The sequence below is a fragment of the Vibrio sp. genome, assembly GCF_048266485.1.
Classification (GTDB): Bacteria; Pseudomonadota; Gammaproteobacteria; order Enterobacterales; family Vibrionaceae; genus Vibrio.
Window position 1 is genome coordinate 1 of record NZ_JBLWZK010000014.1, and the last position, 57,671, is coordinate 57,671.

The window sequence follows — 57,671 nt, forward strand, 5'->3', positions numbered from 1 at the left end:
ATTTCTGCGCCAAAGGAAAGCTTGAAAGCTATTCCTCAACCGGCTTTATAGGAGGCTATGAATATGAGTTCGAATAAGAATCGCCATTCAATAGTCGAGAAGAACGTCGGTCTATTGGCAATTTTGATGGTTTTTGCTATTAGCTTAGGGGCATTAGTGGAGATCACTCCTCTAATTTTCCAAAAGCAAACGACTGAACCTGTCGAAGATTTAAAACCTTATACTGCTCTCGAAATGGAAGGCAGAGACATTTATGTTAAAGAAGGTTGTCATGTATGCCACAGCCAAATGATTCGTCCATTTCGTTCGGAAACAGAGCGTTATGGTCACTACTCTGTTTCTGGTGAATCAGTATGGGAACATCCTTTCTTATGGGGTTCTAAGCGTACAGGTCCTGACCTTGCTCGTGTAGGTGGACGTTATTCTGATGAATGGCATCGTGTTCATTTACTCGATCCTCGTGAAGTCGTGCCAGAATCTATTATGCCTGGCTATCCGTGGTTGGCGGAAAACACACTAACAGGCGAATACACTCAACAAAAACTTGAGTTATTCCGTGATGATTTCGGCGTGCCGTACACTGATGAGCAAATTGCTAATGCGAAAAAAGATGTTGAAGGCAAAACTGAGCTAGATGCTTTAGTTGCTTATCTTCAATCGCTTGGCCACTCAATGAAATAAGGAGAGAGATATGGATATTGTAACCGTTCATAGTATCTGGACCCTTGTTTTATTCATCGGTTTTTGTGGTGTTGTATGGTGGGCTTATGGAAGCAAAAGTCGCCAGTCTCGTTTTGATGAAGCTGCGAATCTTATCTTTGATGATGAACCAGCTAAATCAGATAAAAAACAGGGAGGAATGCAGTAATGACTACATTCTGGAGTGTTTGGATTACCGTAATTACATTAGGTACAATTTTTGGTATTGCGGCCATTTTAATCTGGTGTCTTAAAGACAAAATGGGCGTAGAAGAAGGTTCAGATATGGGGCATGAATATGATGGTATTCGTGAACTTAATAACCCACTTCCTAAATGGTGGACCTACTTATTCTTCTCCACATTTTTATTTTCAGCTATTTATCTTGCACTATATCCTGGTTTAGGTAACTTTCCAGGTCTATTAAATTGGACAAGTTCTCCTCAACAAGTTAAGTCTGTAGAGGAAATGAATGCTGCAATTAAAAATGCTCAAAAAAATAAACAATTGGACGAATATTCAAAAGAGTTAGATGATGCCGATAAGTTTTATGGTGAGTCGTTTAAGCAGTTAGCTTATAACTCGGAAGGTACTGCATATCGTACATTACCTGAAATTGCTGCAGATCCAGATGCCTTACACGTAGGACAAAATTTATTTTTGCAAAACTGTTCTCAATGTCATGGCTCTGATGCTCGTGGTTTTAAAGGTTTTCCGAACTTAACTGACGATGCTTGGTTATACGGTGGTGAACCTGAAGCTATCTTGACGACTATTCGTCATGGTCGTGTAGGTGCGATGCCTGCATGGGGGGAAACATTTGGCGATGATGGTGTTCGTGAAGTGGTAAGTTATGTCTTGAGTTTATCTGGACGTAAAGTTAACTCACGTGAAGCCGCTGCTGGTAAAGTGCGCTTTGCAGCATGTGCGGCCTGTCATGGTACTGATGGTAAAGGTAACCCTGCATTTGGAGCACCAGATCTTACCGATAATGATTGGTTATTTGGCGATTCTCGCGCTGATGTGACTGAATCTGTTCAGTATGGTCGTCAAGGCGTTATGCCTAATTGGATCAATATCTTAGGTGATGATAAAGTTCATCTTGTTGGTGCTTATGTCTGGAGTTTGAGTAACCAGCCTCAACCAGAACCTGCCCAATAATATATTAAGTGGTTTAACAGCCCCATTATGGGGCTGTTTTTTCTTGTATCTATTTTGTTTTATTTGTGAGAATACTATGCAACAGCCCTGGTACAAACAATTCTGGCCTTGGTTTTTAATTTTTCTCCCTATGTGCGCAGTCACCGGTAGTTTCGTTACGCTTGGTCTATTTACGAAAAATAGTGTCGATTTGGTTTCTGAAAATTACTATAAAGAAGGTAAAGGCATTAATGTTGATCTAACTAGAATACATGTTGCAAAAGGCTTCAAACTTAATGCTAGTGTTATTTCAACTCCTAGAGGCGTGAGTTTTAAGTTAGACAAAGGTAAACTCGATCTTTACCCTGCTTTAAAAGTCTCATTTACTCACCGAACTCTCCCTGATCGTGATTTCGAACGTACTCTTAGTTCTGATGCTCATGGTAATTATCGACTTAACTTATCTACACCATTACAAGGTCCTTGGTTCATTAAACTAGAACCACATAACAAAGAATGGATTATCCAAGGGAAAATTGAGTTTCCTACCAAAACATCAACCGTTTTACTGGATTAAGGCGTAAAAATGTCTGCTCGTTCGACGCATAAAGTGTGTTATCACTGTCATGATGATGTACCTGCTAATACTAATTTTAACGTTGAAATACTTGGGCAGATTCGCCCTATGTGTTGCCCGGGATGTCAATCAGTTGCACAAACTATCGTAGAGAGTGGTTTAGTTTCTTATTATCAATATCGCACCACTTCTGCTGAGAAAGTAGAGATGGTCCCTGAGCAACTGAAAAAGCTCATCCATTATGATAATGAAGATGTTCAGAAAGAGTTTGTTCGAAACACTGAAAACACATCTGAGGTTACCCTGTCACTAGACGGTGTGTCTTGTGCTGCTTGTGCCTGGCTTATCGAAAAGCAGTTAATGTCTGACTCTAGCGTTGTTTTAATTCGAGTTAATATCACCACCAACCGAGCCATATTACGTTGGGATAACTCTAAAATTCATTTAAGTGAGTTATTAAAAAATATTCATCAATTAGGATATAAAGCTGCACCGTTTGAGCCTAATCATCATGAAGAAAGCTACCACCAAATGATGAAACAGTATCTTTATCGCTTGGGTGTTGCAGGTTTAGCAACAATGCAAGTTATGATGCTCGCTATTGCACTTTATTTTGAAGTATTCTCTGATCTTGATGGTGAGTTTAAACAGTTTTTAAGAGTTGTCAGTTTGATCTTCGCAACACCTGTACTGCTCTATTCAGCTCAGCCTTTCTATATTAATGCTTGGCGTAGTTTAAAGGCCAAGACGCTAGGCATGGATGTTCCCGTATCTATTGCACTTCTCTTTGCTTATGTTTCAAGTTTATGGGCTACCGTGGTGGGCAAAGGTGAGGTATTTTTTGAATCGATCTCCATGTTTACCTTCTTTTTATTGGTCGGTCGTTTTTTAGAAATGCGCGCACGTCGTAAAGCAGCCACCGCCAGCGCAAATTTATTGAAACTAGTGCCAGCGATGGCAAGGAAGTTAGACGGAAGTCAGATCCCGGTTCGAAGTTTAACCATTGGTGATGTTATTCGAGTATTACCAGGGGAACATATTCCTGCCGATGGGCAGATTGTCGTCGGTACCACACAAATTGATGAATCCATGCTTACGGGAGAATCTATTCCCGTGTTAAAGCAACACCATGATTTTGTTTATGCTGGTACCATGAATGTTGGCGAATCTTTTGAGTTGGAAGTGACTTGTCACAAAGCTGATTCTGTCATTTCCAATATTGTAAGACTGCAAGATGAGGCTCAGTTATCAAAGCCTAAAATTGCAGAAATTGCCGATCATATTGCTAAGTATTTTGTTGCGGTCATTTTGGTGCTCGCTGGCGCAACTTGGCTTTATTGGCATCAACATCAACCAGATGAAGCATTTTGGATTATGTTGTCGGTACTCGTGGCAACTTGTCCATGTGCTTTATCTCTTGCTACCCCTACAGCAGTGACTTGCTCAACCTCAAAGCTGGGAAGCCTAGGTATTTTATTGCGTAAAGGTCATGTGTTTGAAACCCTATGCCAAGTAAATCATATCGTATTGGATAAAACCGGCACCCTGACGGAAGGTAATATTGAGATTAGTGATACCGAACTTTTAGACTCTCAGTATACTAATTCTCAAGTGCTAGCGATTGCTGCTGCGTTAGAGCAGCATGCTAACCACCCAATCTCAAAGGCGTTCCAGAAATATTCATCCGAAAAAGTCACGATAGAAAATGTTTCTAACGTTATTGGTTCTGGTGTCTCTGGACTGTATTTAAATGATGTTTGGCATATTGGAACCTTATCTTTTGCCTTAAATATAGATGGACGAGAGTTAGAACAGTCACAAGCATCTTCGGTTTATTTATCTTGTAATCACCGTTTGGTTGCACGTTTTGAGTATACTGACCCTATACGTAAAGAAAGCCTAAGTTTTATTAAGCAATTACAAAATGCCAATATTGATATTACTCTATTGACGGGAGACTCAAAGCTAAATACTCAAAAAGTCGCTTCAGCATTGGGTATCACTCAATATCAATGCTCAGCTAAACCTGAAGACAAATTAGCTTATCTACAGTCTCTTCATAAGCATAGTGTTACCTTAATGATTGGTGATGGTATTAATGATGCGCCCACCCTAGCAGGTGCTCACCTTTCTGTCGCCATGGGTAGTGGTTCAGATGTGGCAAAATCATCAGCAGATATGGTTCTACTCGGCGATAGGTTGGATAAAGTACTTGAAGCTAGAGAGCTAGCCATTCAAACTCGTGGTATTATCCGACAAAATTTAGCTTGGGCACTAGGTTATAATGCCTTAATTCTTCCATTGGCTATTATGGGGTTCATTGCTCCTTATTTTGCCGTTATTGGTATGTCTGCAAGTTCCATTATTGTAGTGACCAACTCACTTAGATTGTTGAAGTAATAAGGTTCTTGAAATGGCCAGTTTGTACTTGTTAATTCCAATTGCCATCATATTTGTTTGTATCGCAGTGGCTTTGTTTGTATGGGCAGTAAAAACGGATCAATTTGATGATCTCGATCGTCAAGGGCATAGTATCTTATTTGATGATAACGATGACCTTGATGATAAAATCGTAAAGCCTACTGAAAAGAAAGAGAAAGTAAAATGAGTTCGGATTGGTTAGCGGCTTTTCTAATCGGTTTATTAGGCGCTGGTCATTGCATGGGGATGTGTGGTGGTATCGCTTCTTTAATGAACTTAGGGCAAGTTTCAACAAAGAGGCAGTGGCTGACCCCCCTTTTTTATAATATTGGACGTTTATCTAGTTATGCTTTAATAGGAGCGATAATTGGAGGCTCTATTTCAACCATTTCGTCTTACTCTGGAATCAACGCTCCTCTCAATTGGTTACGTCTTTTATCTGCCGTGTTCATGTTACTACTGGCTTTATATATTGGGCAATGGTGGAATGGTCTGATATGGGTAGAAAAAGTAGGTCAAAGACTTTGGAAGTATATTGCGCCATTCGGTCAAAAGCTACTTCCTATTAAACACCCTATTTATGCGCTTCCCTTTGGTTTCATTTGGGGATGGCTTCCATGTGGCTTAGTCTATTCTATGTTGACTTGGTCTGCTGCAGCTGGGAATTCAATAAATGGTGCTCTGATCATGCTGGCATTCGGTTTGGGAACACTACCATTGATGCTTGCGGTTGGTGTGAGTGCGACTCAGTTCAATCAGCTAATAAAATCCTTACTATTTAGACGCCTTGGGGCCACGGTTTTATTGGCTTACGCCTTATTTCAGTTGTATCAAGGAGTTATCCGTCTACTGTAATATCTGATGATTTTATGCTGTCCTTTAGTAGTATGAGATGCTAAAATATTGATGTATATCAATTAAAACTGCTCGGTATTTTATGATTTCAGATAACGCAAAAACGAAACGGGTCCAATCTGGTGGTTGTGCTATTCATTGCCAGGACTGCAGTATCAGCCAATTATGTATTCCATATTCATTAAATGATGATGAACTGGATCAACTTGATGAAATTATCGAGCGAAAAAAGCCGGTCCAAAAAGGACAAGAAATTTTTAAAGCAGGTGATGAACTAAAATCACTTTATGCAATTCGTTCTGGCACGATAAAAAGTTACACCATCACAGAACAAGGTGATGAACAAATCACGGCTTTCCACCTTGCTGGTGATTTAGTTGGCTTTGATGCGATTAATAATAATGCTCATCCAAGTTTTGCTCAAGCATTAGAGACCTCAATGGTTTGTGAAATCCCCTATGAAACGTTAGATGAACTTTCAGGTCAAATGCCAAAGTTGCGCCAACAAATTATGCGTTTAATGAGTAATGAAATTAAAGGCGATCAAGATATGATCTTGCTATTGTCTAAGAAGAATGCTGAAGAACGTTTAGCGGCATTCTTATATAATTTATCAACTCGATTCTCGCAACGTGGTTTCTCTCCTCGTGAATTCCGATTAACCATGACTCGTGGTGATATTGGTAACTACCTAGGATTAACCGTTGAAACGATTAGTCGCCTACTCGGCCGTTTCCAAAAGAGCGATATTTTAAGTGTTAAAGGTAAGTATATTACGATTATCAATCATGACGTACTGCAAAAACTTGCTGGTTTTGCTGAAGAATAAAAATTAGATATTTAATTTATGATTAAGCCGCTAAGTTTCATATTTAGCGGCTTTTTTCTTTCTAAAATCAAGCTTATGTCACTAATAATTATCTGCAAATTCAGCTAAAGTTAAACTAATACCAATGGATTTCTTTTGCTGAAAGAATCAAAATCTAGGCATGTTGTACCCTTGGTATACTTTGATCTATCGTTAGATCAAATGAGTTAAGGAAGGGAGAGCTTATTATGAATTCATACAAAAACATTTTGGTGGTCGCTGATGTTAATAATGTTGAACAATCAGCATTAGCGCGTGCATTTCAAATTGTTCGAGATTTACCGAACCCCGCTCCAATCACATTTTTTCTATCTATTTATGATTTTTCATATGACATGACATCTATGCTCTCTTCTGAAGAGCGTGATGCAATGAGACGCGGTGTTATTCAACAACGTGAAGGTTGGATGAAAGAAGTTGCGCAACCTTATTTGAAAGCTGGTGTTGAACTTAATATTAAAGTGGTTTGGCATCACCGCCCATATGAAGCCATTATTGGTGAAGTGTTCTCTGGTGGTTATGATATTGTTTTGAAAACCACACGTCAGCACGATGTTCTTGAATCGGTATTCTTTACACCAACAGATTGGCATTTATTACGTAAGTGTCCATGCCCTGTACTACTCGTTAAAAATCATGATTGGCCAGTCAATGGCAACATTATTGCATCAGTTCATGTCGGTTCGGAAAACACTACCCATACCGTACTTAATGAAAGCATGGTAGAGCAAGGTTTCAAATTTTCGAAGCAACTGAATGCCGAACTATTCCTTGTTAACTCATACCCTGTGACACCAGCAAATATTACAGTGGAGTTACCTGAGTTTGATCCGACTTCTTATACTGACGCAGTGCGTGGTTTTCATTTAACGGCAATGAAAGCGTTGCGCCAAAAGTATGGTATTGATGAAGAGCATACTAGGGTGAATGAAGGTTTGCCAGAAGATGTTATTCCAAAAGTAGCTAAAGAACTTGATGTAGGTTTAGTTATTTTAGGAACCACAGGTAGAACTGGTCTATCCGCCGTGTTTATTGGAAATACAGCAGAGAACGTTATTGATAAGATAAACTGTGATGTATTAGCATTGAAACCAGAAGGCTTTATTAGTCCACTCGATCCTAATTAAGAGTTAATATTGTATCATTACATTGACTATTAAACGACAAGAGCAACCCTTCCGAGTGTTGCTCTTTTGTCATTTGTGAGTATGATACGGCCTTTATTTATGCAGCACCTATCAGCTTTAAAAACTCTATGCTTTTTAAAAGCGCCATGATTTTTTAAAATAATAGGTACTTGGCAACATCATCAAGCAACGCTTGAGACCAGTAAAGGCAAAGCACCATGAATTCAGATCAAAATACTGTTGAAGAACTTGAGAAAACAGCGAAAAAGAAAGCTGAGCAGTATAATTTTAATAAGTTACAGAAGCGTATTCGTCGTAATACAGGTCAAGCTATTGCTGACTTTAATATGATTGAAGATGGCGATCGTATCATGGTGTGCCTCTCTGGCGGTAAAGATAGTTTCACTATGTTAGATATTTTGATGAGCCTACAAAAAAGTGCGCCCGTTAATTTTGAGCTTGTAGCGGTGAACCTAGATCAAAAGCAACCTGGATTTCCTGATCATATTTTACCAGCATATCTTAAATCTCTAGGTATCGAATACAAGATAGTTGAAGAAGATACTTATTCAATCGTTCAAGATAAGATCCCTGAAGGTAAAACGACCTGCTCACTTTGTTCTCGTCTACGTCGTGGTATTTTATATCGTACCGCTAATGAAATTGGTGCGACTAAAATTGCACTAGGTCATCACCGTGACGATATCTTGGAAACGTTATTTTTAAACATGTTCCATGGCGGAAAAATGAAAGCAATGCCACCTAAATTGGTATCGGATAATGGTGAACATGTGGTGATCCGCCCTCTTGCTTACTGCCGTGAAAAAGACATCATTAAGTTTTCAGCGATGCGTGACTACCCAATTATTCCTTGTAATTTATGTGGCTCACAACCTAACTTGCAGCGCCAAAATATTAAGCAAATGCTTAACGAATGGGATAAGCGTTTCCCTGGCCGTATCGAGACAATGTTCAAAGCGGTGCAAAATGTGGTACCTAGCCACTTAGCCGATCACAATTTGTTTGATTTTAAATCGATTGACCGTGATTCAGGTGTAATCAATGGTGGTGATATTGGGTTTGATAAAGAAGCATTACCTGAAAACTCAGTATCGTCAGAAGATGCTATTGAGTTTGATCCTAGCTTACAGCTTGATGTCACGAATATTTAATCTCGACCATACTTAGCCTAAGCTACCGGTAACTAAAAAAAGAGCCAAACAATTCGATATTGTTTAGCTCTTTTTTTATCTTATAAACTACTCTACTGGTTACTTTTCGAGTAAAGGTAATGCCCTAAAAGTAGCTTGTGGCAGTAATAACGATTCATCTTCAGATAGTTCAGCTAATCTTACTTTCGCTTTTCTATCATCGATTGGGAATGTATTGCCTTTAGAGGTTTGAATGACACCCTGTTTTAGCCCATCAAACTCTAATGTTAGACCAATCACTTTTGGTGCAAACCAACTTGAAAACATTCCACCTAGATCATCGAGCATCTTGCTCATTTGTGGCAATAGTTGCTCAATATCTTGATAAGAAACTTCACCGGAAAGTGGCTGTTTAGTCATCACTACCATAGAGAAGTCACAGGTCTTGCCTTGCTCTGCATTGACATAGACTAAAGGACCAACCTGTCGCAAGTTGTTATCAAGTGGCACGATAAGCTCTTGAGATGGTGGAATAACAAACTCTTCATAATGTTTGTCTTTTTCCATCCAAGCTTTATCAATGTTACATAAACGAGAAGTTTGATGTTCTTGAAAAAAGAACGCGACTTTTACATCGGGATGCCCTTCTTCAAGGTTATTCTTCATTTGTGTATAGAGCTTAGAATAATTAAAACGATACTGCTCAGCATGCACAGGTAACGCTAAAATGGAAGCGTATAAAGCGACAACTATTCCAATATGACGAATGTTAATCATTATTTATCCGTCCAAAACTCAGAATTATGTTTAATCATAGATTGCAGGTCATCAACATAATCTGGTCCACGCTCAGAGTAATTCAACAAGCCATTCGTTAACTCTAATGCTGTTGCTTGAGATTTTAAATCTTGTTCATCACTGGCTAATTTCGCTCTGATATCACGAAGTTCTTTATATGCGTTATTACGGTTCACATTCATAAAGTACGCGTGGATAGATTGTTGTGGAGAATCGAATTTAGCTACCTCATGAGTCGCTCCTTCAACACGATGTAAAGGCACTAATCCACAACCTTTAACATAGCACCATTGCCCAAAAAAGTTGTTGCCTTCTTTAGCAAATCTTGAGGTTCCCCATGCAGATTCATTCGCTGCTTGAGTTAATACTAGTGACTGCGGTAAAACATTAACGCGATTAAGCATTGTGTCCAACCAAGTTTCATCAATACCCGCTTCAGGGATAGCTAATTCATAATCTCCAGCCAATTGTTTTGCTTTTGATGGTACTGACGTGAAATCGCCATCTTCAAATTGTTTTTTAATATCCAATAGAGCATGACGTTCTTCCATAATACGAGCATTTTCTTTTGCAATCCCAGGACGAAGCTCGTCAAAGAATTTTTTCTTTTTAAGGTGAGTATCGTCGACCGGCATTGGCGCTTTGGGTTTAGTCGCGCTCTCAGTTGCCTGCTCCCTGTTGGTATCAGGTTGTTGATTATAATGATTTTGAAAAAAGTAAACCGCCCAAAACGACAGGATCGTTAAGGTCATAATGATTTTTTTCTTCATGCGTCAAATACCTGTGATTGTTTATTATTGCTAGGAGGCGTGCCGTTGCCCCCTGAGTTGATTATTTTCATTTTAATTCCAAACATATCGCGATAGATGATGCCTTTAACATGAAAGAAAAATGGTAGAACAAGGATAAAGCCGATCCCATAGAATAGTGCTGCGGCAAAAAACATAATGAGAATCAAAGCATACACTGCCGAAACAGTCAGAATTTTCTTATTAACGGCTCGGAAAGACAACAATAACGACCGAATAGGTGTCATTCTTTTTTCACACACCAGAAAAACAGAGTTACTAAAAGTCATTGAAATGTATAAAGATAAGAAAGGTAAAACCGCCCCTGCTAAACCTTGAAGAATTAACCCCATCAGCGTGACAAGCATCACCGGGATAGTAAAGTGTAATCCTTTAAAGATATGGTTTGTTTTGGTTTTAAAGCCCGTAGCATGACTCATCGCCATTAAACACACGCCGGCATACAATGGCGCACTGATAATTTCATAGCTAAAATTGGCGATGATGACAGATTGAATGATGTTTTCGATTTGGGTCGAGTCTGCACTACCATCAAGTAAAGTAAAGAGGATGCTGGTATCCCCTAACTGTAATTTTAAAGCAATCATAAAAATCGCTATTTGCAAAATAATTAAAACCACAATTGTTGGTGAAAATGACAAGAAGTTCTTTATTGTCAGTTGCCAGGCTTCTTTAATAATATTGGTTGCTTTTAGTTCATATTGTCCTGATAGCGCGGTCTCTATATTGCCACCGATATTAAACACTTTGTCTACTTTATCATTCATAAAATGGGGATCCAGGATCTCTTACTAGCATAATTGTGGCTCATTATACTCAAGACATCTTAATATGCGAGTTTGTGTCTATTTCATTTTGTAAAAGCATAAATTAATCAACTACTATTACCTTGTCGTGATTCTTTTTTGTATATCAGATATGAATAGATGATAATTAATAACGCTATGGCAAAAAATGCTATGAATTACACTTAATGGCGACTATGATTCGCCCTCAAATTTTTGTGTCTAACATCGCTGTTCTTTCTTGGGAGAAATACAGAAATTGAAAGTTGAATCTACTCAAACTCCTACCGTTATCCAACTGACTGGTATCAGCAAAAGTTTTGATGGTAAATCCATCATTGAAAATTTAGATCTTAATGTTAATCATGGTGAGTTCTTAACTATTTTAGGTCCTTCTGGTTGTGGTAAAACAACGGTATTAAGAATGATTGCAGGTTTTGAAATGGTTGATTCCGGCAAGATTCTACTGGCAAATGAAAATGTGACCGAACAGCCACCAGAACAAAGACACGTTAATACTGTATTCCAAAGTTACGCACTTTTTCCTCACATGACCGTTTTTGAAAATGTTGCTTTTGGTTTGCGTATGCAAAAAGTAGCACAAACGGAAATTGATTCTCGAGTTGAAGAAGCCCTCAAAATGGTTCGATTAGAATCCATGGCGCAACGCAAACCTCACCAACTTTCTGGTGGTCAACAGCAGCGCATTGCGATTGCGCGTGCAGTGGTGAATAAGCCTAAAGTACTGCTGCTCGATGAATCATTATCTGCTTTAGATTACAAACTTCGTAAGCAAATGCAGTTAGAACTAAAACAACTGCAGCGTCAGCTTGGTATTACCTTTATTTTTGTTACTCACGATCAAGAAGAAGCGCTCTCAATGTCTGATCGTATTATTGTTATGCGTGATGGTGTGATTGAACAAGATGGCTCACCACGTGAAATTTATGAAGAGCCAAAAAACCTATTTGTCGCAAGCTTTATTGGTGAGATTAATACCTTTGAAGCCAAAGTAGTGAAGCGCAATGATGAGAAGACAATAACTGCTTTAATCGAAGGTATTGAATGCTCGGTACACTACAACCACCCTGTCCAACCTGGTCAAAATCTGAATGTTCTTCTTCGTCCCGAAGATATACGCATTGAAGAGATAAAAGAAACTGAAGATATTGGTATTGTTGGGCATGTAAAAGAACGTACTTATAAAGGGATGACTTTAGATTCCGTGGTTGAACTTGAATCAGGAATGCGTGTGATGGTCAGTGAATTCTTTAACGAAGATGATCCTGATGTGGATCACTCGATTGGCCAGAAAGTGTCGATTACTTGGGTAGAAAGTTGGGAAGTTGTTTTACCACAAGATGGCGATTCTCATACTAACCATGAAGAAACAGAGTAATGCAAATGAAGAAATTAAATCTTCAAAACAGTATAGTACTTGTTATTGTTTCATGGCTGATGCTGTTTGTTTTCATTCCAAATTTGATGATTATCATTACCAGTTTTTTAACGCGTGATGAAGCTAATTTAATCGAGTTAACCTTTACGTTAAGTAACTATACCCGTTTGCTTGATCCGCTTTATGCCAAAGTCATGTTGCATTCATTGTACATGGCAGTTGTCGCAACGGGTTTGTGTTTACTGATTGGTTACCCTTTTGCTTATATTGTCGCAAAAATGCCGGTCAAAATTCGTCCATTTATGTTGTTTATGGTCATAGTACCATTTTGGACCAATTCACTCATTCGTACTTACGGCTTAAAAATTGTGCTAGGTACTCAAGGTATTGTGAATAAAAGCTTAATAGCGATAGGTTTGATTGAGCATCCAATACGTATTATGTATACCGAAACAGCTGTAATGATAGGTCTAGTCTACATCCTACTTCCTTTCATGATTTTGCCTTTGTATTCAGCGATTGAAAAACTAGATCACACTTACATTGAAGCGGCAAGAGATCTCGGAGCTAATAAGGTACAAACTCTATTAAAGGTCGTCTTACCCCTTACTATGCCTGGTATTATTGGAGGTTGTTTATTAGTACTACTTCCTGCTTTAGGTATGTTCTACGTTTCGGACCTACTAGGTGGTGCGAAAAACTTATTGATTGGTAATGTAATTAAGAGTCAAGTGCTCAATGCTCGTGATTGGCCATTTGGTGCTGCCACGAGTATCGCATTAACCCTAGTGATGGCATTGATGCTTTATGCCTACTATCGTGCGGGTAAACTATTGAATAAAAAAGTGGAGTTAGACTGATGAAAAAGTCTGTTGGTGGAACGGTTGCCAAGTCTAGCTTTATGAGTTTGGTCTACCTGTTTTTATATCTACCTATTATTGTTTTGATTGTAAATTCATTTAATGCCAGTAAATTTGGTATTAAATGGGGCGGCTTTACGACTAAGTGGTATAGCGATTTAATGAATAATGACAGCTTAATTCAAGCGGCTGGTCATTCAATCACGGTGGCAGTATTTTCTGCGACAGCGGCAACCATTATTGGTAGCTTAACGGCTGTCGCGCTGTTTCGATATCAATTTAAAGGGAAAGGTGCGGTTAACGGCCTACTGTTTGTGGTCATGATGTCGCCAGATATTGTAATGGCGATTTCACTGCTTGCTTTGTTCTTGGTAGTAGGTTTCCAACTGGGGTTAATTACCCTGCTTATTTCACACATTACCTTTTGTTTACCATTTGTTGTGGTGACAGTTTATAGTCGATTAAAAGGTTTTGATGTGAAGATGCTCGAAGCAGCAAAAGACTTAGGTGCCAGTGAATGGATTATTCTAAAACGTATCATTTTGCCTTTGGCTAAACCTGCGGTTGCTGCTGGTTGGTTGTTGAGTTTTACTTTATCGCTTGATGACGTGATTATCAGCTCTTTTGTGACGGGACCAAGCTATGAAATTCTACCATTGAAAATTTACTCTATGGTTAAAGTCGGTATTTCTCCAGAAGTTAATGCTCTTGCAACCGTGATGCTAGTCGTCTCTTTAATGTTAGTTATGTGCTCACAGGCTTTAGCTCGAGATAAAGTAAAGTAAAATTAACAGATGCGATCAAATAAATAGCCTGCTTAGTTGCAGGCTTTTTTTAATGAGTAAGTTAGTGAATAATACTTTAAAAAACAATTTATATGACTATACTCACACTATTTTGAAGCTAATGACGATTCTGTAAAAGATGAGCATCAGCTAACGTGTTAAATCAATAAAAATTCCATACTGGGGGAATCAATGAAGACATGGTCTAAGTTTTTTGTCGGTGCAGCACTAGCAGCTACATTTACCACAGGTTATGCGCATGCTGAAGATAAAGAGCTTTATTTTTATAACTGGTCTGAGTATATCCCAAATGAAGTTTTACAAGACTTCACCAAAGAAACTGGAATTAAAGTCATTTACTCTACTTATGAATCCAATGAGTCAATGTACGCCAAGTTAAAAACACAAGGTAAAGGTTATGATTTGGTCGTGCCTTCCACTTACTTTGTATCTAAAATGCGTAAAGAAGGCATGTTGATGACAATTGACCACGCCAAGCTTTCTCACTTTTCTGACTTAGATCCTAACTATCTAAACAAACCTTTTGATCCAGGTAACGACTACTCTATCCCTTACGTTTGGGGGGCAACAGGTATCGGTATCAACACTGATATGTTAGATAAATCATCAATCAAAAAATGGGGTGATTTATGGGATCCGAAATGGGTTGGTCAATTAATGATGATGGATGACCCTCGTGAGCTATTCCAAATTGCCTTAACTAAATTAGGCTACTCTGGCAATACCACCGATCCAGAACAGATTAAGCAAGCTTACCTTGAGTTGAAAAAGCTAATGCCAAATGTATTGGTATTTAACTCAGACTTCCCCGCTAACCCTTATTTAGCAGGTGAAACATCACTAGGTATGTTGTGGAATGGTTCGGCTTACATGGCTCGTCAAGAAGGCGCGCCAATTCATATTATTTGGCCAGAAAAAGGAACTATCTTTTGGATGGATAGTTTAGCTATTCCTTCTGGTGCGAAAAATATTGAAGCGGCTTACAAAATGATTAACTTCTTACTGCGTCCAGAAAATGCTGCAAAAATCTCGATGGAAATTGGCTACCCTACACCGGTTAAAACAGCTTACCCATTATTGCCGAAAGAATTTGCTAATGATGAGAATGTCTTCCCACCACAGAAAGTCTTAGATTCTGGCGAATGGCAAGATGATGTTGGTGATGCTAACGTGCTATATGAAGAGTATTTCCAAAAGCTTAAAGTAGAAATGAATTAAGTTTCTTTCACTAAAGACTATAAGTGATAAATGCAAACCGCTGAGATTGAATAGTCTCAGCGGTTTTTTACATTAACTGAAACAGAAATAACATGCGCTGGATTAGAGTTTTAGTAGCTCATCAACAAGCTTTGGTACTTCAATACTTGCTTTACCGTAGCGTTTCTCTGCAAATTCGCTTTCTACCGCACTCGGTTCTAGGTTAATTTCGATAGTATGTGCACCATGCATTTTAGCATCGTGAACAAAACCTGCTGCAGGATAGACAACACCAGACGTACCAATAGAGATAAATAAATCGGCCTCTTCAATGGCGGCATAGATTTCCGCCATTTGTAGCGGCATTTCTCCAAACCATACGATGTGTGGTCTGAGTGGATTTGGAATTTGGCAGCAGTGACATAAATCATGTGTACCGAGATCATTAAAACATTCAATTACTTGGTTGGACTCCGGACAGCGAACTTTAAATAGCTCACCATGCATATGTATAATATTGTTACTTCCCCCTCTTTCGTGCAGGTTGTCGATATTTTGAGTCACAATTGTTACTTTACCATCGAGTTTGCTCTCAAGATCAGCTAAGGCTATATGAGCGAGATTCGGCTCGATATGGTTATCTTGCAACCCTTTACGGCGTTGATTATAAAAATTTTGTACTAATTCAGGGTTATAGTTATAACCTTCTGGAGTCGCGACATCTTCAATTCTATGATTTTCCCATAATCCATCTTGAGATCGGAAAGTTTGAATGCCAGATTCTGCTGATATTCCAGCCCCTGTCAGGATAACAATGTTTTTATATGGGAAGTTCATATGAATCCTTTTGAGGTAATGGTTTGTTGATTTGTATTTAACCTTTATACCCAAGTAACTGCAAGGTGCGAGTTTCAGCAAGAATAAACAAGCTTTAGGCAAGACAAATTGAATATGAGCATAGTCATGCTATCTCTGTTCAATTTAATGCAGCATAAAGCTTGTTTTAACTTGCCCTTCGGGAGCTTTTCATTCAAACCTCTTCTTTTTATAAGAGATAGGCCGCGTCAGATTGGTTTGAAAGGTGTCTACATTCCTTCGCCAATCTTCCTTGCCTAAAGGTTTGGATGATAGCTCTGAATTCTGCATCTTGAAGTCACTTGGGTATATAGGGATAATTTATCTTGTCTATTCATGTAATAGCAACGCCAAGATAAAAGTTTTGTGCTAGATCCCTATTTAATAATAATTATATCCAAGTGAATGATATAAAATATCGCTATTTCTTTGCCGAAGAACAAGCACTTAATGACAATAACTCATAGAATAAGTTATGATTTGTGCCGCTATTGTTCTATCTTTAGTAAGATATACCTAAGTCACTTTAAGATGCGAATTTCAGTGCTTTGAAGTCGCTTGGGTGTATGACCTATCAACTATTTATAAGTGATATCTATGGGTAAAATTTACCAATTCTGTTTGGCCCTCTTGTTTTTTTTCTCATTAAATGCACATGCAGAATGGGAACCAATACAACAATCACAAGTCGCAAAAATTACGCCACAAGCACAAAGTATATCGGATAAAGTTTCTAAACTACCTGATCCTTTATTTATGACGGATGCCGATCATGCAATAGTCGATGAACTACTTTCTACTACCCTTTATCAAATCGACAACACAACCAAAGACTTTAATGCGTCATTAAAAGAATACCGAAGCCAAGGTGGTCAAAAAGCATGGCTTTCAGCACAAGAAGATTATTTATCACTTCATAGTTTTAATCGTTCAAAGCAAGATTTACTCAAATTGGTCAATAACCGAGTTTATAATAACTTAACTGGTTTTGGCCCTTTTGGGGTAACTCAATTTAAAAATGAAATACATATTACCCAGCTTAATGCACAATATTTGATTTTCTTTCAAATTCAGAGCTTTAAGCAATTTATCAAAGACCTAGCAATCTCCCCAGTCCCGGTTATTGTCACTGTTATTAAAATACTCCTTGTTTATCTAATTTTGAATTGGTGGCTTCGCAATAGCCCTGACATGATCAAGCAATTCCGAAAAGCGAAATTAGATTCGTCGACAAGTTCTCCATCAATATGGGTTCGTTTATTGTGGTATATCAGCAAAGCCAATAAGCCAATTGCATGGTTAATTGCCATTACGATTTCCTTAGATGTCCTTTCAGGCTTACAAAGCCTAAAACACGTCAAATTTTTAGATATTTTCACTTGGTGGATTTTGGGTGGCTCTATCGCGGTCAAATTCATCTTAGAATTTGTCTATCGCAATAGTCGTAGTACTTCAAAAGATATCATTGCAATTCGATTATCCACCATTCGTTATTATGTTTGGAGTGTGATTGGTGCAGGAGTTTTATTACAAATCACGAAGACGACTGTCGGCGAAGGCACCATTTATCATTGGATGTCTAGTTTGATGTTTCTATGGTTTATTTTAACCACCATTGTGGTACTAAGAAAATGGAAGCCATATGTATTTAGTGACAATCACGTTGATTTAGACCACCCCATTTGGGCGCAATGGGCGATTAATCATAAGGATAGTTTTACGCTAGCAACCATTGCTACCGCGATATTGACATTTTGGATTTTTACTCGTCATTTAAAGCAATTCGTTATTTCAAACTTATCGCAATATGCCTTTTTCAGCCAAGCACTTGCTTACTTGTTCCGTATTGAAGTAGCTAAACAAAGTGATAATGATGGTCAAAATAACAACCTACATCCTCTTTCTGGTGATGAAGTTTTCCAATATGTTTTACCAGGACGAGAAGATAGTGAATTAATTAGCTATGCTTCTGATGAAATTAAGCAACTCTCACGTTATGTATTAACCAATAGCCCTGCAATGTGTGTTGTTACAGGTGAACGCGGTATAGGCACCACCACATTCCTAAAACAGATTTTGTACCGTGTTAATAATGCTGAACCTATTTATTTGAATTGTCCTAATGCAGGTTATTCAGAATTAGTGGCTAATTTAGCGGAACAAATCGGGTTAAGCCGAGAATCGACTGATATTCAACTGTTAGCTCATTTACGTAAAAGTGACACTTGCTATTTATTGGCTGTCGATAATGCTCAAAGACTCGTTAAACCTATGGTTGGTGGTCTATCTGGGCTTATGAAATTTGCGAATTTAATGCGCCGTTCTAAGAAAAATCACCGCGTATTATTAGCGATTGAAAAATCAAGCTGGCGCTTTGTCGACCGCGCAAGAGGCGAACGTTTATTATTCGATTTAGTAACATTTATGCCTCGTTGGTCTGAATCACAAATCACTAATTTGCTCGACTCTCGCTTAAATCAAGAATTAGAAAACCCTGTATCATTTGACGATTTAAATCTACCTAAACAGTGGGATCAGGATGATATTTCGGAAGAAGAACGTGTGCGTCAAGGTTTCTACCGTATCTTGTGGCATTATGCAGATGGTAACCCTACCGTCGCTCTGCGTTTCTTTCGTTTATCGTTACGTAAAGAACAAACCACAGAAAAAATCGTAGTGCGCCTCTTCCAAGCACCACAATCTGAAGAGTTGGAAAAAATGCCGAAACCTATGCTGGCTATTTTGCGCTCAATTGTGCAGCTTGAAATATCGACCCCAGAAGAGCTTTCAGAATGTACTCAACTCACTATTCCTGAAGTTATTGGCACATTACGCTACTTTGAAAGCCGCAATTATATTGAATGGTCAGATGATAAAGCGAAGATTTCCGATCATTGGTATCGATACATTACCAACGCTTTGCACCGTCAACATTTATTGGTGAAGTAATATGAAAAAGTTTCTTAGTTTAATCGTTTTATTGATGATGAGTTTACCTGTCTTCGCTACAGATGAAACAACTGAACATTTAGACAATATAGTGCAATTTACTAGCTTAATTCGTTGGGGAGGAGTATTTTTCTCTTTCTTTGTTATTTTGGCATCTTGGATATTATTACGATTTACCAATAGCTTAGTGGAAACCTTTAGTACCCAATTCGTACAATATCGAATGGTGCTACAAAAATTACAGTCTTTCTTCCAGTTTTTCGTTTATATGACAGCAGGTTTAGTTGTCTTTATGATTAGCTTTCGGATAAATGACCAAATCCTTACTTTGATTGGTGGTACGTTAGCGGTTTCCATTGGTTTTGCATTGAAAGATCTGGCTGCATCCTTCATTGCCGGTTTAACCGTTATGATTGATAGACCTTTCCAAGTTGGTGACCGAGTGACATTTGAAGGTAACTATGGTGATATCATCACGATTGGTTTACGTTCAGTACGTATGCGAACATTGACCGATGACATCATCACCATACCAAATAACAAGTTTTTAAGTGAAGTCACCATGAGTGGTAACTACGGCGCATTAGATATGCAATGTGTGATACCTTTTTATATTGGAATGGACCAAGATATCAATTTAGCCCGTGACTTGATTCAAGAAGCAGCGTCATCGAGCCGCTATATTCACTTACCTAAGCCGGTTGTCGTATTAGTTAACCAAGAAATTGCTGATAACTACATGGCAATAAAACTTACCTGTAAGGCGTATGTGGTTGATATTGTGTATGAAAAGTTATTCGAAACCGATATTACGTTACGTGTGATGAAAGAGTTTAAGCACCATAATATTCAACCGCCAATGATTGCGGTCCGCTCAACGGTACAGTAGTCATTGATTTAATGCCCCACCTCCCTATACGGTGAGTTGGGGTATATACTTGAAGTCACTTAGGTATATAATCCACATAATTAATTTTGAGCAGTAATTTCGGTTACTGCTTTTTCATTTAAGGCGTTTTATGTCTCGTACAATTTTATACACATACAAAAATGAAGAAAAAACCTTAGCATTTAGCTACCGTGATTTTCACTCGATCCATGAAGCGGTTGCTAATCATGAAGAGATTGATATTCGTGAGTATCTAAAAATGGAGCAATCGATTGAAGCGGTGTCGGATACTAAGACTGTTCGTAATTATCGCGATGCACATTTTAAAAAGCTTGGTTTTGGTAAAATCACCTTAATGCCGAAAGAAAATATAGGTATTGGGCAGAAAAAGAAAGAGAAGTAACCTCTCACTCTACTGCTGACTATTCCTCATATAAGAAAGGCTCGATGAAACACCATCGAGCCTTTTTGTTTTAGTTGATTTCGGGGGCTATTGAATATTTAAAAATGCAGCACCACGTACACCACCTGAATCACCATGTTTGGCTTTTAAGATATGAGGCACTTTACCGATAGAAAGTAAGTGAGGCTGGATACGCTTTGGCATTTCTTCGTAAATGGCTTCAAAGTTTGATAAGCCACCACCGAGTACCACGACATCTGGATCAAAAGCAGTGAAAATATTGCCTAAACAAATAGCTAGTAATTCCATAAAGCGCTCAACATGTTCAACCGCTTTTGGCTCTTTTTGCTGATACTGTTTGATGATATCGATAGCCTTCACTTGTTCATCATAATAGTGATGGTAAAGTTGCTCAAAACCACGGCCAGATAAGTAGTTATCGATACAGCCTTTTTTATCACAGCCACAACCAAATAATGGTGCATCTTTGTCTTTAGCACTATCGTTCAAGTAGAACCAAGCATCTATTGGCATGCGGGTATGACCTATCTCACCAGCAACATGACTACCGCCAGAAACCACATGGCCGTTAACGACGATTCCTCCGCCAAAACCAGTACCCAGTATTAAACCTAAAACGCTTTCTTTGCCTTGATGCTCTTCATCCCAAGCTTCTGATAGTGCAAAGCAGTTTGCATCATTTGCTACTTTTACTGGGCGATCTACCAAAGCTTCAAGATCTTTACGTAAGAATTTACCTTTCGCGGCCGGGACATTTGAAGTTAGCACAGCGCCATCTTCGACACTTTCCATTCCCGGAATTCCGATACCAATTGAACCTTTTAGGTCAAACTGCTCATCATATTTAGCCACTAAACTGGTAAGCGTCTCTAATAATGCTTGATAGTCTTCTCCAGGTGTTGGCACTCTTTCCGATGCGACTCTTTCTAACTTATCGTTAAAAGCACCAAATTCAATTTTTGTGCCACCGACATCAAAACCGTAATACATTAATTCTCTCCATAAATTAAAATATAAAATTAAAAACAAATAAAATTAGGTTTATTATCCATAAACTTGTTGTACAAACTGTGATGGTTACGCAAGTTAGGCTTCTACTGAATTTAAGTGCGCATTTTTCCGACATGTTTTGTCAATACTGTTACCTATTAATTGGCGTGCATTTACTCATTGCCCGTTATCCGATAGCATCGTATTAATCCACAAATTTTAAGCGTGTAGAAATGAAGAAAGCACTGACTATTTCATTGTTGAGTATCCTATTGTTGTCTGGCTGTGCTTCGAGCACACCACCAGTCCCACCTCTGCCTTCTACCCCTGTAGAGAAAATTGAGTTCCAACACTTATACAAATCATGGTCAGGTGTTCCTTATCAATTCGGCGGTAGTACCAAACGAGGGATAGATTGTTCCGCTTTTATGCAAGTCACCATGTCGACAATTTATCAACTGCACCTTCCGCGTACCACTGAATTACAAAGCCAACAAGGCTACTTTATTCCAGAAAATGAAGCGACTTTTGGTGATCTTGTTTTCTTTAAAACCGGTTGGAACCAACGTCATGTTGGGATGTACATTGGTAACAATCAATTTATGCATGCTTCAACCTCCAAAGGAGTGATTATTTCACGTTTGGATAATCCTTATTGGGCAAGTAAGTTTTGGCAGTTTAGGCGATTTAGTCCCAATTAAATGCGTTGTTTTCCTAAGTCATTTGGGTATAAACAACATCTTGAATAACGTCAGTAAATTAAACAAATTTTTGCGAATCAGCTCTCTAATTTAAATGTTCAACTAAGCTAATGTCATAGATTGATAACTTTCAGGTTCTGGAGGCAACTATGTGGCATGGTATTGCACAACAGCTATCACAAGTACTGGCGTTTGAATTTGCCATTCAAGAGCGAGAAAGGCTGCAAGGGGGTGACTGTAATCAGTGTTATATGATATCTGACAGTCAACAACGTTACTTTGTTAAAATTAATGATCGGGAATACCTACCTAAATTTGAATCTGAAATAGATAACCTATCAAGCCTTCTTCGTACTGGCACACTATCGGTTCCTCAACCGGTTACTTGTGGCGTAGTCAAAGAACATGCCTTTTTAATCTTAAACTACCTACCAACCAAACCTCTCACCGCACCAACGGACCAATATCATTTAGGGCAACAACTAGCTCAACTCCATTTGTGGGGAGAACAAAAAGAATATGGGTATGATGCAGATACCTATGTTGGCTTAAACTTACAACCGAATGCTTGGCATAAAAAATGGGGAATCTTTTTCTCTGAATGTCGTATTGGCTGGCAATTACAGTTATTAAAAGAAAAAGGGATTAAATTTGGTGATATTGAAGAAATCGTAGCGTTAGTGAAACAAAAAATAGGGTCTCATAACCCGAAACCTTCCCTTTTACATGGCAATTTAAGTGATAGTAACTACGCGTTATCCGTCAATGGCACAATCTGTTACGACCCTTCCAGTTATTGGGGAGATTCAGAGTGTGATCTGGCGATCATTGAAGAATTTAGTTTGCTCGGTCCTGAGTTTTTTGCCGGTTATGAAGATATTTTATCGATCGACGATGGTTACTATAAGCGACGTGAACTCTACCAATTCTATTATCTTCTTTGTCGATGTAATCAATATGGCGGTGAATATCTCGATCAATGTGTATCAAAGATTCAACTTATATCCAGGTAACTTATTGTTAATTCAGTAACTTAATTAACAAATAACAAAAGAGAGATATGCGTCGTAATAAAATGTCACTCATAGACTAGACTTACAATTATCTTCGACATAGTCGATTTTCTGCCATATGGTAGATTTTAAAAATACAATTGCACGATGAATATAAGGATAAATCAGACTGTTTTCGTTCATTACTTTGCACTAATTCAATCTTTTCGCTTTTTTTCAATCATGAACTAACTTAAAGCGCTAATATTGAATTAAACCAAATTAACCACTTGATTTATTTGTAGTTCATTCAGCTTAGCACAAAGACGTAGTAGTGAGGAAAGCAATGATAAAATACACAGAAAAAAGAGTATCCTGCCCACATTGCGGACATCAAATCGGTATAACTGTAGATTCATCGAGAGGTGATCAAGATTTTTATGATGACTGTCCTTCATGTAATCATGCTATTCACCTAGAACTTAAAGTTGATAATGCCAAAGTTCATCTCACTGTAGGGGTTGAAGACCATTCGATCTTCTAATATTTACAATAGGTTATAAGTATACCCAAGTAATTTGGGTATATCACTATTCCGATAATTAGTCCCAAATTATTCTGGATTTTTTTATTGCCTTTTTGTTAATTTTTTATCGCTAATTGTATACAACTAGATATAATTCTTTTCCGCCTTTTCACGCAGTTAGGAATATATATGCACCGTTATCGTAAAGAAGGGTCGATCCTTGTTAAATTAGCAACACCCGTGCTATTGGCTTCTGTTGCCCAAACTGGTATGGGATTTATTGATACTGTAATGGCAGGTGGCGTAAGTGCAACTGATATGGCTGCAGTTGCGGTTGCTTCTAGCATCTGGCTCCCTTCTATACTATTCGGTATTGGCCTGTTATTAGCCTTAGTTCCAGTTGTCGCTCAACTTAATGGCTCTGGCCGACAAATAAGAATTGCCCATGAAATTCAACAAGGTTTCTATTTGTCGTTTTTGGTCGCGATTCCTATTATTTTCGTCTTATCGCAAACCAAGCATATTCTTGACATCATGCATATTGAACCTGTGATGGCACAGAAAACCAATGGTTATATGTTTGCCATGATTTTTGCGGTTCCTGCTTTTTTACTCTTCCAAACATTGCGTAGCCTGTCTGATGGTTTATCGCTAACTAAACCAGCGATGATTCTCGGCTTCTTAGGTCTTGCTATAAATATCCCATTAAACTGGATTTTTGTTTATGGAAAGTTTGGTATGCCAGCACTCGGTGCAGTAGGTTGTGGCGTGGCTACCGCCATTGTTTACTGGATTATGTTTTTGTTGATGCTTACTTATGTACTGGTGGCACAACGCTTTAAGAACATTCATATTTTCAGCGAATTTCATAAGCCGAATCTGCACTCTTTAAAACGCTTATTCCGCTTAGGGTTCCCTATCGCGGCTTCACTATTTTTTGAAGTCACCCTATTTGCAGTGATTGCTTTACTTATTGCTCCACTCGGTCCTATTGTGGTTGCTGCACACCAAGTTGCGATTAACTTTTCAACGTTAATATTTATGTTACCGATGAGTATTAGTGCTGCTGTTAGTATTCGTGTTGGTCACCAACTCGGTGAAAAAAGTGTCGAAGGCGCTAAAATCTCAACGCATGTCGGGTTGTTATTTGGATTTTTGACAGCGCTTATAACCGCTTTATTAACGGTAGTATTTCGCCATCAAATAATTGATTTATATACAGAAAATCAAGAAGTAACCATTATCGCATTACACCTTTTGATCATGGCAGCGATTTATCAATGTAGTGATGCTATTCAAGTTGTTGCCGCCGGTGCACTACGTGGTTATAAAGATACCAGTTCCATCTTTAGCCGCACTCTCATTTCTTATTGGGGAATCGGCATGCCGGTTGGTTATATTTTAGGAATGACCGATTGGATAACCTCAGAACCAATGGGGGTAACTGGCTTTTGGGTTGGTATCATTATTGGGTTAACTACCGCGGCCATTTTATTATCACTTCGCTTATTATGGTTACATAAACAAGAAGATGATGTGCAGTTAGAGTTTGCTGGTCGTTAGATTTAATAAAGGCTCGATTACTGTCGAGCCTTTATCCTCAAGTCACTTGGGTATATATGCCCTATTACGCGCCTTCATTTCTCACATAAACAAAGCGTGCAAAGCGTGGTAATCCGTTTTGTGTGTAACCATTAAATCGAAAAGTAATTTTAGATCCTAAAGCCGGTGGGTTTTCTCTTAATTCATCAGTCAGTCCGCTACCAATATAGAAACGCTTCCCATCTTTCCATTCAACGTACAAGGAGCCCGTTTTTAATGCATTTCGTCCTTTTCCAGGTTTATAACCAATCACAACCGCTTCATCATCTTGGTAGGATTTAAGCTTTAAAAGATCTTCACTACGACCATGTTGATAAAGACTGCTGAATTTCCTTAGCATTAAGCCTTCACCATTTTGCCTTTCAATTTGTTCTAGTTTCTCAAATAACGCGTCACGGGATAGAATAGCTTCATACTCTATTCGTTCTAAATATGGTGACTTAGCCTTATAAACGGCATGAGTTAGCCATTCGCTTCTAGAGGTAAATGGAGCTTCCTCGTCAATCATATCAAATGCTACATAGCGAATATGCGTCCAACCTTCATCATTAGGAATATCATCAAGAACAGTTCGTTGAACTTTAGAAAATTCCCCTCTACCCGCCCATAATTCACCATCTAATTTGGTGTTTGGGAAATTTTTAGTAAACCATTTCGGTGCATGAATGGGGTGTCCATTTCGTGTATAGAATTGCTCACCATCCCAAAATGCTCGTATGCCGTCCAACTTTTCACTCATGTAGTAATCTTGAAGATTAATATCATCGTCATACTCATTAGCGAGCATTAGTTGCACCTTGTCATTCTCTTTCGTATTAACCTCCGCATTGGTTACAAATGCCGTTGGTAAGCACGAGATTGTCAGCATAAAAGATAGTGGTGTGAAATATTGATTATTAGCCATAAGTCCTCCTCAATTCAGTGTAAACAGAGTGCTGGATTCAAGGCTTTTTAAAACGAAAAAATGCGATTGGCAGGAAACAAAAAAATAAGTGAGCATCATATAAGTTACAAATAATAATGATAAACTCATGCACTACATTTAATAGATGAGAATTTGCAATGATTAAAGCAGCTGTGTTTGATATGGATGGTCTTATGATCGACTCGGAACCTTTTTGGCGACAAGCCCAATTGGAAGTGTTTCCAACCCTTGGGGTAAAGATCAGCTTACAAGATACCATTGATACTACTGGTATTCGTATTGACCAAATTGTTGAGCAATATTTTCGTCAACAGCCATGGGAAACTCACAGCTGTGATGATGTCTGCACTATGATTTTAAATCGCGTAATTGCGTTAGTGGAAGAACACAAACCATTGATGCCAGGGTTATTTCATGCGCTTGAAACATGTCAACAACTAGACTTAAAAATTGCACTTGCTTCATCTTCACCTATGGTTCTGATTCAAGCGACATTACATGCGTTAGAGCTAGATGATGTGTTTGAAGTGGTATTATCTGCAGAACGCCTACCTTATGGTAAGCCTCACCCTGAAGTATATTTGAATTCCGCTAACGAATTAGGCGTGTCGCCATTAGAATGTGTTGCGTTAGAAGATTCTTTTACCGGTTTATTAGCAGCTAAAGCCGCACAAATGAAAACAATTGTGATTCCAGACGATCACCATGCAAATCAACCAGAATTTGTGATTGCTGATTATAAACTCAGCTCACTTGAAGAAATTACACCAGAGTTACTAGAAGCTTTGTAATAAATCATTAAATAAAATTTTCAATATTCGATAATAACAAAGCAGCTAAAAACTAGCTGCTTTGATTACTAAGACTGGAAATGGTTAGACTTTGGGGTCTTCCACTTTGCCTTGAGCTTTCATTTCTTCATACCACAAATCATGATGCTCTTTAGCCCACGTCTCATCTACTTTACCTTTCACCATGCCTTCTAGAGCGCCTTCCATACCGAATAAACCGATATAAATATGGAAGATAAAGCCACAGATCAGGATCAAGGCTGAGATCATGTGCGCTAAGTTAGATAGTTCCATATCTCTACGTCCTTGACCAAACATCGGGAAATCTAAGATAAATCCGGTGATTGCTGCCACAACCCCCATGAAGATTAGCATCCAGAAGATCAGTTTTTCTCCCGCATTGGAAAATTCAGCCGATGGATGAGATCCCTTATGTTTACCAACCATACCACCTAACTTCAAACACCAATCAAGATCGATTTTCTTAAAGGTACTTTTACGCCACCACTTAATTAGTACCGTAATCAGTAAAATAAAGAAAATAGGACCGATGTAGTTATGGTATTGCTTGGCAAAGTAGATGATATCTCCCCATGCTGCAGTTGAAATAAAAGGCTTGAGGATGTGTTTTCCCCATACCAATGTCATTCCTGAAAACGCGAGGCTAAGGAAAGTAAATGCCATTGACCAGTGCAGCGCACGATCAAAGCGTGACCAACGTTTAATGGTACGTCCTGTTCTTGGTTTACTTAGTTTTAGTGGGCCGACGATAAAGTACGCCAGTGTTACTATCGTCAAACTACCTAGTACTGCAATCGCACCTAATGGTGACATCCACTTTTCTTTTAATTTATACCATGCCTCATTTGCGGTGCTGACTAAAATGCCATGCTCCATCGATTGAGAAGTGGTATAGCCTTCCTGCCCATCTTTCACTTTCTGAAAAAACTCATCACCCGCTAGGCGAGTCATTTCTTTTTCAGCCGTCGTAGCAGGTGCAACACCGGTTTGTTTATTGTCGTTGTCGTTAGCCAAAGTGCTCAAACTCAGGCACAACATCATCACTGCCACCAAAGAGACAGCAAACGTCTTGAATGATTTCATAAACATGCCTAGCTCCTTATTTGTGACTACTTGATTGTGATGCATCATGTGTAAGAGAGTCATCATAAATAACCCCGGTAACTTTGCTGCGATCGTCTATACCTCCACGATCATGTACTCGTTTTGCCATAATTTGAGCGATTTTATCTGCAGGACCAGCCATTAATGCCTTAGTCGAGCAAAGAGACGCACACATTGGCAGCTTGCCTTCCGCGATACGGTTAGCGCCATACTTTTCACGTTCTTCTTGTGAGCCCGCTTCTGTTTCAGGACCACCGGCACAGAAAGTACATTTATCCATTTTGCCACGTTCCGCAAAGGCACCATGTTGAATAAATTGTGGTGCGCCAAATGGACAGGCAAATAAGCAGTAACCACAACCAATACATAAGTCTTTATTGTGTAGAACAATATTGTCTTCTGTACGGTGGAAGCAGTCAGCAGGACACACCGCCATACAAGGCGCATCGTCACAGTGCATACAAGCCACCGAGATCGACGCCTCGCCGACTTCACCATCATTAATGGTTACAACACGGCGACGTTGAATACCCCATTCAAGAGCATCATCGTTTTCGTTTTTACAGGCAGTGACACAACCATTACATTCAATGCAGCGTTCCGAGTCACATAAAAACTTCATTTTTGATTTTTTATCTTTCGTAGACATAACCTACCCCTTACGCGTTTGAAGTGCTGGTGGCTTTGCTGATTTTACAAAGCGTCACTTTGGTTTCTTGCATTTGAGTCACAGGGTCATAACCATAAGTCGTTGCCGTGTTTGCTGACTCGCCAATAACGTAAGGATCAGTACCTTCTGGATACTTCTCGGTTAAATCCTTGCCCTGGAACTTGCCGCCAAAGTGGAATGGGATAAACGCCAGTCCAGGTAGAACACGATTCGTCACCATGGCTTTCACCTTAATGCGACCTTGTTCTGCACCTTCTACCCACACATCATCACCATCTTGAATGCCATTGGCCTGTGCTTCTTGTGGGTTAATTTCCACAAACATTTCTTGTTGAAGCTCAGCCAACCAAGGGTTAGAACGGGTTTCTTCACCACCACCTTCGTACTCAACCAAACGGCCAGAGGTCAGAATAATTGGATATTCTTTCGAATGGTCTTGATCTTGTATTGATTTATACAAAGTCGGTAGACGATAAATTGCATCGTTATCTTCCCACGTTGGATAGTCGGCAATCAGATCACGACGTGGTGTATACAGTGGTTCACGGTGCAATGGCACGCGATCGGGGAACTGCCATACGATAGTACGCGCTTTACCGTTACCAAATGGAATACAACCATGCTTAATTGCAACACGTTGAATGCCGCCTGATAAATCCGTCTTCCAGTTTTTACCTTCAGCCGCGGCTTTTTCTTCAGCGGTTAACTCATCCCACCAACCAAGTTGCTTGAGTAGCTTGTCTGTAAATTCAGGGAAACCATCTTCAATTTCACAATCTTTTGAGAAACTACCATCCGCCAACAGGCTCTTGCCTTCAAATTCGACACCAAAACGCGTACGGAAGTTACCACCACCGTTCGCAACGCTTTTCGATGTATCATAAAGAATGTGAGTCCCCGGATGTTTCAGCTCAGGCGTTCCCCAGCATGGCCAAGGTAGACCATAGGTTTCGCCTTTGACTTCACCGGATTCCGCTTCAAGATTTTCGTGACTGAACAAGTGCCAGTTTTGTTGATGGAACTTCAATCGCTCTGGGCTTTGGCCTGTGTAACCAATTGTCCACATGCCGCGGTTAAATTCACGGGTGATGTCTTCAATAACTGGCTGATTATTCTTGATTTCTACATTTCTAAATAACTCATCGGCAATACCAAGCTTTTTAGAGAGTAGATACATGATTTCATGATCAGGCTTTGATTCGAATAAAGGATCAATTACTTGATCACGCCATTGAACCGAACGGTTTGAAGCCGTCACCGAACCATAGGTTTCAAACTGAGTCGTTGCCGGTAGTAGATAAACACCGTCAGTACGATCATTAATCACCGCTGCAACGGTTGGATATGGATCGACAATCACCATCATATCCAGCTTTTGCATCGCTTTTGGCATTTCATGTCCACGGGTTTGCGAGTTCACCGCATGGCCCCAGTAGAACATGGCACGAATATTATCGTTTTGCTCAATGCGAGACTTATCTTCTAGAACACCATCTACCCAACGAGAAACAGGAATACCCATATTATTCATTGGTAGCTTGCCGTTGTATTTGCGTTGATCAAAACGGCCTTGTAGCCAGTTATAATCAATGCCCCATACTTTTGACCAATGCTGCCATGCGCCTTCAGATAAACCGTAGTAGCCCGGTAAATCGTGAGATAATACGCCAAAGTCGGTTGCACCTTGTACGTTATCGTGACCACGGAAGATATTTGCACCGCCGCCAGACTTACCCATGTTGCCAAGCGCCAGTTCAAACACACAGTAAGCACGAGTATTGTTATTACCCGTCGTATGTTGAGTACCGCCCATACACCAAACCACACAACCTGGTTTATGATGAGATAAGGTCTTCGCCGCTTGGTAAACTTCCGCTTCAGGAATGCCCGTTACACGCTCAACTTCAGACGGGCTCCACTTCGCGACTTCTTCACGAATTTCATCCATACCGAATACGCGTTGGTGGATAAATTTTTTGTCTTCCCAAGCATTATTAAAGACATGCCACAACATACCCCAAATAAAGGCAACGTCAGTACCTGGTCGCAAAGGAACATGTTGATCGGCTTTTGCTACGGTGCGGGTTTTACGAGGATCCGCAACTACGATCTTACAACCACGTTCTTTGGCAATAAGAATGTGCTGCATCGCAACTGGGTGAGCTTCCGCAGGGTTTGAACCAATAAATAGAATCGACTTACAGTTATGCATGTCGTTAAATGAGTTGGTCATTGCGCCGTAGCCCCAAGTGTTAGCAACACCGGCTACTGTGGTCGAGTGACAAATACGCGCTTGGTGATCAACGTTATTGGTGCCCCACATCGAGGCCATTTTACGGAAGGTATAAGCTTGTTCGTTGCTATGCTTAGCGGAACCTAAAAAATACACCGAATCAGGGCCAGATTCTTGACGAATTTTTAATGCTTGGTTACCGATTTCTTCAATCGCGGTATCCCATGAAATCCGTTTCCATTTGCCGCCCTCTAACTTCATTGGATATTTTAAGCGACGTTCGCCATGACCGTGTTCACGTAAGGCTGCACCTTTGGCACAATGGCCACCGGCATTAAATGGGTGATCAAAAGCAGGCTCTTGACCTGTCCACACGCCATTTTGCACTTCTGCATAAATGCCACAACCTACCGAACAGTGAGAACAAATGGTTCTTTTCACTTCAGTTGGTGCGGATCGGTCCACTTCTTGAGCTTTGGCTTTTTTCATAATGCTAGGGGCAAACATAGATGCGCCCACAACTGCACCACCGGCAACGATACCGGTATTTTTCATGAAATTACGACGACTTAAACCTAGTTGGCTCTCGCTTTTCGAGACGCTATCAGAGCGCTTTGTCAGTTTCATTATCGCTACTCCTATAGAGAATCGAAATAATCACGAATGTGTTGCGTTTCGTGATAGCCCTTTTTTAATTTTGGCTGCTCATTATTTTGAGGCTTTTCTGCAGCAGATACTTGCGTTGAAATACCGGCTACCACTACACCACCTACAACCGCGGCAGTCGTGATTCCCTTGAGTAAATCTCGTCGACTTTTGTTGACGCTCTCTTTATCTAGAGATGTTGTCGTTTTCATACATTGCTCCTTACAATACCAACCGCATGAATTCGCTGATCATTCTTGCTTGCTAAAACTCTCGATAACTGCGTTATAAATTTTGATTGTAGGGAAACTACTTATCGAAAATTGATGCCTTGTTCTCAAGATTTTTTCTACGCAATTTCTGCTCATCTAACTCATTTGATTGGTATAACCGTGTATCCGGTTATCGGAAACCATTGTTAAATAAGCAATTTGATGAATTGATTCACCGAATCGCTTATGGCGCAGATTTAAATTGCTTGCAATAGCAATTAAGGTCCATGGTTGAACCTGAAAACTCCCCCCAAGCCTTTCTTCTTGAGGGAACTTTATTCTTATTGCAGATGAGTTATTTCGCTTGACGATGATTTTTCGCTATATCGTACCTGTTCAATTAAGCCAAAGTGGCGTAGTACCCGTGAAACCGGTAAGTAAAACTGAGCCGATTTAGCCTTCTCAATTTCATTACAAAATGAAATAAACCACGGGCGAATATGAGCATTAAAAAACTGTTGCTGAGAATCGAATTCCTCAAACTGCATCATAGACATCACTTCTAACAGCGCCGAAATACTGTCTTCTGGCTCGCGAATATCTTCTTGTCTTTCAAAGCCAAAACGTTTGAGATCTTGGCGAATCGCAACCAATGGTTTTTCCATTAAGGTGCCCGCAATGTGCCATGAACTAAATGGCACTACTTCACCGCAGCCAATACCAATAAATAAGTCTTGGTACTCCTCAGCAACCTGTTGTGTTGTCGTTACCATGGCGGTTTCTTTTAACTTAAACCAAGCGTTAGTCATTGCGTGTTGTTCACACGGTTCAACTTCTAGTTCACTTAACCATTGCAGAACTTCTGATGATGGTGCTTCACGGAATAAGCACGCCAGTAAGCCATAAATTTCCGCCGTCACCTGTTCTTGTTCATCAATAAGGTCTTGCTGAGCAATATTTTCATTCGACTGTGACATAGTTAAATATCCAATTGTTTTGCAGGGTTAGCGGTAAGATCTGAAAACAAATCACGCACGCGACAATCTTCACACATCGCAATACGGCGCAATTTCTCTTCACTAGCAAAATGAGAGTGACCGCGTAACTTATCTTGCAGCATTTCGATCATTGAAGCGGGAGCAAATGGTTTACCACAGCTTAAACAATGCGCCGCTGGCTCTTGATGCAGTGTCATATCTTGTGTGCGCTGCTGCTTATTCCAGTTAAATCTAGGCTCTAGGTTAATGACTTTTTCTGGGCAGGCACTTTCACATAATCCACATTGAACACAGTCTTGCTCAGTAAATAACAACGCCGGACTATCACCTTTGGCATGTAAGGCTCGCGTTGGACAAACCGACACACAGCTCATACATAAAGTGCAGTTATCAGAATCACAACTCACGCTACCAAAAGGTGCACCATTCGGTACTGGCGCAATATTATTGGTCACAAGGTTGGTATCTGGAGTGTAGTGTTCGGCGAGTAAATCTAAAGCATTGAACAAACGATCACGCTTCATACCTGATTGAATATTGCTTGTGGTAATTGCCAGCGGTTGCTGAATTAATGTCGAGGCGCTGTGGCGTAAATCCTCCATGTAAAGAATATCGATACGTTGCTTTTCTAGCCCTAGTTGAACCAATAAGGTTTGCGCAATTTCAACCTCGGTTTCTAATACACGAATAATGGTCGCGGGCATGTGTCTACTCGCCGCAAACATCACCTGACAGGCACCATGAACCAGCGCACTAAACCAAGTATCAATTCCGACACTTGGCAACTCATCTAAAGTAATCGGAATGACGTTGTCAGGTAGCATACCTAGCATCATTAGGTTGTATTTCTCATGACGTTCACTGCAAAACATCACGATTGGCGTTTCCCCACCCTCTGCAAAGTACTTGGCTAGCACGCGCTCAATAAAGGTTTGAGTTTCTGTCGGCTCCGGCAGTGCGTAACTGATGGCTTCAGTGGGGCAAGATGTCGCACAAGTACCAACGCCTTGACACAAATAAGGATTAATTTCGATTTTATGGCCAGTTTGTTCGCTACCTTGGCTGGTTAATGCTCCAGCTGGACAAGCATCAATACAACGAGTACACCCTTTCACACCTCGTGAACTATGAGCGCATAATTCAGTGTTCAAACGAAAAAATTTCGGCTTATCAAAGGTGCCGATAAGATCTGGAATGGTTTCTAGCGATTCATCAAGTGTTGGGTAACCACGACCGCTTGGGTAGTAACCCGGAACCGGCACTTCTTCCGTCATGATGCCATCAGAGGTGAGATCTAAAACCACATCGAAATGATCTTCACCAGTCACAACCCGCGCTAAATTATGCGACGAACCAGAGCGAGTAATACGAACGTCAAAGTGACCAAGAAAACCAGAAATCGTCACTTGTTGAGAATAGAAACACTGAGTAGAAGGAATGACTGTTGAGGTTTGAGTTTCAGCACCAACCATTAAAGCCGTCACCGAGTTCATCGCATCAAAATGACCAAATGCCGCTTCCACTTCTTGCAGTTTTCCAACAATCAGTAGATTGCCACGAGACTCGTAGCTCACGGTGGGTGGGATCAAGTTTTTTAGCTCGATTGTATTTAACAACGCGAATGAACGAGCTTTACCGTTAGCGCTCGATTGTTGCCCTAAAAATGATGTTAACATTGCTCTTCTTCTTATTTTGAAGTTCTAATTTTTTGTAGTATTTCAAATCGATTTAATCAACGAGCACTAGTGTCACTGATAATAACCTTTTTAAAGATATGGTTAAGTTATAATGTGATGAAAACGCTAAATTTTTGAATTAGAGCCCTTTTTAATGACTGGAATGAGAATCGATATTAATATGGGAGCACAAATCTTAACTAAATAAAGACTTATTCCAGTGTGGGTATTATAAGTCTTATCATCCTGACTTTTGATTACCCTCATCTATCGCCACTTTAGCTCGCACGCTTTCTTCTGTTTCAAAAGAATCTTGATCATCTTGTTTTAATTCTAGTTTTTCAGCTTCAACGTGAGTGACTTCTAATTCTTCATCTTCTTCGAACACTTCTTCGACACGCTTGTGCCAACTGCGCAAAGTATCTGCGACATCTTTAGGTAGGCTTTTTACTTTGGTGTAATCCATGTTGTAGCTATCAAGCGGATCGATGCCGGAAAACTCATCAGAATGAAATAGCGCGCGAAGTTTCTGCTGTTTTTCTTGTTTTGAAAAACCATCAGCAAAGGCATGACCGATAGTCGTCAGTGGTAACTCTTGAGTAGCTTGTTCTTCACTTTCAGCATTTTTAGAAGCCAGCTCTTTTGGCTGCTGATTAGTGGCGTTCGAATTTGCATCGGTCGAATTTAGTGCATCATCTGACTGCGCTGTGAGTGGCGCGTCTAGCTGCTGTCTTTCTTCCAAGGTTTCTTCTAAGCTTTCATTCTTTTTGGTTAACCAACGCTGAAATCGATTAGTTGCCATTTGAACGCCCCGCGCCTTGACGCTTTTTCTTACGAACTTCTAATAACTCACCGTGTCTACCGATAAAGGCTTCCATCCAAGCTTGAATCGGTAATGGCATATCAATGGATAACACTAAGTAATCGGTATCCATGTAACAAGCAATTGCCGCCTGTGAGGCGGTTAAGTGTGAAATTTTAGGTGCAGAATTGGTGTCTAAAAATGCTAATGCAAGAAACAGTTTCGGCTGCTTTGAGCTAAGGTTAAAACGGTAATCAGTACGCTCATCTTTATACAATTCGAGTAGTTGTAAGTACGGATGAGGCTCAGTAGTATCAGGCGTTAGATCGATGCCTTGCCATTGCCAAGATTCCGTTTCCCAGCGACCAACATGTTTGATTTGCTTTTCTAATAGACAGAGAACTGGCCAGCTGTGAGTTGTTTTTTTCATCAAAATTGAAACCCTTTTTCTACGTGCACGGATTTTGTTCTACGATAACGTAACAATGTTTGACATAAATCATTAAACTTACTAATAATAGGGTAATTCACCCATTTATGGGTAGTCGCTAAGCGAATTAATTGGTTTATTATTGATTTTAAGCGTATTTTTTGCTGCCAGAATTCCCCCATTCCAGTAAGAAGAGCCTCAAACTCTCAAGGAGCTCATGTGTCTGAATACCCAAGTATCATCAAAAGCGGTTCTACACCTGTTCAAACGGAAACCGTAGAAGTATTCGATGAGTATGGCGAAAGACTCACTAAAGAAATCGCCTGTGAGCGTCCTCTTACTGTGTTATTAAATTGGAAAGAAATCGTCACCTTGATGACATTAGGTTCTCGTCCTGAATCCTTGGTACTCGGGTATTTAAAAAACCAAGGTTTCCTGCATGATCCAAAAGCAATTGAATCCGTTATTATCGATTGGGAAACGCAAAGTGCTGCGATTGTCACCAATGAAAATACCGACCATTTAGATAAAGCATTAGAGAAAAAGACCGTTACGTCTGGCTGCGGTCAAGGCACCATGTATGGCAACGTAATGGCGCAACTAGAAAACTATCAAGTCCCACAAGTTGTCCTTAAACAATCTGATATTTACACCACATTTGAAGCGTTAACTCATTTTAATGAAACCTACAAAAAAGCCGGAGCCGTTCATGGTTGTGCGGTATGTCGTGGCAGCGAAATCTTATCCTTTGTGGAAGATGTTGGTCGCCATAATGCGGTGGATACTTTGGCCGGCGAAATGTGGCTAAAACAAGAAGCAGGTGACGATAAGACCTTCTACACCACAGGTCGCTTAACCTCTGAAATGGTGATTAAAGTCGCGCAAATGGGCATTCCTACATTGTTGTCTCGCTCTGGTGTGACTCAAATGGGGCTCGACCTTGCTAAACAATTTGGTATTACCACAATTGCTCGCGCTAAAGGGTTACGCTTTCAAGTGTTTTCTGGAGCAGACAAAATTGAATTTGATGTCAAAGGAAACCAATCGGAATAATTAAACCGCTTGGTTTTCTTTTGATACAAACAAATGGCCTTTTATTGGGCCGTCATTAATAAAATTGGTCTAACCATTAACAATAAGATGGAATTTCTATGAAAATGCGCTTTTGGGCAACTGCCCTGCTTTGCTTAGCTACTCTCGTTCCAACCGCTAATGCACAAGATGCCAAAACGATTCGTCTGGCAACGACAACCAGTACCTACCATTCAGGTCTTTTAGACTACCTACTGCCTAAATTTAAAAGTGAAACTGGTTACACCATTGATGTGATTGCAGTGGGTACAGGTAAAGCTTTAAAAATGGGCGAAAATGGTGACGTTGATTTGGTAATGACTCACGCGCCGGGCGCAGAAGCAGAATTCATCAATAAAGGTTTTGGTGTCGAACCTCATCACTTAATGTATAACGACTTTATGATTGTTGGTCCTAAAAACGATCCTGCGGGCATCAAAGATGAAAAATCAGCCGCTAAAGCATTAAAAACGCTAGCTGAGAAAAACATTACTTTTGTTTCTCGTGGTGATGATTCAGGTACCGATAAAAAAGAAAAAGCAATCTGGAAACAAGATAACATTCAACCTAGCTTCTCTGCTTACCGTTCCGTCGGTCAAGGTATGGGCCCAACATTGAACATGGCATCTGAGCTTCAAGGTTATACGCTAACTGACCGTGGAACTTGGATTGCTTATGAAAGTAAACTTGATCTAGAAATCATGGTAGAAGGTGATAAAGCGCTATTCAACCCATATCAAGTTATCTTGGTGAATCCTGATCGCTATAACGGATTAAACACTAAAGGTGCGCGTGATTTCAGTAACTGGTTAATCTCTAAACATGGTCAACAACTGATTAATGATTACCAGTTACAAGGTCAGAAATTATTTACCGCAAGTTACGACGGTAAATAAGCCAGTTAAATTGTTGAGAGAAAAGAATGCAGATCTGGCAAACGACACTTGATGCACTTCAGTTATTAGTCAGCTTTGATGCCGACTTATGGAAAGTCGTGTCTGTGTCTTTTTCGGTTTCAATTAGTGCCATCCTATTGGTTTTAATACCAGCATTACTATGCGCGTTTATTTTGGCCTATTGTGAATTCCCCGGGCGCTGGATGCTGCTTTCTTTTGTTCATACATTACAAGCCGTTCCAACGGTTGTGATCGGCTTACTTTTGTATATGACGTTATCGCGCGCAGGCCCATTAGGGGATTGGCAAATGCTATTTACCCAAAAGGCGATGATCTTAGGGCAGATATTGATTAGCTTCCCTATCCTAGTTTCGTTGATGTATGGCGCATTTCAAAACAGCGATAAACGATCAATTGAAACCTCTTATACGCTAGGAGTTAGTCGTGTACGTATTTTAATGACTTTGCTGTGGGAAACACGCTTTCCTTTATTTGCAGCGGTTGTGGCGGGTTTTTCTCGGATCATCACCGAAGTCGGTTGTTCTATGATGGTGGGTGGTAATATTCTCAATTCAACTCGCAACATTCCGACGGCAATTGCGCTAGAGAGCCAGAAAGGCGCGTTTGCTCAAGGGGTCGCACTAGGCATGGTTCTTTTGTTACTTGCCTTAGTGATGAACTTTATTTTAACGTCTGCCAAGGGTCAGGGGCATTTACGGGTTTAGTTTTCTAAACTTTTCCTCGTAAGCACTATACACAATGGAATAAGCCATGCTGCCACTACACGTGTCTAATCTATCAATGCAATTTAAGGATAAGGTTCTATTCCATATCCCTAAGCTGCAACTTGCTCCCAATGAAGCAGTGTATTTACGTGGCGATAATGGCGTAGGCAAAACCACATTATTAAAAATATTATCCGGTCTTATCGAACCCACTTCCGGCAATTTAAGTCATTCCCAGTCTTGGTTATCACGTTGGTTTAACCCGAATAAACACGGCATTGTGTATTTACATCAGTCTCCTTACCTATTTGATGATACTGTTTACCAGAATGTTTTATATGCCATCAAATTTTCTAAACTGTCTCGCCAAGAAAAACGAACTCAAGTGATCACTGCATTACGTAAAGTGAGTCTTGAAACCCTTGCCGATGAGCATGTATCGGTATTATCTGGTGGAGAAAAACAACGCATAGCCATGGCGCGAGCTTGGATCACTAAGCCGGCAATTCTTTTAATGGATGAACCTAGCTCTAGCCTTGATCTTGAATCTATTTCACGCCTAACCTTGTTAGCCAAAGAGCTATTAGAAATTGGTTCAAGTTTAGTTATTACTAGCCATCAACAAAATGAACTGACTCAACTATGTTCAAAGCAATGGTGGATAAAAAATCATACTTTGGTTGAATCGCCGTTATTACAAATAATTCAAGATTCAGCCAAACCTGAACAACGACATCAAACCACGGTGCGATAGAAAATGATGCTAAAACCTCAACAAATCGATTGGGTGATCCTCGCTGGAGGCCAAGGCTCTCGCATGGGAGGCATGGACAAAGGGTTAGTTGAACTCAATGGTAAGCCACTGATTGAATATGTGATTGAAGCATTGCAACCCCAAATGTCGAGTATCACGATTAACGCTAATCGTAGTCATGATATTTATCAGCAATACGCTCCTGTAATCGCTGATCGCTTCACTGACTTCCCTGGCCCACTAGGTGGTATTCATGCTGGGCTTAGTCGCCTAGGTGAAAATCAACAAGGTGAAAACCTATGGGTCGGTTTTGTGCCTTGCGATAGTCCGAATATTCCTAACAATCTCGCGCAAACTTTTTGTGATGCGTGGCATGAAGATGCAGATATTTTAGTGGCTCATGATGGCGAATTTTATCAACCGGTATTTACCCTATTTCACCGTCGCGTCGTTGAAAAACTGCATGCTTTTTTAGAACGTGGTGAACGTAAAATCATTCTATTTTATGATGAGTGCAATACGGTCAAGGTTGATTTTTCGAATGCAAAAGACACATTCATCAACTTAAATACGCCAGAACAGCTCAAGACGTTTTCTCAACGCTAATTTATACCCAAGTGAATTCTGCATCTTGAAGTTACTTGGGTATATCTCATCAAATCAAATATAACGAGAAGGTTTTTCTATGACTTCATTTCCGATTCCAGTGCTTGGCTTTGCGGCATACAGCGGCACAGGCAAAACTACCCTACTTGAAGCCTTGCTACCTAAGCTCACTGCAAAAGGTTTACGAATTGGTGTATTCAAACATGCTCACCATGATTTTGATATTGACCAACCGGGAAAAGACAGCCATAGATTAAGAAAAGCTGGCGCAACACAAATGTTGATTGCTTCACGTAACCGCCATGCCTTAATGACAGAGACACCAGAAAAAGAAGCCAATTTTTTCAAATTACTTGAACAGTTTGATCTCGAAAGTCTCGATTTTATCCTAGTCGAAGGCTGTAAAAATCTATCTTTCCCTAAAATAGAGCTACACCGGGAAGTCGTCGGTAAACCTTGGCTACATCCTCATGATGACAACATTTTTGCTATCGCTTCCGATAGTGTTGAGATTCAAACTTCCCTACCACATGTTGATATCAACGATCTCGATGCGATTTGTGAATTAGTAGAAAACTTTGTACTCGATAACAACCTAACCAAACCTTCAACTGCCGCTTCTTGCGATACATTATCCCCTGCTTTTTTGTCGGTTGAACAAGGTTTAGATAAGATTTTAAGTATCCTAAAGCAACCTAAAACCACAGAACAACAGTCTCTATTCAAAGCTCGTTTAAATGTAATAGGCGAAGATATAATTTCACCAATTAATGTCCCGGCTTATTGCAACTCGGCGATGGATGGTTACGCGCTACGTGGACAGGATATTCTCGATGGCATGACTTCTTTTGACGTTGTTACTGAGATTTTAGCTGGAAGTGGCTACGCCAATAAAATTCAAACTGGCCAAGCCGCCAAGATCATGACAGGTGCACCAATGCCACAAGGTGCTGATACAGTGATCATGCGTGAGCAAAGTCAGTTAAGCGAAAACAGTACACCAAAAATTGTAAAATTTACCGTCGATAATAATGAATTTAAAGTCGGTCAAAATGTACGTCAAGCCGGTGAAGATCTTGCTCAAAATAGCGTTGTCTTTAACCAAGGCACACGTATTACTTCTCCAGAACTTGGCATGTTAGCGTCTTTAGGGATTAATCATATTCCTGTCTACCCTCAACTAAAAGTCGCGGTATTTTCAACTGGCGATGAAGTGCAAGCGCCGGGAGAGACATTAAACGATCACTGCATTTATGATTCGAACCGCTTTACCGTTATAGCGCAACTTGAACGACTAGGTTGTGATGTGATTGATTTAGGCATCATTGAAGATAACGAATCTGCGCTAGAATCCACCTTACTCGAAGCCTCTATACAAGCCGATGCGATCATTTCATCCGGTGGGGTTTCAGTTGGGGATGCCGACTTTATCAAAACCGTACTCGATAAAATCGGTCAGATTAATTTCTGGCGAATCAATATGCGCCCAGGCCGCCCTTTAGCTTTTGGTCAGATAAATGAGACGCCATTTTTTGGCCTACCGGGCAATCCAGTTGCGGTTATGGTGTCATTTTTAGCCTTTGTTGAGCCAGCTCTTCGCCTTATGCAAGGTGAGCAAAATTGGCAGCCTATGAAGTTAAAAGCAGAGACCGAAAGCAAAGTATTTTCACGCTTAGGTAGAACCGAATTTACCCGTGGAATTTACCATTTAGATGACTTCGGGCAACTAAAAGTGCGCACCACCGGTAAACAAGGCTCTGGCATTTTACGTTCAATGAGTGAAGCTAATTGCATCATTGAAATCTCACCACATGTAGAGTTTGCTAAAGAAGGTGAAATGGTCACTATTTTGCCTTTAGAGGGACGTTTATAAGCTCAATATAGACCTAATAATTCCTCAAGAGTCAGAACTCTATTACTGTCTCTTGAGGTTATCTTTAATACGATATGATTAAAAAAACGACACTCAGCCCATAAAGTCGTCAAACAGTCACAAAGCATTGATTTTCTGCTTGCAACCACCACATTGCATGGTTAATATCTCCTGCGTTCAAGACTGAATCAAACATGATTCCAGTAAGAATATTTTGAAATGTGCGTCCGTAGCTCAGTTGGTTAGAGTACCGCCTTGACATGGCGGGGGTCGGTGATTCGAGTTCACTCGGACGCACCATCTCAAAGTGTTTTCACACTGATATATTTGGGTCCGTAGCTCAGTTGGTTAGAGTACTACCTTGACATGGTAGGGGTCGGCGATTCGAGTTCGCCCGGACCCACCAAATATAAACAAAGCCTGCTCATTATAAGCAGGCTTTGTTGTTTCTAGCATAACTACATCCCTTACTATCCACTCTATTTCGACCTTTTGTTCATTCATCATTATGAGCGCGGATAATTTCATCACTTACCCACTGTAATAGTTGCTTAATCGCTTTCGACAAAACCTGATTCTGACGTACTACATACCCTAAACTAGTGGTTGGGAAATCAGGCAACGGTGTCACGATAGATTTAAGATTCGTTTTTGATGACACAGAAAACGCTGGCACAATCGCCACTCCAAAACCCGCTTCTGCCCAATCAATTTGAGCATCAACACTCCCTACTTCCATTATTCGGTAATTTGAAAGCTTTAATGTAGGTAGAGCTTCGTCAATCAAATCTCGTGTTCGGGTATCATGGCCTAAAAGAATGAGGGTCGGCTCATTATCAACTACATTTGACGATTCTGCTTTAGATAATTGAGCCTTCTGCTGCCACTGTTGAAGGTTATGCCCTAGTGCACACCATTCTATCTGCTGCAATTCAGTAAAATGTAATGGTTGACTTTGCTTTTGAGCAATCACAAACCCAAGATCTGCTTCGGCATTCTTAACCAATTCTGAAGCTTGTGATGAAGTGGTGTTTAACAAAGTAAAATCAATTCCTGGATATTCTGTTTTAAACAATTGAAATGGCTCAATCAACAATAATCGCGAAATAATATCACTGGCAGCAATGGTCAAGGTTCCGCGATGTAAATCATTAATCGCATTTAGATCCGCTTGACAGATTTGTAACTCTAATAAGGTACGTTGACTACTGTCGAGTAACCGTTGCCCTGCTTGGGTTAAATGAAATGGGTTGCGATCGATTAGCTTAACATTTGTGGCTTGTTCTAATTGCTTTAAATGCAAACTGACATTCGGCTGAGTCATATGCAATGCTGTTGCAGCCTTACCAAAGTGCTTATATTCTGCCAAAGTAACAAAAGTTTTTAACCAATTAATGTCTAACATAATCTCATCCCGTTTTTGCCACTTCAGTTAATACTATATGAATTTCTTATCAAGACAATAATTATAATTAATTTCTCTTATTTAGTCGGTGGGCATAGCATGATTCCTTAACCAATTAGGAGAACATTATTATGCCGTCTATTGTTGTTGTGGGTGCAAACTGGGGTGATGAAGGTAAAGGCCGCATCGTTGATTTTTTAGCAGATGAAGCCGCTGCCAGCATTCGTTTTCAAGGTGGAAATAATGCCGGTCATACCGTGGTAAACGATCATGGCACCTTTAAGTTACACCAGCTACCAAGCGGTATATTTAATCCTAGTTGTATTGCGGTATTAGGTCCTGGCATGGTGATTAGTCCTGCTGCGCTAAGTGAAGAAATTTCTGAAGTTAAAGCAGCAGGCGTAGAAGTGAAACTGTGTATTTCAGATCGTGCGACCTTATGTTTACCTTTACACGCATTGGAAGACACCTTAGAAGAACAGCGCTTAGGTGATGCGGCTTATGGTTCCACTCGCCAAGGTATTGCGCCAGCTTATGGCGACCGCGTAATGAAAAAAGGCATTCTAGTTGGATGGTTGAATCAACCTGAAGTTTTGCAAGAGCGCATTCAATTCATGTTGGATTGGAAAATGCCACAACTTAAAGCGCTTTATCCTAGTTGTGACTTTTCTCAAACCGCCAGTGAAATGACTGAATGGTTACTTGAGGTTACTGCGTCATGGCGTCCATTTATTTGCAACGTCACCGAACCGCTTAAAGCGCTACAAGCTAAAGATGCCAACCTATTGTTTGAAGCACAACTTGGTGCAGGCCGTGATTTAGTTTATGGAGAATACCCATACACGACTTCATCAAATGTTACCGCAGCTTATGCTGGTATTGGTAGTGGCTTGCCTGCACTGCGTCCTGAGCGTGTTATTGCAGTGGCTAAATCATTCAGCTCATCGGTAGGTACTGGTACTCTGGTAACGGCAATGGAAGAGCAAGATAATTTCCGCGAAAGTGCCAATGAATATGGCGCAGTCACCGGTCGTCCACGTGATATGGGTTACTTTGATGCCGTCGCCACACGCAACGGTGTTGAACTGCAAGCGGCGACTGAGATAGCCCTAACCAAGATTGATTGTCTATCAGGCATGCAGGATCTTAAAATCTGTGTCGCCTACGCCGGTGACTACTCTGAAAATCCGATCTGGCCGCAAACGGCTGCATTAAGCCCTGTGTATGAAAATATGCAAGGTTGGAATGAGGACATCACAGGTTGTCGCAGCTTTGCTGACTTACCAAAAGCCGCACAAGATTATGTTATTCGAATTGAAGAACTGATGGGTGTACCAGTGAGTATGGTTTCCGTTGGTCCAGAGCGAAATCAAATGATAATCCGTGGTTAACCTACAAATTCACCTTCTAACGCAAACGCCAAGAACTTGGCGTTTGCGTCATTTTCATAAATAATTATTTTATCTCTAAGTTTCATCCACAAATAAATAATTGCTTTTTCCTGAATGCTTAACTTTGTACATAGCTTGATCGGCCTGTATAACCAGTTCTTTCGAATCATGGCTACTATCTGGATACAGAGAAATACCGATACTTGCCGTAACCGTTAATAAATTGTTATTCACATCCACTGGCTCAGCTATTGTATCAATCATTCTTTGAGCAACCATTGAAATAACTTCCTGGTTAACCGCATCTCTAATTAAGATTAAAAATTCATCCCCACCAATTCTCGATACTATGTCTTTATCTCGTACGCAGTCACTTAAACGAGTTGATATTACCTTTAATAGTTCATCTCCAGCATCATGACCAAAAGAATCATTAACCGCCTTAAACCCATCAAGATCGATAAATAACACCGCAACTATACCACCGCTTTGTTTAGAATATTTGATGGCATCATTCAAGCATTCCATAACCTTGGTTCGGGTTGGTAGCCCGGTCAGAGCATCGTGATTGGCTATATAATGGATACGTTGTTTCGCTTTTTTAATATCAGTAATATCTTCCTTAACAGCAACATAATGAGTCACGTTGCCGGTTGCTTTTACCATTGGAGCAATTGAAACCAGCTCCCAGAATTGCTCACCATTTTTCTTTTTACTGTATAACTGTCCACGCCAGGTTTGCCCACCTTCTAAACATTGTAAAACTTCAGGAATATCAGAGACCCAAACCTCTTTAGAATGTAGAAGATCAATACTCTCGCCGACAAGCTCTTCTTTGTTATAGCCGGTTTTTTTTAGTAATTCAGGGTTAACATATTCAATAATCCATTCACTATTAACAATCATTATCGAAGAAGCCGACTTCTCGACTGCTAATAAGTAAGATTGAAGTCTAGATTCCAAGATAAAATACGTTTGCAAAACCAGAGTAATAGCAAGGCCACTAATAATAAAAATACTACTCAGATACAATAATGTTTCCGCTGTACCCCCTTCTAGTGGCGCTTTACCATTAGGCGCGAGCATTTCCATTACGCCACGCATAATATGAAAAAATGCAAACAATCCGAAGAGAATGGCAATTGGGTAGCTAGATTTTCTTCTGATCTTGTTCTGATCAGTTAATAATGTAATTACAATAGCAACTGAAATCATTCCAACAAAAAAGGAATATAATATAGTTCGAATTGTTAAGTTCGGGTCAATATAAAAGAAGTAATAAAATAAAGATGCCGTTAAACATGTGATAGCAACATCATAAAATATAAAGGATTTTCTCTCAGTAAAAATACGTAATCCATGAAAAATTAGCTGCATACCTAACACAATAATCGTATTAACCACGACCACTGAAAAAAAAATGTCAATATATCCACGTAAAACTGATGATATACACCCGACGCCAATCAACAGTATACCCAAAGCCCAATGTCCAACTCCGGTGGATTTAGGTCTTAGCCACCATAAAATCGTTAACACAATAGCAGCGCCAATTGTGATCAAACTGACAGCAACAAGTAGGGTTCTATTATCTAAAAGTGTCATAGTGATCCCATATACAAGAAGGTTAAGCTGGATATTTTAAGGGCGCTATCTTACCTGCTTTCAATCATTTCAAAAACAAATTAATTTCAACTCACCCATTAGAATGAATAATGTGTCCTTTGTTTAATCTACAACGTAACACTTTGAAAAATAAAACTTTAATCATTCCATTATAATAGAGGGAGTATATTATTTTTTACATCTTCCGTAATAATCCTCCACTTATTTCTCATATATCTAAATATATTTAGTTATAAAACCTCTCAATCAATCAGTAAAAACCCTTTAATTTAAAATAGTTTAACGCTATATAATATCCATATATAAGTTGTAAAGGCTGCAATGAAAGCTAGTAATAGTATTAATTATTAAAATATCGTCTTTTATTAGAATATTGAACAGCTAGCATATTTACTTTACATATACAAAAACAACACTAAGTGTGATCATTGTCACGCAACAAGATCGTTTTTTGTTACATTTTAGGAGGATCTTTACAAAGTTCTGCTAATCTCCGATTCACTTTGCAAGTTGTACAAAGTATTCATATGGAGATCAGTTCATGACGAACGACAACAACAAAACAAAACGCTCACTTACGAGCAAAATTCTATTCGGCATGTTTGCCGGTATTCTATGTGGATTTTTAATTCGCACATTCCTATCTGGCAATGAATTCATTGATGCATATATCGTCAATGGTCTATTCGATGTCGGTGGGAAAATCTTTATTGCTAGCTTAAAAATGCTAGTTATTCCTCTTGTCTTTGTTTCTCTAGTTTGTGGTACGAGTTCATTAAAAGACATCACTACTCTAGGTCGCCTAGGTGGTAAGACTCTTGCTTTTTATATTACGACAACCGCAGTGGCAATTACGCTAGCATTAATAATGGGTATCTTCTTCCAACCAGGCTCTGGTGCTGATCTAACCTCAGCGGCATCCTTTAGTACTGCAGAAGCACCATCATTAGGTCAAGTGATTGTTAACATGTTCCCGAGTAACCCAATGGCGGCAATGTCTCAAGGTAATACTCTACAAGTTATCGTATTTGCTGTGTTATTCGGTATTGCGATTAGCCTTGCTGGTGAAGCCGGCCAACGCGTAAGTAACTTCTTCAACGACGTTAATGCCGTCATCATGAAGCTAGTCACTATTTTGATGGAAGTTGCCCCTTACGGTATTTTCTTCTTAATGGGAAAACTGTTTACAGGACTTGGTTTAGAAGCGATAGGTAACCTAGCCGCTTACTTCTTAGTTCTAGTTGGTGCTTTACTTATTCACGCATTTGTTACTTATAGCGTGCTGCTGAAAGTGCTTTCTGGTCTAAACCCAGTTGTATTTTGGAAGAAGATGAAAGATGCAATTATGTTTGCATTCTCAACCGCCTCTTCTAATGCAACGATTCCAGTGACCATGGAAACGGCAACACATCGTTTAGGCGTAAGCAATAAAATCGCTTCGTTCACGGTCCCTCTTGGTGCGACCATCAATATGGATGGTACTGCGATCATGCAAGGTGTAGCGACCGCCTTTATTGCACAAGCATTTAATGTGGATTTAACCCTTGGTGATTATGTCACTGTTATCTTAACGGCAACGTTAGCTTCAGTGGGTACAGCAGGTGTTCCGGGTGTTGGTCTGATCATGCTAGCAATGGTTCTAAATCAAGTTGGTCTACCACTAGAAGGTATTGCACTTATCATGGGTGTTGACCGCTTACTTGACATGATCCGTACTGCAGTTAACATTACTGGTGATAGTGTTGTAACTTGTATCGTTGCTAAATCTGAAAATGAAATGAACGTTGATACGTTCAACGATCCTAAAGCTGGTGAAATTGAGCTAGGTTTACGAACTAAAGCTTAATCTTTCATCTGATTAATAACCCTTAACCGTTATCATGTAGATAAACTCGGTTAAGGGTTTTTTCATTTTAAAGTTCCACATTACCAACAGATTCGCGTATCGAGTGATGCTAATCTGATCACTTGCCCTCTATCACGGTATGTTCTTAATGACTCAAGAATCAAAAGCAACCATCATTTTAATTTTGACCACCATATTTGCCGGACTCGGTTGGATCTTTTCCAAGCAAGCGATTATGGGTCTTCCTCCCTTTGCTTTCATTGGAACTCGATTTGTCTGTGCCTCTATATTTTTACTGCCTTTTTGTTATAAGCAACTTATCGCTTTAACACGAGCACAATTAATCAATGCTACCAGTGTCGGAATATTAATGTCCTGCGCATTGCTTACGTGGGTAACCGCTATTTCTGTTACTGATACCTTGGCAGAAGGTGCCTTCATTTCAAGCCTTGCCATGTTATTTGCACCACTTGTGGGCTGGGCTCTTTTTAAACAAAAACCCATCCGCATGTTTTGGATTTCTTTGCCATTCGCGGTGTTAGGATTAGGCTTTTTATCTTTGTCTAACGGTTATCAACATTCCCCTAGCCAAATTTGGTTTTTAATATCTGCTGTCTTATTGGCCTTTCACTTCAATTTTAATGCTAAATACGCCCAAAGCGTTCCAAGTTTGGCGTTAGCTTGTATTCAACTTTTTGTAGTCGGCACAGTGGGAACCATCGCTTCACTTTTACTAGAGCAATGGCCAGATCAAATCACCAATGAAACATGGATGTGGGTAGTATTAAGTACCGTTCTCGCCACCAGCTTACGTTATGTAATGCAAACCATGGGACAAAAACTCACCACATCAGGCAATGCAGCCATCATTATGATTTTAGAACCAGTATGGGCGAGTTCATTAAGTGTGGTGTTTTATGGTGATGATATGCCAGTAGGAAAAGTGATTGGTTGCGCGCTGATTCTATGGTCGCTATTCGTTTACCGCGGTGGCGCTAAATTATTAGAAAGACGACAACAAACGCTGCCGCCTGAATCCAATAAAGAATAGTGACTGTATCTAGGGTCTGTTGATCTTTCGTGGCTAAATTTTGTTCGAGATAAAAGCGTTTTAGGCGAGGCAAGTCGATTGTAACCTAGTCTTTAATTATTTAATCGCTTGGGCATAAAAATGGTGGACGGGACCTGCTCCTTTCCCCACATTAAGCTCATCTGCATGAGTCAATGCATTCGATAAATACTGCTTCGCATGCCCAATCGCTTCTGTTAGGTCAAAGCCTTGCGCTAAATAGGAAGCAATCGCAGAAGAAAGTGTACACCCTGTTCCGTGAGTATTTTTTGTCGCAATGCGCTGATGCGTGTAGACCGCGGTTTGATTTCGTTGAATAAGCCAATCTCGGCTTTCCTCACCTTTCAAGTGCCCACCTTTTAATAAAATATCGACCTTATGCAATTCTGAGTGAGCTTTTAACTTCTCTATAAAACCTTCAATTTCACTCTCTGATTTTGGTTCAGGCTCCCCAATCAATAACCCAGCTTCAGGCAAATTTGGGGTGATTAAGTCTACTAACGGAATGAGCTTTTTTTTCAGCGTTTGAATTGCAACTGGTTGGATTAATGGGTCTCCACTAGTGGCTACCATGACGGGATCTAACACTACATTCATTAAGTTATAGTGCGTTAGTTTTTCAGCGATTACTTCAATCACATCACTATCATTAAGCATACCGATCTTTACCGCAGAGACATTAATATCTGAAAAAATAGAATCTAATTGCTGACCAATAAATTTAGCTGAAACCGGAAAGATGGCATCTACGCCTTGAGTATTTTGCGCAGTGAGTGCGGTAATAGCGGAACAAGCAAAACTACCCGTTGCAGAAATTGCTTTAATATCAGCTTGAATACCTGCTCCACCACCAGAGTCAGATCCTGCGATAGTCAATACATTAGAAATACGCGAAGTGTTTGGCGATGGGAAAGTTGATTGAGGCATATATTACTTCCTTTTAGCGCACAGAAGTAATACACATGTAGAGATGAAATTAGAATGCTCGACACGTTGGTATTAGTTCCCTACGCTGATGTTAATCAGATCAGGTTCAACGGGTCTCACTTAAGTGATCTCAGCCTACTGGCTCCCCGACTAATATGCTTAGAGCATGGCGGTTTATCGTTTAAACTATCCATACACTAAAGATTGGCTTCAATGTAGAGTTAACTCATCAAATTGTAAAGCTATTCACTCAAAACTAGTGATCTTGTTCTTATATGAAATTTTACTTACATAGATACTGTCTAATGATACATAGCTAACATATTAATCACTGTAACCCCACGAGACCAAACCATGTCGGAACTATTGATGTCACAACAATCACTGATTCGTATTAGCGTATTTACTCTAGTGTTGGTGACCATGGCGGTTTGGGAAATCAAACGGCCGAAAAAATACCTCAGCCAACCTAAGCTCTACCGTTGGGCCAATAACTTAGGTTTGGTGTTTTTTAATAGCTTTCTACTACCTTTCACTCTGCCATTTCTCGCAGTCGGTTTTGCCTACCTAATGCAGAACAACCACGTAGGCTTGTTTCATTGGCTCAATATTCCTGCATGGTTAAACCTAGTATGCGGGTTGCTCTTGTTAGATATGGTGATTTATTGGCAGCATCGTCTATTTCATAAGATCCCGCTGCTTTGGCGTTTACATCGTGTCCATCATGCCGATCAAGATATCGATGTCACTACCGGCTCACGCTTTCATTTCATCGAGATTTGGCTTTCAATGCTGATTAAACTCGCGACGATTGCCGCACTTGGGATTTCGCCTCTAGCTGTATTTATATTCGAAGTACTACTGAACGCCAGTGCGATGTTCAACCACAGCAATATCGCCTTATCTCATCGCATTGATGATCGATTAAGAAAGTGGATTGTCACACCAGATATGCACCGTGTTCACCATTCTATTCATCGCAATGAAACCGATAGCAACTACGGGTTTTGTTTATCCGTTTGGGATCGTTGGTTTGATAGTTATATTATCCAACCGAAAGATGGCCATGAAAAAATGACAATTGGGATTAACCTATTCCGCTCAGCTAAGGAGCAGTCACTACTCAAAATGTTGTCACAACCGTTTAGAAATAAATAACGCAGGCGACTGAACCTGCGTTAATGACTCGCTGAAGGTTTGGAAACTAAAAGAACTTCAGCCAGCGCAACAAGATAAATTCCAATACAAACGTCACACCTAGCCCTGCGCAAAAAATAAAGAATGACAATGGATTATCAACACCGGGGATCCCACCAACATTGATGCCTAATAAACCGGTTAAGAAACTGACCGGTAGAAATATCGCAGCAATCACAGTAAACAAGTAGGTATTACGGTTCATCTTCTCGGCTTGTTCTTGCTCGATGTCCGCTTTGATCAACTGAATCTGTTCAATATAAAAATCAATCGATTCATTAATTCGAATCACGGTATCCAATGCGTTACGCATTTTCAGTTCGACCTCTTCCATTTCTGGGTGGCCAACTTCTAAGAAATCATCGTGGGCGTAACGTTGAGGTTTCATAAAGCGACGAAGCTTTAATAGACGTTTATGAATAACATGTAGGTCACTGTTTGTACCGTCACCTTCTTCAATTTCAAATAACTGCTCTTCTACCTCATTCAAGAAACCGGCGATGTTTTGATTTAAACCTTCGATAATCGATAATAATAAACGAGCGGTACTTTTCGGCCCTTTTTGTTCACCTAGTGCATTGCGAATACTGGTAATAGCTTTAGAAGATATTTTACGGGTTGAGATTAACGTGCCTTTATGCCAAAGAATGCGCACACTCAGCATGTCATCTGGCATTGCGCCTTCATTTAAATTCACACCACGCATGATAAGTAGAAACGATTGATCGTCGAAAAGCTCAAAGCGTGGGCGCGTGTCATCAGCAAGCAGGCTATCTACCACACCCGATTCAAACTCATTGTCTAGCAACCATTCACGTAATGCTCCGGCTTCACGCTGACAATGATACCAATGGTTCTCTTGCAGCATATCTATCGGCTCTTTAGGTTCAACCAATTGCGCTGGCTGGGTAGAAAAATCCCACTGTTCAATCAAAAAGCTATGTGACATATTGCCTGCTCTCACTTTTCTATTTATTTCATGTTATTAACGCAGAGGTTACATTAGGCTGCAAGAACTAGATATGCTTAATGCTGGTTAGGTGTGAAATTATCACAACCCATAGAGTAAACGTGTAAGAGATTTATTAATGAAGAAACTGATTATTCGCAAAATAAAAATAGGCATGTTGTTTGTGATCCCTTTAGTGATCGCCAGCTGGGTCGTTAACGCAGTGGTTCGCTTTATGGATAAAACTGCTGGCTACTTTTTACCAGAACAACTGCATGAAAAGTTAAGTGACATTTGGGGATTTGGACTGTTTGCTGCTTTAATTTTGATGTTTATTTTCGGCATTATTTTTGATGGTAATTTACAGCAGCGTTTTTACACTTGGTTATCAGAAAAAACTATTAACCGTATTCCTGGCTTCGGCATCATTCATAACTCTACCAAGCAAATTATGGAAGCGTTAACCTCAGAAGAATCGCCTTTCAAAAAGCCTGCGTTCAGCCGCTCTTGGTCTGGTCCCAATTCAAAAGAAATCGTATTTGATCTTGGTCCAACCTGGATGATCCCAAATCAAAGTGGTGAGATGTTTTTAGGCCCAGATGGCAAATTCTACCCAGTGCCAGAAGAAGGGTACCGTGTGGTATTCGTACCTCAAGCGATTAACTTGTCGAATGGTTATGTGCGGTTTGAAAAAGAAGAAGATTTGATTTACGTACCTCACCTTGCCGTTGAGCAATTAACCGCAACATTGGTTTCATGTGGCTTAACCTTGCCGAAAAAGCCCGATAATGCACTAGGGAAAGTTTTAAAAAATGAACAAGAAATGCAACAAGCATTAAAGGAATGGAAAGAGAAGCAAGCTCAGAGTCCAGTGAAGTGAGTTAATCATAAAAGCAATAGTGCACGCCTTTAACTTAGACGTGCACTATTTAATCAATAAACTGCTTATTGAAATGCAGGACGCTCCGATACCTTACTGTACCAAGCTTTAATATTCGGATAGCTATCAAGCACTTTGATCTCCAACGCTTTCTCGCACACAAAACCAACGAAAAGAAACCCTGTGATATCCACAATGCTAAAACGCTCACCCGCAATATATGGATTCTTAGCTAACTGCATATCTAATTTAGGTAGAAACTCTTCTACGCGTAACTTTGCCTCATTACCCCAGGCTTCAATGCAACGTTCACGGTCACCATAAACACCAGATAAATTACGGAAGGCTTGAAAGCCCATATGTAAGCCATCAAGTTCTACAATACGCTGCCACATTTCCACCAAGCCCTTTTCAGCCGGAGTGGTGCCAAACAATGAGGTATCATTTTGATGTTCAGCAAAAAAACGACAAATTGCGATGGTTTCACTGATACAAGTACCGTCATCAAGCTCCAACATTGGCACTTTGCCATTGACACTTTTTTCTTGATATTCCGGCGTTAAATTCTCTCCTTCACGAACATTAAGTTGAACACGGTCAACCTCTACTCCTAATTCCTTCAAGAAGATCCCAACACGACGTGAGCTTGGATTGGCAGCAAATTCATATATTTTCATTATTAACTTCCTTTTCTGAACGTTCGTTTAGTTATAACTTAGCGAATAACTAAACGAACAGTCAACAATTTCTTTAACGTCGATTAGATTCTTGTTACATTTATGACTATCTTAGGCAATAAATAGGCGAGTCGCTTCGTGGCAAGAAGAAGTAATTTTAATAAAGACGAGAAATTAATAGAGGCTATGCAACTATTTTGGCAGCAAGGTTACGCCAATACCTCTATATCGGATCTTGTCGAACACCTAGCCATCAATCGTTTTAGTCTCTATAACACTTTTGGTGATAAGCACGCTTTATATATCAATGCCCTTAACTACTACTTTGAAAACATTTCAAAGCCTGCCGCTAAACCACTTTTTGACTCTAATGCTAACTTAGAAACCTTAACGGATTTTTTACTGAAATTTTCCAATCTTCAAAAAAGCCAACAATTCGGGTGCTTCATTCAAAATGCCCTTCTTGAGCACGCTAATCGAGATCAAGATGTTCAACTGACAGGAAGGTGTTTATTTACTCATTTAAGTGACGGGGTCACAAGCTGCTTGAACCATGCTAAAGCACAAGGACAATTGAGTGAAAGTATGGATATATCGAGTTTGACCGATTTAATCCTCACTCAAATACAAGGCATGCGGGTATTAGGAAAAGCCAAGCAATATGATCGCTTAGATAATGCAACCAATATGCTGATTCGTATTCTAAACGCAAACAAAAAAGGCAGATAAAACAGAGCGATTATTGCTCTATCTCATCTACCTTTTATTTCATCATTTGGTTAGATTTTATAGTGAATTACCACATCAAATCATCAGGAACCACGAAGTCTGCGTATGGATCATCTTCATCTTGCTCTTCTTGAGTCAGGACATTATTCAATACAATGCTTTCTTCATCACGTTGGAAGATTTTGTCTGCCACACTTGCCGGAATAATCGCGTAACCCTCTAGGTAACGAGCAATCGCTAAACGACCTTTGGTTAATTGATCTTGTGTTGGCTTATCAACATAAAGCTTTTTCACTAATGAGCCGTCGGTAAAGTTATAACCGATATCACCGTCGGATATTTCAATACGGTTCATTTCGATCAATTGCTTCACTTGTGCTTTCAATTCTTTGGTTAATTGCTGTTTTTTCTGCTCAGCATTTAACGCTTTGTCACGCTCAAGTTGCGCTTTTTTATTCGCTTCAACCGCTTCTCTAGCTTCACGAGCCTGAACGCGAGATTTTTTCGATGACTTCTTCGCTTTCTCTAATTTTTTATTACTTACCAAGCCTGCTTTAAGCATTTGCTCTTGTAGTGTCAATTTTGCCATGATGCTCTCTTTACGACGTAATCTTTGCGGTGATTATACCTTTAAAAAGATCCAATTTGCGAGACAGTTATATGTTAGAATCCGCCCTCATTTCTAATCTTATACCAATCAAAATAAGTTAATGGTCTGAATTAGCTTTTTAACAAGCTAACGTGAACAGTTGCTTATTACGATTGGTATGCTAATAACTGGTGTGAAAATTCCAATGTCATCTCCCTCTTCGTCTCTTCCTAGCCATCAAGAAATTGAATCACAAGTTGAACAGTGGTTACTTGATGTGGTGATCGGTTTGAACTTATGCCCTTTTGCAGCCAAGCCGCAACGCAATAAGCAAATTAAGATCATAGTTTCGAAAGCCGAAGTTGAAGAAGCATTATTGGAAGATGTTTTTCAAGAATTCACCACGCTCGTTAATACGCCAGTTTCCGAGCTAGAAACCACATTAGTTGTCATTCCTCACATGCTACAAGATTTTGACGACTATAATTTCTTCTTAGATTGGATCGACGCACTGATTAAGCAAGAACAATGGGAAGGCACATTCCAGGTGGCCACCTTCCACCCTAATTATTGTTTCGCGGGTGCCGCTCCTGATGATGCTGAAAACTTAACTAACCGCGCTCCCTATCCTGTACTTCACCTTATTCGTGAAGAAAGCATGGAAAAAGCGGTAAAACATTATCCAAACCCAGAAGCGATTCCAGATACCAATATCGCTCGAGTAGAAGGCTTAACGGAAGAAGAAAGGCAGCAGCTTTTCCCTTATCTATTTAAAGCCAAGTAGCCTTTTTGGTTACAAGTAGCATTCTCGGTTATATAAGCCGATAACGACACAAATTTAATAACAGTATAAAAAGATAATCACTATGAAACGAGTAGTCTTATATGTGGGTGACAAATGCCCACACTGTAAAGCCGCTAAAATGTATTTAGATTCAAAAGGCATTAAGTACCGTTTGTGTAATGCCAAGATGCAACGCGGACGTAAAGAACTTGAAGCGATGGGCGCACGTGGCGTACCCGTTTTGAAGATCGGCGACCGCATGATGGCAGGATGGAACGCCGCCAACTTCGACAAAATTTATAACAGCTAAACCCTATCCCTCGAAAACTGAAGCCGTCACTTCAACGACCATTGCTTCATATACTAGGGTAAACAATTTTATAGAGTAAGCCGAAGATGCGCTTGCTCTTCCTTTAAGGAAACCATTTTGACTACAGATTCTCCTACAAACAAAGCACCTGCAAATACTGCTTTTTCTAGCCTTGCATTAGATCCTGCACTCATCGAAAACTTAACCTCACTAGGTTATGAATCCATGACGCCGATTCAAGCCGATAGCCTACCATTGATGATTGCCGGCAAAGATGTGATTGGCCAAGGTAAAACAGGCTCAGGTAAAACTGCGGCATTTGGCTTAGGCTTATTAGCCAACTTGAACGTGAAGCGTTTTCGTGTGCAATCTTTAGTGCTTTGCCCAACTCGTGAACTGGCAGACCAAGTGGCAAAAGAAATCCGCAAACTGGCTCGCAGCATTCACAACATTAAAGTACTCACACTTTGTGGCGGCATGCCATTTGGCCCGCAGATTGGTTCATTAGAACACGGCGCGCACATTTTAGTGGGTACGCCGGGTCGTATTCTTGATCACCTAGATAAAGGCCGTATTGATTTATCAGAACTGAATACCCTAGTACTTGATGAAGCCGACCGCATGCTAGACATGGGCTTTCAAGACGCACTAGATGCCATCATTGAACAAGCGCCAAGCGAGCGTCAAACTTTGCTATTTAGCGCCACTTTCCCACCGGAAATTAAAAAGATCGCTAACCGCATTATGCGTCACCCTGAGCTTATAAAGGTAGAAAGCCAACACACCAACTCAAGCATTTCTCAGTTCTTTTATAAAACCAATTCATTTGAAGACCGTTTGAAAGCGACTCAGATTTTATTGTTACAACACAAACCTGAGTCATCCGTGATCTTCTGTAACACTAAGCGTGAAACGCAAGAAGTGGCGGATGAGTTGCACTACAAAGGTTTTGATGTTATTGCCCTACACGGTGATTTAGAACAACGCGATCGTGACCAAGCCCTACTACGTTTTGCGAACAAGAGTGCGTCTATTCTGGTTGCGACCGATGTAGCTGCGCGTGGTCTTGATGTTGAAAACCTAGATGCGGTCATCAACTTCCAACTAGCACGTGATGCTGAAGTTCACGTACACCGTATTGGTCGTACTGGTCGCGCCGGTAGTAAAGGCATGGCGTTTAGCTTATTTGCTGAAAAAGAAATGTTTAAAGTCGCTCAAATTGATGAGTACATGGACATTGAGATTTCACCATCGACCCTACCTTCAGACAGCGTGCTAACTGACACTCCATTTGAATCTAAAATGGCGACCATTCAAATTGATGGCGGCAAAAAACAGAAAGTCCGTGCTGGTGACATTCTAGGCGCACTCACTGGCGGCGATAACGGCGTAGACGGCAAACGCGTTGGTAAGATCCACTTATTCGATATGCGCGCTTAT

Annotated in this window: 57 protein-coding genes, 2 tRNA genes and 1 riboswitch (1 of these 60 running past the window's edge); of the genes, 39 read left to right on the plus strand and 20 right to left on the minus strand. The window is 40.0% G+C overall.

Annotation, left to right across the window (positions count from 1 at the left end; translation table 11 throughout):
- The first annotated feature begins 63 nt into the window (after nt 1–63).
- The 10 genes from ccoO (at nt 64) to ttcA (ending at nt 8,859) form a co-directional block, all read left to right on the plus strand.
- Nucleotides 64–681, plus strand: a complete 618-nt coding sequence (gene ccoO / locus ACN0T8_RS13625) for a cytochrome-c oxidase, cbb3-type subunit II (RefSeq protein ID WP_417881173.1) — start codon at nt 64–66, stop codon at nt 679–681.
- A gap of 10 nt (nt 682–691) precedes the next feature.
- On the plus strand, nt 692–868 hold the full coding sequence (locus ACN0T8_RS13630) for a cbb3-type cytochrome oxidase subunit 3 (protein WP_417881174.1): 177 nt from the start codon (nt 692–694) through the stop codon (nt 866–868).
- Entirely contained in the window at nt 868–1,860 is a 993-nt protein-coding gene (ccoP, locus tag ACN0T8_RS13635; protein ID WP_417881175.1) for a cytochrome-c oxidase, cbb3-type subunit III, read from the plus strand. Before ACN0T8_RS13630 ends, ccoP begins: the two co-directional genes overlap by 1 nt.
- A gap of 76 nt (nt 1,861–1,936) precedes the next feature.
- The gene (locus ACN0T8_RS13640) at nt 1,937–2,416 is read left to right on the plus strand and encodes a FixH family protein (RefSeq protein ID WP_417881176.1); all 480 of its coding nucleotides are present in this window, start codon (nt 1,937–1,939) and stop codon (nt 2,414–2,416) included.
- 9 nt (nt 2,417–2,425) lie between these two features.
- Nucleotides 2,426–4,816: a heavy metal translocating P-type ATPase gene (locus tag ACN0T8_RS13645; RefSeq protein ID WP_417881177.1), complete on the plus strand. Its 2,391-nt coding sequence runs from the start codon at nt 2,426–2,428 to the stop codon at nt 4,814–4,816.
- Nucleotides 4,817–4,829: 13 nt separating this feature from the next.
- Nucleotides 4,830–5,024, plus strand: coding sequence for a cbb3-type cytochrome oxidase assembly protein CcoS (ccoS, locus tag ACN0T8_RS13650; protein WP_417881178.1), 195 nt, complete (start codon nt 4,830–4,832; stop codon nt 5,022–5,024).
- The gene (locus ACN0T8_RS13655; RefSeq protein WP_417881179.1) at nt 5,021–5,692 is read left to right on the plus strand and encodes a sulfite exporter TauE/SafE family protein; all 672 of its coding nucleotides are present in this window, start codon (nt 5,021–5,023) and stop codon (nt 5,690–5,692) included. Before ccoS ends, ACN0T8_RS13655 begins: the two co-directional genes overlap by 4 nt.
- A gap of 82 nt (nt 5,693–5,774) precedes the next feature.
- Nucleotides 5,775–6,521 (plus strand): FNR family transcription factor, encoded by a 747-nt coding sequence (locus ACN0T8_RS13660; RefSeq protein ID WP_417881180.1) that lies wholly within the window; start codon nt 5,775–5,777, stop codon nt 6,519–6,521.
- A 227-nt stretch (nt 6,522–6,748) separates the two neighbouring features.
- Entirely contained in the window at nt 6,749–7,687 is a 939-nt protein-coding gene (uspE, locus tag ACN0T8_RS13665) for a universal stress protein UspE (protein WP_417881181.1), read from the plus strand.
- 218 nt (nt 7,688–7,905) lie between these two features.
- Nucleotides 7,906–8,859: a tRNA 2-thiocytidine(32) synthetase TtcA gene (gene ttcA / locus ACN0T8_RS13670; protein ID WP_417881182.1), complete on the plus strand. Its 954-nt coding sequence runs from the start codon at nt 7,906–7,908 to the stop codon at nt 8,857–8,859.
- 99 nt (nt 8,860–8,958) lie between these two features.
- Here ttcA and ACN0T8_RS13675 read toward each other — a convergent pair whose 3' ends face one another.
- The 3 genes from ACN0T8_RS13675 to ACN0T8_RS13685 are packed head-to-tail and all read right to left on the minus strand — an operon-like array spanning nt 8,959 to nt 11,212.
- Nucleotides 8,959–9,615 (minus strand): DUF2987 domain-containing protein, encoded by a 657-nt coding sequence (locus tag ACN0T8_RS13675; RefSeq protein WP_417881183.1) that lies wholly within the window; start codon nt 9,613–9,615, stop codon nt 8,959–8,961.
- Nucleotides 9,615–10,406, minus strand: a complete 792-nt coding sequence (locus ACN0T8_RS13680) for a glucosaminidase domain-containing protein (RefSeq protein ID WP_417881184.1) — start codon at nt 10,404–10,406, stop codon at nt 9,615–9,617. Before ACN0T8_RS13680 ends, ACN0T8_RS13675 begins: the two co-directional genes overlap by 1 nt.
- On the minus strand, nt 10,403–11,212 hold the full coding sequence (locus tag ACN0T8_RS13685) for a hypothetical protein (protein ID WP_417881185.1): 810 nt from the start codon (nt 11,210–11,212) through the stop codon (nt 10,403–10,405). Before ACN0T8_RS13685 ends, ACN0T8_RS13680 begins: the two co-directional genes overlap by 4 nt.
- 259 nt (nt 11,213–11,471) lie before the next feature.
- Between ACN0T8_RS13685 and potA the strand changes: the two genes are divergently transcribed.
- The 4 genes from potA to ACN0T8_RS13705 all read left to right on the plus strand — a co-directional run bounded on the left by potA (nt 11,472) and on the right by ACN0T8_RS13705 (nt 15,513).
- A complete protein-coding gene (potA, locus tag ACN0T8_RS13690) occupies nt 11,472–12,629 on the plus strand; it encodes a spermidine/putrescine ABC transporter ATP-binding protein PotA (RefSeq protein WP_417881186.1) in 1,158 nt (385 codons plus the stop codon).
- Nucleotides 12,629–13,489, plus strand: coding sequence for a spermidine/putrescine ABC transporter permease PotB (gene potB, locus ACN0T8_RS13695; RefSeq protein ID WP_417881187.1), 861 nt, complete (start codon nt 12,629–12,631; stop codon nt 13,487–13,489). The genes potA and potB overlap by 1 nt, the downstream gene beginning before the upstream one ends.
- Nucleotides 13,489–14,274, plus strand: coding sequence for a spermidine/putrescine ABC transporter permease PotC (gene potC, locus ACN0T8_RS13700; protein WP_237294198.1), 786 nt, complete (start codon nt 13,489–13,491; stop codon nt 14,272–14,274). The genes potB and potC overlap by 1 nt, the downstream gene beginning before the upstream one ends.
- Nucleotides 14,275–14,466: 192 nt before the next feature.
- Complete coding sequence (locus ACN0T8_RS13705) at nt 14,467–15,513, plus strand: extracellular solute-binding protein (protein WP_417881188.1); 1,047 nt, start codon at nt 14,467–14,469, stop codon at nt 15,511–15,513.
- A 102-nt stretch (nt 15,514–15,615) separates the two neighbouring features.
- On the opposite strand, the gene cobB is transcribed toward ACN0T8_RS13705, so the two are convergent.
- The gene (cobB, locus tag ACN0T8_RS13710; RefSeq protein WP_417881189.1) at nt 15,616–16,329 is read right to left on the minus strand and encodes a Sir2 family NAD+-dependent deacetylase; all 714 of its coding nucleotides are present in this window, start codon (nt 16,327–16,329) and stop codon (nt 15,616–15,618) included.
- A 615-nt stretch (nt 16,330–16,944) separates the two neighbouring features.
- Between cobB and ACN0T8_RS13715 the strand changes: the two genes are divergently transcribed.
- The 3 genes from ACN0T8_RS13715 (at nt 16,945) to ACN0T8_RS13725 (ending at nt 20,588) form a co-directional block, all read left to right on the plus strand.
- A complete protein-coding gene (locus ACN0T8_RS13715; protein ID WP_417881190.1) occupies nt 16,945–19,296 on the plus strand; it encodes an ATP-binding protein in 2,352 nt (783 codons plus the stop codon).
- 1 nt (nt 19,297) lies between these two features.
- Entirely contained in the window at nt 19,298–20,185 is an 888-nt protein-coding gene (locus tag ACN0T8_RS13720) for a mechanosensitive ion channel family protein (protein WP_417881191.1), read from the plus strand.
- Nucleotides 20,186–20,315: 130 nt separating this feature from the next.
- A complete protein-coding gene (locus ACN0T8_RS13725; RefSeq protein WP_417881192.1) occupies nt 20,316–20,588 on the plus strand; it encodes a DUF2960 family protein in 273 nt (90 codons plus the stop codon).
- An 87-nt stretch (nt 20,589–20,675) separates the two neighbouring features.
- Here ACN0T8_RS13725 and nagK read toward each other — a convergent pair whose 3' ends face one another.
- Entirely contained in the window at nt 20,676–21,599 is a 924-nt protein-coding gene (gene nagK, locus ACN0T8_RS13730; protein WP_417881193.1) for an N-acetylglucosamine kinase, read from the minus strand.
- 233 nt (nt 21,600–21,832) lie between these two features.
- Between nagK and ACN0T8_RS13735 the strand changes: the two genes are divergently transcribed.
- The 4 genes from ACN0T8_RS13735 (at nt 21,833) to ACN0T8_RS13750 (ending at nt 25,381) form a co-directional block, all read left to right on the plus strand.
- Nucleotides 21,833–22,300 (plus strand): NlpC/P60 family protein, encoded by a 468-nt coding sequence (locus ACN0T8_RS13735; RefSeq protein WP_417881194.1) that lies wholly within the window; start codon nt 21,833–21,835, stop codon nt 22,298–22,300.
- A gap of 149 nt (nt 22,301–22,449) precedes the next feature.
- Nucleotides 22,450–23,313 (plus strand): fructosamine kinase family protein, encoded by an 864-nt coding sequence (locus ACN0T8_RS13740; protein ID WP_417881196.1) that lies wholly within the window; start codon nt 22,450–22,452, stop codon nt 23,311–23,313.
- Nucleotides 23,314–23,638: 325 nt separating this feature from the next.
- A complete protein-coding gene (locus tag ACN0T8_RS13745; protein WP_417881197.1) occupies nt 23,639–23,836 on the plus strand; it encodes a CPXCG motif-containing cysteine-rich protein in 198 nt (65 codons plus the stop codon).
- 171 nt (nt 23,837–24,007) lie between these two features.
- On the plus strand, nt 24,008–25,381 hold the full coding sequence (locus tag ACN0T8_RS13750) for an MATE family efflux transporter (RefSeq protein ID WP_417881198.1): 1,374 nt from the start codon (nt 24,008–24,010) through the stop codon (nt 25,379–25,381).
- Nucleotides 25,382–25,445: 64 nt separating this feature from the next.
- On the opposite strand, the gene ACN0T8_RS13755 is transcribed toward ACN0T8_RS13750, so the two are convergent.
- Nucleotides 25,446–26,324 (minus strand): DNA ligase, encoded by an 879-nt coding sequence (locus ACN0T8_RS13755; RefSeq protein ID WP_417881199.1) that lies wholly within the window; start codon nt 26,322–26,324, stop codon nt 25,446–25,448.
- Nucleotides 26,325–26,482: 158 nt separating this feature from the next.
- On the opposite strand from ACN0T8_RS13755, the gene hxpB reads away from it, so the two are divergent.
- Complete coding sequence (gene hxpB / locus ACN0T8_RS13760; protein ID WP_417881201.1) at nt 26,483–27,136, plus strand: hexitol phosphatase HxpB; 654 nt, start codon at nt 26,483–26,485, stop codon at nt 27,134–27,136.
- 84 nt (nt 27,137–27,220) lie between these two features.
- Here the strand turns inward: hxpB and ACN0T8_RS13765 are convergent, their stop codons facing one another.
- From ACN0T8_RS13765 to ACN0T8_RS13800, 8 genes are all read right to left on the minus strand, one after another.
- Nucleotides 27,221–28,246: a formate dehydrogenase subunit gamma gene (locus tag ACN0T8_RS13765; RefSeq protein ID WP_417881202.1), complete on the minus strand. Its 1,026-nt coding sequence runs from the start codon at nt 28,244–28,246 to the stop codon at nt 27,221–27,223.
- Between the two features lie 10 nt (nt 28,247–28,256).
- Nucleotides 28,257–28,910, minus strand: a complete 654-nt coding sequence (fdh3B, locus tag ACN0T8_RS13770; RefSeq protein ID WP_417881203.1) for a formate dehydrogenase FDH3 subunit beta — start codon at nt 28,908–28,910, stop codon at nt 28,257–28,259.
- 10 nt (nt 28,911–28,920) lie between these two features.
- On the minus strand, nt 28,921–31,791 hold the full coding sequence (locus ACN0T8_RS13775; RefSeq protein WP_417881204.1) for a formate dehydrogenase subunit alpha: 2,871 nt from the start codon (nt 31,789–31,791) through the stop codon (nt 28,921–28,923).
- 11 nt (nt 31,792–31,802) lie between these two features.
- The gene (locus ACN0T8_RS13780; protein ID WP_417881205.1) at nt 31,803–32,021 is read right to left on the minus strand and encodes a twin-arginine translocation signal domain-containing protein; all 219 of its coding nucleotides are present in this window, start codon (nt 32,019–32,021) and stop codon (nt 31,803–31,805) included.
- Between the two features lie 341 nt (nt 32,022–32,362).
- Nucleotides 32,363–32,998, minus strand: coding sequence for a TorD/DmsD family molecular chaperone (locus ACN0T8_RS13785; RefSeq protein WP_417881206.1), 636 nt, complete (start codon nt 32,996–32,998; stop codon nt 32,363–32,365).
- Between the two features lie 2 nt (nt 32,999–33,000).
- The gene (locus ACN0T8_RS13790; RefSeq protein ID WP_417881207.1) at nt 33,001–34,695 is read right to left on the minus strand and encodes a 4Fe-4S dicluster domain-containing protein; all 1,695 of its coding nucleotides are present in this window, start codon (nt 34,693–34,695) and stop codon (nt 33,001–33,003) included.
- A 241-nt stretch (nt 34,696–34,936) separates the two neighbouring features.
- Complete coding sequence (locus tag ACN0T8_RS13795; protein WP_417881208.1) at nt 34,937–35,497, minus strand: DUF3306 domain-containing protein; 561 nt, start codon at nt 35,495–35,497, stop codon at nt 34,937–34,939.
- Complete coding sequence (locus ACN0T8_RS13800) at nt 35,487–35,927, minus strand: DUF3305 domain-containing protein (protein WP_417881209.1); 441 nt, start codon at nt 35,925–35,927, stop codon at nt 35,487–35,489. The genes ACN0T8_RS13795 and ACN0T8_RS13800 overlap by 11 nt, the downstream gene beginning before the upstream one ends.
- A 219-nt stretch (nt 35,928–36,146) precedes the next feature.
- Between ACN0T8_RS13800 and ACN0T8_RS13805 the strand changes: the two genes are divergently transcribed.
- From ACN0T8_RS13805 to ACN0T8_RS13840, 8 genes are all read left to right on the plus strand, one after another.
- Nucleotides 36,147–36,980 carry a formate dehydrogenase accessory sulfurtransferase FdhD gene (locus ACN0T8_RS13805; protein ID WP_417881210.1) on the plus strand — a complete coding sequence of 278 codons (834 nt, stop codon included), beginning with the start codon at nt 36,147–36,149 and terminating at the stop codon, nt 36,978–36,980.
- 98 nt (nt 36,981–37,078) lie between these two features.
- Nucleotides 37,079–37,894 (plus strand): substrate-binding domain-containing protein, encoded by an 816-nt coding sequence (locus ACN0T8_RS13810; protein ID WP_417881211.1) that lies wholly within the window; start codon nt 37,079–37,081, stop codon nt 37,892–37,894.
- 26 nt (nt 37,895–37,920) lie between these two features.
- Complete coding sequence (locus ACN0T8_RS13815) at nt 37,921–38,619, plus strand: ABC transporter permease (RefSeq protein ID WP_417881212.1); 699 nt, start codon at nt 37,921–37,923, stop codon at nt 38,617–38,619.
- Nucleotides 38,620–38,665: 46 nt separating this feature from the next.
- Entirely contained in the window at nt 38,666–39,373 is a 708-nt protein-coding gene (locus ACN0T8_RS13820) for an energy-coupling factor ABC transporter ATP-binding protein (RefSeq protein ID WP_417881214.1), read from the plus strand.
- A gap of 6 nt (nt 39,374–39,379) precedes the next feature.
- Entirely contained in the window at nt 39,380–39,979 is a 600-nt protein-coding gene (mobA, locus tag ACN0T8_RS13825; RefSeq protein WP_417881235.1) for a molybdenum cofactor guanylyltransferase MobA, read from the plus strand.
- 79 nt (nt 39,980–40,058) lie between these two features.
- A complete protein-coding gene (locus ACN0T8_RS13830) occupies nt 40,059–41,852 on the plus strand; it encodes a bifunctional molybdopterin-guanine dinucleotide biosynthesis adaptor protein MobB/molybdopterin molybdotransferase MoeA (protein WP_417881215.1) in 1,794 nt (597 codons plus the stop codon).
- Nucleotides 41,853–42,075: 223 nt separating this feature from the next.
- Nucleotides 42,076–42,152, plus strand: a tRNA-Val gene (locus tag ACN0T8_RS13835).
- A 29-nt stretch (nt 42,153–42,181) separates the two neighbouring features.
- Nucleotides 42,182–42,258: transfer RNA gene (locus tag ACN0T8_RS13840), tRNA-Val, on the plus strand.
- Between the two features lie 90 nt (nt 42,259–42,348).
- Here ACN0T8_RS13840 and ACN0T8_RS13845 read toward each other — a convergent pair.
- Nucleotides 42,349–43,257, minus strand: a complete 909-nt coding sequence (locus ACN0T8_RS13845) for a LysR family transcriptional regulator (protein ID WP_417881216.1) — start codon at nt 43,255–43,257, stop codon at nt 42,349–42,351.
- A gap of 131 nt (nt 43,258–43,388) precedes the next feature.
- On the opposite strand from ACN0T8_RS13845, the gene ACN0T8_RS13850 reads away from it, so the two are divergent.
- Complete coding sequence (locus tag ACN0T8_RS13850; RefSeq protein WP_417881217.1) at nt 43,389–44,648, plus strand: adenylosuccinate synthase; 1,260 nt, start codon at nt 43,389–43,391, stop codon at nt 44,646–44,648.
- A gap of 75 nt (nt 44,649–44,723) precedes the next feature.
- Here the strand turns inward: ACN0T8_RS13850 and ACN0T8_RS13855 are convergent, their stop codons facing one another.
- Nucleotides 44,724–46,253 (minus strand): diguanylate cyclase domain-containing protein, encoded by a 1,530-nt coding sequence (locus ACN0T8_RS13855; protein ID WP_417881218.1) that lies wholly within the window; start codon nt 46,251–46,253, stop codon nt 44,724–44,726.
- 562 nt (nt 46,254–46,815) lie between these two features.
- Here ACN0T8_RS13855 and ACN0T8_RS13860 point away from each other — a divergent pair.
- Together ACN0T8_RS13860 and ACN0T8_RS13865 are read left to right on the plus strand one after the other, a co-directional pair.
- Complete coding sequence (locus ACN0T8_RS13860; protein ID WP_417881219.1) at nt 46,816–48,120, plus strand: dicarboxylate/amino acid:cation symporter; 1,305 nt, start codon at nt 46,816–46,818, stop codon at nt 48,118–48,120.
- Between the two features lie 148 nt (nt 48,121–48,268).
- Nucleotides 48,269–49,171, plus strand: a complete 903-nt coding sequence (locus ACN0T8_RS13865; protein ID WP_417881220.1) for a DMT family transporter — start codon at nt 48,269–48,271, stop codon at nt 49,169–49,171.
- Between the two features lie 96 nt (nt 49,172–49,267).
- Here ACN0T8_RS13865 and thiD read toward each other — a convergent pair whose 3' ends face one another.
- Entirely contained in the window at nt 49,268–50,116 is an 849-nt protein-coding gene (thiD, locus tag ACN0T8_RS13870) for a bifunctional hydroxymethylpyrimidine kinase/phosphomethylpyrimidine kinase (protein WP_417881221.1), read from the minus strand.
- A gap of 60 nt (nt 50,117–50,176) precedes the next feature.
- A riboswitch (TPP riboswitch) is annotated at nt 50,177–50,275 on the minus strand.
- 210 nt (nt 50,276–50,485) lie between these two features.
- On the opposite strand from thiD, the gene ACN0T8_RS13875 reads away from it, so the two are divergent.
- Complete coding sequence (locus ACN0T8_RS13875; RefSeq protein WP_417881236.1) at nt 50,486–51,274, plus strand: sterol desaturase family protein; 789 nt, start codon at nt 50,486–50,488, stop codon at nt 51,272–51,274.
- Nucleotides 51,275–51,320: 46 nt separating this feature from the next.
- Here ACN0T8_RS13875 and ACN0T8_RS13880 read toward each other — a convergent pair whose 3' ends face one another.
- Complete coding sequence (locus tag ACN0T8_RS13880) at nt 51,321–52,262, minus strand: zinc transporter ZntB (protein ID WP_417881222.1); 942 nt, start codon at nt 52,260–52,262, stop codon at nt 51,321–51,323.
- Between the two features lie 139 nt (nt 52,263–52,401).
- Between ACN0T8_RS13880 and ACN0T8_RS13885 the strand changes: the two genes are divergently transcribed.
- Nucleotides 52,402–53,142 (plus strand): DUF502 domain-containing protein, encoded by a 741-nt coding sequence (locus ACN0T8_RS13885; protein ID WP_417881223.1) that lies wholly within the window; start codon nt 52,402–52,404, stop codon nt 53,140–53,142.
- A 65-nt stretch (nt 53,143–53,207) separates the two neighbouring features.
- On the opposite strand, the gene ACN0T8_RS13890 is transcribed toward ACN0T8_RS13885, so the two are convergent.
- Nucleotides 53,208–53,819 (minus strand): glutathione S-transferase family protein, encoded by a 612-nt coding sequence (locus tag ACN0T8_RS13890; protein ID WP_417881224.1) that lies wholly within the window; start codon nt 53,817–53,819, stop codon nt 53,208–53,210.
- A gap of 138 nt (nt 53,820–53,957) precedes the next feature.
- On the opposite strand from ACN0T8_RS13890, the gene ACN0T8_RS13895 reads away from it, so the two are divergent.
- The gene (locus ACN0T8_RS13895; protein ID WP_417881225.1) at nt 53,958–54,548 is read left to right on the plus strand and encodes a TetR/AcrR family transcriptional regulator; all 591 of its coding nucleotides are present in this window, start codon (nt 53,958–53,960) and stop codon (nt 54,546–54,548) included.
- A 67-nt stretch (nt 54,549–54,615) separates the two neighbouring features.
- Here the strand turns inward: ACN0T8_RS13895 and ACN0T8_RS13900 are convergent, their stop codons facing one another.
- Entirely contained in the window at nt 54,616–55,137 is a 522-nt protein-coding gene (locus tag ACN0T8_RS13900; RefSeq protein WP_237294165.1) for a DUF2058 domain-containing protein, read from the minus strand.
- Between the two features lie 205 nt (nt 55,138–55,342).
- Here ACN0T8_RS13900 and ACN0T8_RS13905 point away from each other — a divergent pair, with 205 nt between their 5' ends.
- The 3 genes from ACN0T8_RS13905 to dbpA all read left to right on the plus strand — a co-directional run.
- Nucleotides 55,343–55,921: a DUF1415 domain-containing protein gene (locus tag ACN0T8_RS13905; protein ID WP_417881226.1), complete on the plus strand. Its 579-nt coding sequence runs from the start codon at nt 55,343–55,345 to the stop codon at nt 55,919–55,921.
- Nucleotides 55,922–56,003: 82 nt separating this feature from the next.
- Nucleotides 56,004–56,231: a glutaredoxin family protein gene (locus ACN0T8_RS13910; protein ID WP_027695450.1), complete on the plus strand. Its 228-nt coding sequence runs from the start codon at nt 56,004–56,006 to the stop codon at nt 56,229–56,231.
- 117 nt (nt 56,232–56,348) lie between these two features.
- A protein-coding gene (gene dbpA / locus ACN0T8_RS13915; protein ID WP_417881227.1) for an ATP-dependent RNA helicase DbpA crosses the window boundary here: on the plus strand, nt 56,349–57,671 show its 5' portion. 93 nt of this gene lie beyond the right edge of the window; 1,323 of the gene's 1,416 nt are visible here — the first part of the coding sequence; it begins with the start codon at nt 56,349–56,351; the stop codon falls past the right edge of the window.

Excerpts from the sequence above, each read along its gene's own strand:
- ACN0T8_RS13645 (WP_417881177.1), top strand. The coding sequence starts at position 2,426 with ATGTCTGCTCGTTCGACGCATAAAGTGTGTTATCACTGTCATGATGAT.
- ACN0T8_RS13775 (WP_417881204.1), bottom strand. The coding sequence starts at position 31,791 with ATGAAACTGACAAAGCGCTCTGATAGCGTCTCGAAAAGCGAGAGCCAA.
- ACN0T8_RS13755 (WP_417881199.1), bottom strand. The coding sequence starts at position 26,324 with ATGGCTAATAATCAATATTTCACACCACTATCTTTTATGCTGACAATC.
- ACN0T8_RS13765 (WP_417881202.1), bottom strand. The coding sequence starts at position 28,246 with ATGTTTATGAAATCATTCAAGACGTTTGCTGTCTCTTTGGTGGCAGTG.
- ACN0T8_RS13815 (WP_417881212.1), top strand. The coding sequence starts at position 37,921 with ATGCAGATCTGGCAAACGACACTTGATGCACTTCAGTTATTAGTCAGC.
- potC (WP_237294198.1), top strand. The coding sequence starts at position 13,489 with ATGAAAAAGTCTGTTGGTGGAACGGTTGCCAAGTCTAGCTTTATGAGT.
- ttcA (WP_417881182.1), top strand. The coding sequence starts at position 7,906 with ATGAATTCAGATCAAAATACTGTTGAAGAACTTGAGAAAACAGCGAAA.
- ACN0T8_RS13810 (WP_417881211.1), top strand. The coding sequence starts at position 37,079 with ATGAAAATGCGCTTTTGGGCAACTGCCCTGCTTTGCTTAGCTACTCTC.
- ccoS (WP_417881178.1), top strand. The coding sequence starts at position 4,830 with ATGGCCAGTTTGTACTTGTTAATTCCAATTGCCATCATATTTGTTTGT.
- ccoO (WP_417881173.1), top strand. The coding sequence starts at position 64 with ATGAGTTCGAATAAGAATCGCCATTCAATAGTCGAGAAGAACGTCGGT.
- ACN0T8_RS13720 (WP_417881191.1), top strand. The coding sequence starts at position 19,298 with ATGAAAAAGTTTCTTAGTTTAATCGTTTTATTGATGATGAGTTTACCT.
- thiD (WP_417881221.1), bottom strand. The coding sequence starts at position 50,116 with ATGCCTCAATCAACTTTCCCATCGCCAAACACTTCGCGTATTTCTAAT.
- ACN0T8_RS13830 (WP_417881215.1), top strand. The coding sequence starts at position 40,059 with ATGACTTCATTTCCGATTCCAGTGCTTGGCTTTGCGGCATACAGCGGC.
- ACN0T8_RS13905 (WP_417881226.1), top strand. The coding sequence starts at position 55,343 with ATGTCATCTCCCTCTTCGTCTCTTCCTAGCCATCAAGAAATTGAATCA.
- ACN0T8_RS13780 (WP_417881205.1), bottom strand. The coding sequence starts at position 32,021 with ATGAAAACGACAACATCTCTAGATAAAGAGAGCGTCAACAAAAGTCGA.
- fdh3B (WP_417881203.1), bottom strand. The coding sequence starts at position 28,910 with ATGTCTACGAAAGATAAAAAATCAAAAATGAAGTTTTTATGTGACTCG.
- ACN0T8_RS13735 (WP_417881194.1), top strand. The coding sequence starts at position 21,833 with ATGAAGAAAGCACTGACTATTTCATTGTTGAGTATCCTATTGTTGTCT.
- ACN0T8_RS13795 (WP_417881208.1), bottom strand. The coding sequence starts at position 35,497 with ATGGCAACTAATCGATTTCAGCGTTGGTTAACCAAAAAGAATGAAAGC.
- ACN0T8_RS13845 (WP_417881216.1), bottom strand. The coding sequence starts at position 43,257 with ATGTTAGACATTAATTGGTTAAAAACTTTTGTTACTTTGGCAGAATAT.
- ACN0T8_RS13630 (WP_417881174.1), top strand. The coding sequence starts at position 692 with ATGGATATTGTAACCGTTCATAGTATCTGGACCCTTGTTTTATTCATC.
- hxpB (WP_417881201.1), top strand. The coding sequence starts at position 26,483 with ATGATTAAAGCAGCTGTGTTTGATATGGATGGTCTTATGATCGACTCG.
- ACN0T8_RS13750 (WP_417881198.1), top strand. The coding sequence starts at position 24,008 with ATGCACCGTTATCGTAAAGAAGGGTCGATCCTTGTTAAATTAGCAACA.
- uspE (WP_417881181.1), top strand. The coding sequence starts at position 6,749 with ATGAATTCATACAAAAACATTTTGGTGGTCGCTGATGTTAATAATGTT.
- potB (WP_417881187.1), top strand. The coding sequence starts at position 12,629 with ATGCAAATGAAGAAATTAAATCTTCAAAACAGTATAGTACTTGTTATT.
- ACN0T8_RS13875 (WP_417881236.1), top strand. The coding sequence starts at position 50,486 with ATGTCACAACAATCACTGATTCGTATTAGCGTATTTACTCTAGTGTTG.
- cobB (WP_417881189.1), bottom strand. The coding sequence starts at position 16,329 with ATGAACTTCCCATATAAAAACATTGTTATCCTGACAGGGGCTGGAATA.
- ACN0T8_RS13900 (WP_237294165.1), bottom strand. The coding sequence starts at position 55,137 with ATGGCAAAATTGACACTACAAGAGCAAATGCTTAAAGCAGGCTTGGTA.
- ACN0T8_RS13655 (WP_417881179.1), top strand. The coding sequence starts at position 5,021 with ATGAGTTCGGATTGGTTAGCGGCTTTTCTAATCGGTTTATTAGGCGCT.
- ACN0T8_RS13790 (WP_417881207.1), bottom strand. The coding sequence starts at position 34,695 with ATGTTAACATCATTTTTAGGGCAACAATCGAGCGCTAACGGTAAAGCT.
- ACN0T8_RS13675 (WP_417881183.1), bottom strand. The coding sequence starts at position 9,615 with ATGATTAACATTCGTCATATTGGAATAGTTGTCGCTTTATACGCTTCC.
- ACN0T8_RS13855 (WP_417881218.1), bottom strand. The coding sequence starts at position 46,253 with ATGACACTTTTAGATAATAGAACCCTACTTGTTGCTGTCAGTTTGATC.
- ACN0T8_RS13910 (WP_027695450.1), top strand. The coding sequence starts at position 56,004 with ATGAAACGAGTAGTCTTATATGTGGGTGACAAATGCCCACACTGTAAA.
- ACN0T8_RS13685 (WP_417881185.1), bottom strand. The coding sequence starts at position 11,212 with ATGAATGATAAAGTAGACAAAGTGTTTAATATCGGTGGCAATATAGAG.
- ACN0T8_RS13860 (WP_417881219.1), top strand. The coding sequence starts at position 46,816 with ATGACGAACGACAACAACAAAACAAAACGCTCACTTACGAGCAAAATT.
- ACN0T8_RS13820 (WP_417881214.1), top strand. The coding sequence starts at position 38,666 with ATGCTGCCACTACACGTGTCTAATCTATCAATGCAATTTAAGGATAAG.
- ACN0T8_RS13850 (WP_417881217.1), top strand. The coding sequence starts at position 43,389 with ATGCCGTCTATTGTTGTTGTGGGTGCAAACTGGGGTGATGAAGGTAAA.
- ACN0T8_RS13680 (WP_417881184.1), bottom strand. The coding sequence starts at position 10,406 with ATGAAGAAAAAAATCATTATGACCTTAACGATCCTGTCGTTTTGGGCG.
- nagK (WP_417881193.1), bottom strand. The coding sequence starts at position 21,599 with ATGTATTACGGTTTTGATGTCGGTGGCACAAAAATTGAATTTGGTGCT.
- ACN0T8_RS13880 (WP_417881222.1), bottom strand. The coding sequence starts at position 52,262 with ATGTCACATAGCTTTTTGATTGAACAGTGGGATTTTTCTACCCAGCCA.
- ACN0T8_RS13745 (WP_417881197.1), top strand. The coding sequence starts at position 23,639 with ATGATAAAATACACAGAAAAAAGAGTATCCTGCCCACATTGCGGACAT.
- ACN0T8_RS13865 (WP_417881220.1), top strand. The coding sequence starts at position 48,269 with ATGACTCAAGAATCAAAAGCAACCATCATTTTAATTTTGACCACCATA.
- mobA (WP_417881235.1), top strand. The coding sequence starts at position 39,380 with ATGCTAAAACCTCAACAAATCGATTGGGTGATCCTCGCTGGAGGCCAA.
- ACN0T8_RS13890 (WP_417881224.1), bottom strand. The coding sequence starts at position 53,819 with ATGAAAATATATGAATTTGCTGCCAATCCAAGCTCACGTCGTGTTGGG.
- ACN0T8_RS13715 (WP_417881190.1), top strand. The coding sequence starts at position 16,945 with ATGGGTAAAATTTACCAATTCTGTTTGGCCCTCTTGTTTTTTTTCTCA.
- ACN0T8_RS13705 (WP_417881188.1), top strand. The coding sequence starts at position 14,467 with ATGAAGACATGGTCTAAGTTTTTTGTCGGTGCAGCACTAGCAGCTACA.
- ACN0T8_RS13785 (WP_417881206.1), bottom strand. The coding sequence starts at position 32,998 with ATGTCACAGTCGAATGAAAATATTGCTCAGCAAGACCTTATTGATGAA.
- ACN0T8_RS13725 (WP_417881192.1), top strand. The coding sequence starts at position 20,316 with ATGTCTCGTACAATTTTATACACATACAAAAATGAAGAAAAAACCTTA.
- ACN0T8_RS13740 (WP_417881196.1), top strand. The coding sequence starts at position 22,450 with ATGTGGCATGGTATTGCACAACAGCTATCACAAGTACTGGCGTTTGAA.
- ACN0T8_RS13885 (WP_417881223.1), top strand. The coding sequence starts at position 52,402 with ATGAAGAAACTGATTATTCGCAAAATAAAAATAGGCATGTTGTTTGTG.
- ccoP (WP_417881175.1), top strand. The coding sequence starts at position 868 with ATGACTACATTCTGGAGTGTTTGGATTACCGTAATTACATTAGGTACA.
- ACN0T8_RS13660 (WP_417881180.1), top strand. The coding sequence starts at position 5,775 with ATGATTTCAGATAACGCAAAAACGAAACGGGTCCAATCTGGTGGTTGT.
- ACN0T8_RS13640 (WP_417881176.1), top strand. The coding sequence starts at position 1,937 with ATGCAACAGCCCTGGTACAAACAATTCTGGCCTTGGTTTTTAATTTTT.
- ACN0T8_RS13800 (WP_417881209.1), bottom strand. The coding sequence starts at position 35,927 with ATGAAAAAAACAACTCACAGCTGGCCAGTTCTCTGTCTATTAGAAAAG.